Raw genomic sequence first — 57,671 nt, forward strand, 5'->3', positions numbered from 1 at the left:
ACATTAAATTTACTCTTACACAAATCTCTTGCGGTTTTAAATCCTATTTTACTACCGCCAAGAATCATTACATTTTTAATCTGGCTTTTTACCTTGCCCGACAAATCAAATAATTCTGCATCTCCTCCTTTTGAGGTCATAAACACCACTTTATCACCTTCCTTAAACTGGGTATCTCCTCTAGGAATAATGGTGTATTGCGTAGCATAACGCTGAATCGCAATTGGTATAAAGTGTAATTCGGAATAGATTTCGGCAGCTTCACTTACCGTTTTGCCAACAAATGTTGCTGTTCTTGATAAACGTAAACCCAACATGGTTAAGGCTCCATCTTCAAACTCATAGGTATCGTTGAAACCATATTGATTGAGAAGCAACTCGATTTCAGAAGCAGCTAGAGACTCAGGTGAAATAAGTTCGTCGATGCCAAATTGAGAAAACCCAATAGTCTCCTTTTCATCAATAAATTCTGTATTCGAAATTCGTGCAATGGTACGTTGCGCACCTAATTGCTTTGCAAGTACACAAGCTGTAATGTTAGTCGTTTCAGATGATGTTACTGCTATAAATAATGCTGCAGATTCTATGCGAGCTTCCCTGAGAATAGAAATAGACGTAGCATCGCCCTTTATAGTTTTAATATCCAAATGCTCACCAGCATAAGAAAGGCTATCTTTTTTGGTATCGATAAGGGTAATCTCTTGCGACTCGTAGGATAATAATTTGGCTAAATGAAATCCTACCTCTCCTGCTCCTGCGATAATTATTTTCATCGTGAATTGTTCCTAATAAACATGCAAATATACTAAGAAGTTCGAAGTTGGGAAGTGCTGAATACATTTAAAGTTAGGGTATACTTCAAAGTTTTAGGGTTCCTTTCAGTGTTTCAAAAAACTTTAATACACTTTAAACACTTACAACTTCAAGGACTTATATGTTATCCTTATATTTGCCAAAATTTTTTTAATGGCTGAAAAAGTAAAACCTTATAAACACAGCGAGGCGTCCAAAAAGGAACAGGTGACCCAAATGTTTGACACCATTTCTAATGAATATGATGGACTTAACCGCGTAATTTCTCTAGGTATTGATGTAAAGTGGAGACAGAAGGTTGTTAAAATAGTTTCTCAAAAAAAACCTGAAAGTATTTTGGATATCGCCACAGGTACTGGTGATTTGGCCATCAACCTCACAGCTACCAATGCAAAAGAGATTATAGGTTTAGATCTTAGTAACGGTATGCTCGAAGTAGGTAGGAGAAAAGTAGCTTCAAAACAATTAGATGACACTATCTCTATGGTAGTTGGTGATTCTGAAGATTTACCCTTTGAAAATGACACTTTTGATGCCATTACCGTCGCATTTGGAATACGAAATTTCGAAAACCTAGAAAAAGGGTTGACAGAAATTTTGAGGGTTCTAAAGCCAAATGGCATTTTTGTGATTTTAGAAACCTCAGTTCCTACTAATCCTATTTATAAATTTGGATATAACATCTATTCAAAGTATGTTTTACCAACCATAGGTAAATTGTTTTCTAAAGATAAGATTGCCTATAATTATCTAAGCGAATCTGCTTCTGTATTTCCTTACGGTGAGGCATTAAACAATATTTTGAGGAAAATTGGGTTTATTAAAGTCGAAGACAGACCACAAACCATGGGTGTGGCAACTATATATATAGCATCTAAAGCTTAATTATGAAGAAAATCATAGTTTTCATAGCATTTATATTGGCATTTCAAACTGTATCTGCTCAACTTTTTACCAAAGAAAGAGTGGCCAACAACATCGATAATTTAGACCAAAAGTTTTTGTCATGGGGTTATTTTTTGGGTTTCAATCAATACGATTTTAAGTTCAACTATAACGAAGATCTCGAGGATATTTTAGTTGATAATACCTTTGGATTTCACCTAGGCCTAATTGGTGATATGCGCATCAATGACTATATGAACCTCAGACTAGAACCCGGCGTGTTTTTCACCACAAGAAACTTAATGTACAACGAAAGTTATTTTGCTGGCACCGAGTTTAATGATTCTGATTTATTGAGAGAAATACAATCTACATACATTCATGTTCCGTTATTATTAAAAATTTCAACGAAACGTATTAATAATTTCAAACCATTTATTATTGGCGGATTTTCTACGGCTCTGAACCTATCGAGTAATGAGGACAACCCAGATGATAACAGTGTTGGCGAATTTAGAATGAAAAGAAATACCTATTTCTACGAAATTGGTTTTGGCATAGATCTTTATTTACTCTATTTTAAATTCACCCCTTCAATCCGTGCCATTTTTTCTATGAATGATGAAATTGTGCGCGATGCGGATCCAAACAGTCCTTGGACTGGAAATGTTGCTAAAATGCAGACTAGAGGCATTTTTATCAACTTTACCTTTCAATAGTACGCCTTTTGAATTCACTCAGAATAATTGCAGTTGCGGTCGCAACATTGAGACTTTCCGTTTTATTATGAATTTCAAATTGGGGAATGGTTAATCGTCTATTGACTGATTGACTGATAGATTCAGATATCCCATTAGCCTCATTACCAAGTATAATTATACCTGAATTTGGTAATTCGCTAGTGTAAATGTTTTCTCCTTCCATATAGGTCCCAAAGACGGACCTTTCATAATTTAAAATAAAAGGTTCCAAATCCAAATAACTGACATTAACACGCGTCAACGAACCCATAGTGGCTTGAACTACTTTCGGATTAAAGCAATCAACCGTGTTACTACTACAAACCAAATCTTTAATACCATACCAATCGCAAAGCCTAATGATGGTTCCTAAATTTCCTGGATCTCTAATAGCGTCTAGTGCTACAATTAAAGATTTCTCATCAATAGCTTTCGACTTAGGTATCTTAAAAATAGCCAAAGCTGTATTTGGGTTTTTTAGAGATGATATTTTTTTAAGTTCTGCCTCTGAAATGTTAAATACCGCATTATCATGAACTTTAAATAGCGCTTGCGTCGTATATAGAGCATGAAGCTCAACATCCGAATCCAAAAATTCGTTGATGCCCTTTATACCTTCAACAATAAATAAGCCCAACTGTTGTCGGTATTTTTTTTGAGCTAAACTTTTAATTAATTTTATTTGATTCTTTGATAACATAAAATGTCTTTACATTTGTTAGCATAATTACAAAGTAAACCTTTTTGGACTAATTTTTGTTTCAAGCAATCCGTATCACTAAAACATAGATCTATTAAGCTTGCAAGTTTCCTTCACAATAGTATTTAAAAATGGCAATGTAATATACAAGCTTTGTTTAATGGTTTTTGTGGTACTCTTAAATTCATGTAACGTTGTTAAAAGGGTTAAAGCCGACGAGCATCTCATAACAAAGAATACCATAATGGTTGATGATAAGGTCAACAAAGAAGAGCGTGTAAACAACCTCATTATACAAAAGACCAATCTTGGTATGAAAGGTCTGTTAGGTTTTCCTTTAAGACTACATGTATATAATTTGGCCAGACCAAATATCGATTCTATTCTTGAAGCGAAAGTCTTAAGCGATTCTTCCAAAGTGCGATGGAAGACGAAACTATTATCCAAAAAACAATTTGATCGGGAAATACAATCACGAAGAAACTTCAATAGTTGGCTAAAACGTACTGGTGAAGCACCAACTATACTTGATGAAGATAAAACCAATAAAACAGTAAATAGGCTCAGAAAATATTTCTATACTAAAGGGTGGTTTGACAACGAGGTGCTCTATGAAATACAAAAAGATAGCAATAAAAGGGCACAAGTAATTTACAAGGTTACAAAAAACAAACCCTATACATTAGACTCCCTAAAACCTATCATAAGCAGTCCAGCAATAGATGCCTTATATGACAACTTTAGTAAAGCAACACTTTTACAGAAAGGAGAGCAATACGATGAGCAAAATTTTGAAAATGAACGCGAACGGATCAATACCTATCTCCGTAATCATGGTTTCTATTACTTTGGACAAGATTATATAAGATTTGTTACAGATACCATTGGCACCAATCATAAAGTCAATACAGAGTTAATTATAGCTGACCGCGTCATTAGAACGGATGATTCAACCTCTGTAGAACCTTTTAAAGTTTATAAGATTGGGGATGTAAATATCTTTACTGACGATAACTTTGAGAATCAATCCAAAACTATATCAGATACTACTAAGTATAAAGATTACACCTTGTACAGTAAGGATAAATTGAGATTTAAACCCAAAGCACTTACAGACGCAGTCTTCATAAACAAAGGTGATATTTATTCGGATTTAGCACGTAGCAGAACCTCACGTTATCTAAATGATTTACAAATGTTTAGATATCCTCGTATTTCTTATATAGAAAACCCAAATGATACTACCTTAACGGCAAACATCTATTTAGAGCCAAAGAAAAAATATGCTTTGGGTCTAGACTTCGATGTATCTCAGAGTAATATCCAGACAATAGGATTTTCGGTGACTCCAGGGTTAAAAATCAGGAATATCTTCAGAGGTGCTGAAACTTTAGAATTAAGTGGAATCGCCTCTATCGGAGCATCGGAAGACGGCAATGATAATGATGAAACTTTTTTTGATATTAATGAGTTTGGTGGAAATATAAGATTAACGATTCCTCGTTTGTTTACCCCTTTTAATACGGATAGTATTATCCCAAAATATATGTCGCCAGGTACGGCAATAAACCTTTCAATTACCGGCCAACAAAATATTGGTCTAGACAAGCAAACACTTTCTGGACTTTTGAGTTATAACTGGTCACCATCTAGAACTGTTACCAATGTTTTAGAGCTATTTAATGTACAATTTGTAAAAAACCTAAACACCAACAACTATTTTGGGGTCTATTCCAATTCATTTAACCGCTTAGATGATATTGCGAGAAATATCGATTATATTGATGAAGATGAAACGCTTAGAGATGACACCCTGAATAATAGATTTGCTCCAGCCGACCAGTTTATTGATGACGTTTTGACTGGCAATACAAGTTTAAGCCCTGGCGATGATGATTTTATTGCCGTCAATAATATTGAGGAACGTAAAGAACGATTAACGGAAAACAACCTCATCTTTTCATCTAGCTTTGATTACATTAAAGATAGACGTACCAATATTTTCGATAATAGTTTTTCGATATTTAAATGGCGTGTTGAGCTTGCAGGAAATTTATTGTCTAACTTATCTGAAATATTTGGAGCGCCAAAAAATGAAGATGGCAATTTTGAAGTATTCGATGTTGTTTTCTCTCAATACTTCAAAACTGAAATTGACTATATAAAGTATTTTGATTTAGGGCAAAAAAATGTTTTTGCTTTTAGAACTTATGCTGGTATTGCTATTCCTTATGGCAATTCTAACAGTATACCTTTTGCTGAGAGTTTCTTTGCTGGTGGACCTAATGATAACAGGGCTTGGACGGCTTACAATCTTGGCCCAGGAAGCTCAGAAACCACCAACGAATTTAACGAAGCTAACTTTAAAATTCACTTAAGTGCCGAACAGCGTTTTGGTCTTTTTGGTGATTTACGAGGTGCGCTTTTTATAGATGCTGGTAATATCTGGAATGTATTGGACAATGTAGAAGATGATAGGGCTACATTTACTAGCTTCAATTCTCTGAAGGATATTGCAGTTGGTTCTGGCTTTGGACTGAGATACGACTTCAATTTCTTTGTGCTTCGTTTTGACACAGGTTTTAAGACTTATGAACCTTCTCAGGCTGAAGGTAGTCGATGGCTTAGAAACTATAACTTTAGAAACGCGGTTTACAACATAGGTATTAACTATCCGTTTTAAAAATTTTGCTCGAGACAATTCGATATCGTTTTCGGAAATTTTATGTGTCATTATAGGCAAAAACTATCCAATAGATGCCCAAAATTATGTATTTTTGAAGTCTAATTTTCAACCACAAAAATCATGGGTCATAATATTAAACCTGGCGTAGCAACAGGTAGAGAAGTTCAGGAAATTTTCAAATTAGCTAAAGAAAAAGGCTTTGCCTTACCAGCCGTAAATGTTATAGGTTCTAATACTATAAATGGCGTACTGGAAACAGCTAAATCATTAAACGCACCAGTTATCATTCAATTTTCTAATGGAGGGGCACAATTTAATGCAGGTAAAGGCTTAGGAAATGAAGACCAAAAAGGAGCTATAGCTGGTGGTATAGCAGGCGCGAGACATGTGCATCATATGGCTGAGTCTTATGGTGTTCCTGTGATTTTACATACCGATCACTGTGCGAAGAAATTATTGCCTTGGATTGATGGTCTCTTAGATGCCAGTGAAAAACATTTTGAAGAAACAGGTAAACCACTCTACAGCTCACACATGATAGACTTATCTGAGGAGCCTATTGAGGAAAACATCGAAATCTGTAAACAATATTTAGCTCGTATGAGCAAAATGGGCATGACCCTAGAAATAGAGCTTGGTATAACAGGTGGAGAGGAAGATGGTGTTGATAATTCTGATGTTGATGCCTCTAAATTATATACGCAACCAGAAGAAGTAGCATACGCCTACGAAGAGCTAAGTAAAGTGAGTGATCAATTTACAATTGCTGCTGCATTTGGTAACGTTCACGGCGTTTACAGACCAGGAAATGTTAAATTGACACCCAAGATTTTAAAGAATTCTCAAGAATACATCACAGAAAAATACGATGTTGGTCACAACCATATTGATTTTGTGTTCCACGGTGGTTCGGGTTCTACTGTTGAAGAAATAAGAGAAGCTATAGGTTATGGCGTCATCAAAATGAATATAGATACCGATATGCAATGGGCATTTTTGAGCGGTGTTAGAGATTACATACAAGACAATAGTGATTACCTACAAACTCAAATTGGTAATCCCGAAGGTGATGATGCCCCAAATAAAAAATATTATGATCCAAGAGTTTGGTTAAGAAAAGGAGAACAGGCATTTGTTGAGCGACTTAAAAAAGCTTTTGAAGACCTCAATAATGTAGATACATTATAGCCCTTAAAAAACATTAATTAAACCTATCAAAACTTAAAACTTTAGTTTTGATAGGTTTACTATTTTAATAATTACAAATCCCTACTACTTTTGAGTTTAATTAAATAGTAGTAATTTTGCCTCAGCTAACTAACTAAAAACATCAGTTGCAGTATTCTACGATAGATTGCAATTGCATAATCCAAAATCGTATACTAACATGGCTTGGTTCAAAAGAAAAGACAAAGGAATTCAGACCTCAACAGAAGAAAAAAAAGATACTCCCAAAGGACTTTGGTATAAATCGCCCACAGGAAAAATAATCGACACTAAAGAACTTGAACAAAATTACTATGTAAGCCCTGAAGATGGTTATCATGTAAGAATAGGAAGTAAAGAGTATTTTGAGATTCTTTTTGACGATAATAAGTTTAAAGAATTAGACGTTAATCTCTCATCTAAAGACCCATTAAAATTTGTTGATACCAAAAAATATCCCGACCGTTTAAAAGCGGCTCAGGCTAAAACCAATCTCAAGGATGCTGTACGCACAGCTGTTGGGAAATCTAACGGACAAGACTTGGTAATTGCTTGTATGGATTTTAGTTTTATTGGTGGGTCAATGGGTAGTGTTGTTGGTGAAAAAATTGCTCGTGCTGCTGACTATGCTTTAAAGCATGATACTCCTTTTATGATTATTAGTAAGTCTGGTGGGGCTCGTATGATGGAAGCTGCATTATCACTAATGCAATTGGCAAAAACATCTGCGAAATTAGCGCAATTGGCCGAAGCCAAGATTCCTTATATTTCATTATGTACTGATCCGACCACAGGAGGTACGACGGCCTCATTTGCCATGCTTGGCGATATTAATATAGCTGAGCCAGGTGCATTAATTGGATTTGCTGGACCAAGAGTAGTTAGGGATACTACAGGACAAGAACTTCCTGAGGGTTTCCAAACTGCAGAGTTTCTTTTAGAACATGGCTTCTTGGACTTTATATCGCATAGAAAAGAATTAAAGAAAAAGATTAATCTTTATATAGATTTGATAAGAAATCAACCGTTGAGAGCATAAAAAAAGCGAGCCAAAGAGCTCGCTTTTTTTACCAATCAAACTAAAACCAAATAACAATCCTAATTTAAAGTTATAGGAATTTCTGTACCGTTATTGAATGTAAATGTTGCCTGATTATCGCAATCACCTATACCATAATCAAAAAGACCACCAAAGTTTGTGCGTTGCACGTCGAAAGAACCACTCACAAAAAACGCACAAATCACTTCTCTTCTTAAAGGCTCAATAACCTCATAAGTATGCGTATTCCCATTTATAAAAGTAGCCGTCCAGTTACCCGTGACTTCAAAAACATTATCGCTGAATATACTGCTACCAAAACCTTCTACCCATTCTCTAATTCTAGTACCTTCTCTTGAGGCTTGTACACCATTTGGCCAAATAACCGTTATGCTTAAATCGTGGGTAAATTGTGGGTTGCCGTTTTCGTTAGACAATTCTTTTAAAATAGAACGACTTGCAATAATGTTTTTCGCATCAAAATAAAAATCTACTAGATTATAGTTAATCATTATTTGTTGCGCTTCGGTATCCCTAATATAATCGAAAACGATTTGCCCTTGGATTAAATGCCCGTGGATGATACAACCTTCAGTACCAAAATCTAAAGTGACTTCCCTATAACCTTGCTCGGCAACTACAGTAATTGTAACGCATTCTGGAATGCCATCTGTATAACTCGTTCTTCCCAATTCACTTTGTTCTTGACCTTCATAGGCATCAACTACCAGATCCGCTAAAATAGTATCAACTTGATCAATCTCAGCAGATTTTTGAACTTCATCTGTGTCTTGAACCAAATCACCAGTTTCCGCAACTTCATTGTTATCGCTGCAAGACGTAAAGACTAAACCTAAAACCACAAGGCTTAAAACACCTCTTTTTAAAATTTTCAAATTCTTCATGATTACTTTTTTTTATTGTTAATATAGTGTTAAGACTACCACAACAAAAAAAGGTTTAATCGCTCAAAGAATTTTTATGCTTTTTTGAGATATATCGAAAATTCCGTACCAACTCCCACTTTGCTTTTAACTTCCACTTTACCTCCCAATGATTCTATATGATTTTTGGTAATAAAAAGACCAATCCCAATAGCATCTTTATTGTCATGGAAAGTTTTATACATCTGAAATAGTTTATCACCATACTTTTTTATATCAATGCCTATACCATTATCTTTAATTCTAAAGACTACGAATTCATCTTGAATCTCGGATGATAATTCTATTATTGGCGTCCTTTTATTAGACCTGTATTTAATCGCATTGGTAAGAAAGTTGAGTATTATACTATCTAAATAAGCTGGCACACCTCTAACCTTATGTACTTCATTAATTTCATTATATATTATGGCATTAGCATTTTGGGCCATAGCAATAATATTATACATCGCTTTTTCGACAAAATCGTATAGGTTGAGTGACACCAATTTGGATTGTTCAATCTCTTTAATTCTCGCTACTTCAGTTAGGTGCGAGACTGTTTCCTGTAAATTTTCAACGGCTTTTTTTAATAATATAAAGTTTTCACTATGACTGATATCAGGTAAATCTTCTTCTAAAAATTCAGTTATAGTGGTTAGATTTCCCGAATGGGACCTTAAGTTATGTGTAACGATATTTGCAAATGAAGATAATCTTTCATTTTGTTCTTTAGCAACTTCTAACATCGCTCTTAATTTCGCTTTACTTCTTTCTTGCTTGGTGATATCATTAAACTGCCAAATCATATGTGGTCTTCCTTCTTTAAAATAAACTAGAGACACATATACTAAAACCCAGATAAGAGAACCATCCTTATGAAAGTAACGCTGTTTAACGCGATATTTATCTATTTTTCCATGAATTAACTTTTCGTATTTCTTTTCATGGGCACCAAGATCTTCTACAAATACAATATTATTGATATCCATATTAAAAAGTTCCCACCTACTATAACCAAGCAAATCGCAAACACTATCGTTGACCTTTAACCAGTTGCCTTCTAAATTAACGACTGCAATACCATTATAGGTATTGTTAAAGACACGATCCAATACGTCGTGAGCATTAGAGAAATTACGATTAGAGTCAATGGCTTTCATCCTGTTGCGATTTGTAAGATTAATTGGCGAAAGCTCTTAGTAAGTCGAGGGGTATATTACTAAAACATTGTGTTACAGATTAAAAGTTACGAAAAAAACAACAAATCGCAAAAAAGTATTATATTTGCCGCTTGAAAGAAAATCTTTCAAAGTACATAACAATCATTTACAATAATATTAGAATGTATTTATCAAAAGAAAAGAAAGAAGAAATCTTCGAAAAGTACGGTAACGGTAAGAATAATACTGGTTCCGCCGAAGGACAAATCGCGTTATTCACGTTTAGAATTAATCATTTAACCGAGCACTTAAAAAACAATCGCAAGGATTACAATACTGAGCGTTCGTTAGTAAAATTAGTAGGTAAGCGTCGCGCGTTACTAGATTATTTAACTAAGAAAGATATCTTAAGATATCGTGCTATTGTTAAAGAATTAGGATTAAGAAAATAAAAGAAACCACGCTTTGAGCGTGGTTTTTTGCTCAAATATAACGCAATCGAAAGCGTCTAAAATTCGAATTGAAAATAGCAGAAAAAGTTCCAAATACGCTTTGGAGCTATGGTTTTTCATTGGTCATAACAACTACACACAACAACACAACGACCATTGTTTAACATAGCTTTGGTATAAAATTATCAAAGTGAGAAAAAAATATTTATGATTCCAAAAACTTACAAAGAGGTCATTGACCTCGGTGATGGTAGAGAGATTTCTATCGAAACCGGAAAATTAGCCAAACAAGCGCATGGTAGCGTCGTCGTACAATCGGGTAAATGTATGTTACTGTGTACAGTCGTTTCCAATTACCATGCAGCAGATGTGGACTTTTTGCCTTTAACAGTAGACTACCGAGAAAAGTTTGCTGCTGCTGGTCGTTATCCTGGTGGATTCTTCAAAAGAGAAGCTAGACCAAGTGATGGTGAAGTATTAACAATGCGTTTAGTAGACCGTTGTCTGCGTCCGTTATTCCCAAAAGATTACCATGCTGAAACTCAGGTAATGATTCAGTTGATGTCTCATGACCCTGAAGTAATGCCAGATGCTATGGCAGGTTTAGCAGCTTCTGCAGCAATTCAATTATCAGATATTCCATTTGAAACAGCTATTTCTGAAGTTAGAGTTGGCCGTGTTAATGGCGAATTTATTATCAATCCTTCGTTTGCTCAATTAGAGGAATCTGACATCGATATGATGATTGGTGCTTCAGCAGATTCAGTTATGATGGTTGAGGGTGAAATGGATGAGATTTCTGAAGAGGAAATGGTGGAAGCTATCAAAGCAGCTCACGAAGCTATTAAAATCCAAATTGATGCACAATTAAGATTGGCAGAAGCTTTCGGTAAAAAAGAAACTCGTGAGTATGAGCCAGAAGTTGAAGATGAAGACTTGTCTCAAAAGATCCATGAGATGGTTTATGACAAGACCTATGCTATTGCAAAAGCTGGTTCTGCTAAGCATGAAAGAGGCGCAGCTTTTAGTGAAATAAAAGAAGCTGTTTTCGAATCTTTTTCTGAAGAAGAGCAAGATGAATTAGGAAAACTGATTCACAAGTATGTTGCTAAAGCGCAAAAAGAAGCGATTAGAAATCTAACCTTAGAAGAAGGTTTACGTTTAGATGGCCGTAAAACTGATGAAATTAGACCGATATGGTGCGAGGTGGATTATTTACCATCCACACATGGTTCAGCCATTTTCACACGTGGTGAAACTCAAGCTTTAGCAACAGTTACTTTAGGTACAAGTAGAGAAGCAAATGTTATTGACATGCCATCTTACGAAGGTGAAGAGCGCTTCTATCTGCATTATAACTTTCCTCCATTCTCAACTGGCGAAGCTAGGCCTATTAGAGGTACATCGCGTCGCGAAGTTGGTCATGGTAACTTGGCACAACGTGCTTTAAAAGGTATGGTTCCTGAGGATTGTCCTTATACGGTAAGAGTCGTTTCAGAAGTATTAGAGTCTAATGGTTCATCTTCTATGGCAACGGTTTGTTCTGGCACAATGGCTTTAATGGATGCAGGTGTTCAACTTAAAAAACCTGTTTCCGGAATCGCTATGGGTTTAATCTCTGATGGTGATAAATATGCTGTACTTTCAGACATTTTAGGTGACGAGGATCATTTAGGTGATATGGATTTTAAAGTGACTGGAACTGCTAATGGAATCACGGCTACTCAGATGGATATTAAGATTAAAGGACTCTCTTACGAAATCTTGGTCAAAGCCTTAATGCAAGCCAAAGAAGGTCGTTTACACATTCTTGAAAAACTAACGGACACCATTACTGAGCCTAATGCTGAAGTGAAAGCCCATGCACCAAAAATTATCACTAAGATTATTCCAGGTGAATATATAGGTGCCGTGATTGGTTCTGGTGGAAAAGTGATTCAGGAATTACAAAAAGAAACCAATACCACTATTGTCATCAATGAAGATCCAGTAACCGAAGAAGGTATTGTTGAAATTTTGGGTACCGATCAAGCAGGTATTGACAAGGTAATCGCTACTATTGAAGCAGTAATGTTTAAGCCCGAAGTTGGCAGCATCTATGAGGTAAAAGTGATTAAGATGTTAGATTTTGGCGCTGTAGTAGAATATACCGAAGCACCAGGTAACGAAGTCTTATTACATGTTAGCGAACTGGCTTGGGAACGTACCGAAAATGTTACAGATGTTATAAATATGGGTGATGTCTTTGATGTAAAATATTTTGGTATTGACCCAAAAACCCGTAAGGAGAAAGTATCTCGTAAAGCGATTTTACCAAAACCCGAAGGTTGGCAGCCTCGCCCTAAACGCGATAATAATCGTGGCAACAACAATCGTAGAGATAATCGTGGACGAGATAATCGCAACAGGGATAATCGTAGAGACGATAGAAAGCCAAGAGAAGACAGAAAAGACGATTAATACTTTTTAAGCAACAATAAAGTAAAGCCCATCAAATTTTGATGGGCTTTTTGTCATTAAAAACTATATAAAATCCTTGGAGTAATTGCTATGCTTCCTATATCTTCTTGGAGTGCGCCTTCTATCGTATAGGGTGAATAATTAAGCGCTATACTAAAAGTAAACTCATTATTGTTTTTAAATGTTTTTGCATAATCCAAGCTGGGCGAAATCAGGAATGCAGAAATGACTTCATATTTACTTCTATCTTCGGAGGTATCCAAAAAATCCGTATTCCTCGCATCCGTAGTAATTACCGATGCACCAAGCCCTAAACCGAGCAACAGTTTTTTAGAATCTGATCTAGCAAAATTCTTTTTAAATCGTAGTATAGGATTAAATAAAAAAGTCGCTTTGGTTTGAACGGTATCTGTTAATCTGGCATATTCAAACGCTTGTTTCTGATCAGGCATAACAAATTGCAAGGCCAACTCTAATGACTTCGTATCTGTAACTGGAAAATCTAGACTTAATTCCACCAAAGGCGATGGACCAAAATGTTTGCTTAATTCACCTTGAGGCAACAACATCCCACCTCCTATTTTAAATGTTACTGTTTTCCAGTAGTCATTAAACAGATGATTGTAATTATAGTTTTTACTTTGTACAATTGAGTCGTTTTGAGCCATAAGATTTATACATAACAAAAAAAATAGACTGGCTGTAATTGTATTTTTCATAATATTTAAGTTTTAAATTCAATTCAAAGCTATTGCTATAATCACATTTAAAATCTCTATAATCACGAATTTTGAAAATATTTTTTGCGATATTCACAAAAAATAATTAACTTGAAAAATGTTTCAAAAACAACTGTTAGAAAAGTTACAATCAGAATTACCTACGGGAACTTCATTAAATGAAGCCATAGCTACAGCATTAGACATCAGCTATGATGCCGCACATCGACGCTCTTCTTTTAAGAGTAAATTTTCGTTAGATGAAGGTGTTGTTTTAGCTAAATATTATAATCTGTCCTTAGATCAACTTTTTGAAAATACCGACAGACACATCATAGCGGTTGAAAAAACCATACCTATCCAAAGCGAAATGGAACTTAAAATATATTTTGATGACTCATTCTTATCGCTTCAACCACTTTTAAATCAAAAAAATTGCCATATTTTATATTCAGCAAAAGACATTCCCCTATTCTATACCTTAGATAATGATCTTCTAAGCCGCTTTAAAATGTATGTTTGGTTAAAACTTTTGGACCCTTCTATGGACACCAAAGATTTTGAATCATTTTCACTTAGAGTAAGCACTTTGGAATCTGCAAAGGCTCTTGGTAACATTTACAAAAACTTAAATACTACAGAAATTTGGGATATCACTACAGTTAACAGTACTTTAAAGCAAATTCATTTTTACAATCAGGCTGGACATGTATCCAATACAACTGCATTACAATTATGTAACGATCTTAAACAATTAATTAGTGCTATTGCAGAACAAGTAAAACCCAATAACAGAGGTTACCATTTTTACTACAACGAACTACTACTAATGAATAATAACGTCTTGGTAAGTACACCAAATCAGCAATCACTTTTTGTACCCTTTACCATACTTTCATACTATCAAAGTTCGGATAAAACAACCTGCAGACAGGCTGAAGAATTTTTGAACAAACAACTACAAAGCTCAAAACTTTTAAACACGGCAGGTGAAAAAGAAAAATTGACATTTTTCAATAAAATCTATTCGAAAATTGATGCATTGCACAAACTCATCGAGGCTACCCAAGTACTAGATTTTGAATAGCTTATACATTTTTTAGAATCTTTTGTAACATTTTTTAGGGTTTGTACGTATAATAATAGTAACTTATTGTTACAAAAATTGCACAAATCTTAAAATTACATGAGACAACTTAAAATTACAAAGCAGGTAACTAATCGCGAAACCGCATCATTAGATAAATATTTACAAGAAATTGGAAAAGTAGATTTAATTACAGCGGACGAGGAAGTTGAGTTAGCGCAGCGTATTAAAGCTGGTGATCAAGTTGCTTTAGAAAAATTGACTAAAGCCAATTTACGTTTCGTAGTTTCTGTTGCCAAGCAATATCAAAATCAAGGGTTAACCTTACCCGATTTAATCAATGAAGGTAACTTAGGCCTAATTAAAGCGGCACAACGTTTTGATGAGACCCGTGGTTTTAAATTTATATCTTATGCGGTATGGTGGATTCGACAATCTATCTTACAAGCATTGGCAGAACAATCGCGTATTGTACGTTTACCGTTAAATAAAATTGGCTCAATAAACAAAATCAATAAAACTTTTGCATTTTTAGAGCAAAGTCATGAGCGTCCTCCTTCAGCTGAAGAAATTGCTAAGGAATTGGATATGACGATTAACGATGTTAAGGAATCCATGAAGAATTCTGGTCGTCATGTATCGATGGATGCGCCTTTGGTTGAGGGTGAAGATTCTAACTTGTATGATGTATTGCGAAGTGGCGAATCACCAAATCCTGACAAGGATTTATTACACGAATCTTTACGAACTGAAATTGAGCGCGCCCTCGAAACATTAACCCCTCGAGAAGCCGATGTCATCCGTTTGTATTTTGGATTAGGAAATCAACATCCTATGACTTTGGAGGAAATAGGAGAAACCTTCGATTTAACGCGTGAGCGTGTTCGCCAGATAAAAGAAAAGGCAATTCGTAGATTAAAGCATACATCACGTAGTAAAATATTAAAGACCTATTTAGGATAAGGTTAGTTTTTTGTATATTTAACGACCAACCTAATAAAGGTAACAACAGTTACAAAACATAACTGTTCGTTTTTTGATTGATGAAAGAACCCACGGCTGATTACCGTGGGTTCACTTTTTAGGTCATCTTATAGACCTTGGGGTTAATTCAAACTTCTTTTTTAACTACCTTTGCTCCATATAAAAACGTAACTTTAAATGGCATCAAAATTAATAGCTCCCTCAATGTTAGCCGCTGATTTCGGCAACCTTCAACGCGATACGGAAATGGTCAATCAAAGTGAAGCAGACTGGTTTCATATTGATGTTATGGATGGTCATTTTGTGCCAAATATTTCTTATGGGATGCCAGTTATTGCAGCTATTAAAAAACATGCCACCAAACCACTTGATGTTCACCTTATGATAGAAAAACCTGAGCGTTATATAGAAGACTTCGCTAAGGTTGGTGCAGATATCATTACGGTGCATTATGAATCTACGGTTCATTTGCACAGAACGTTGAGACAAATTAAAGATACAGGGTGTAAGGCTGGGATTGTTTTAAATATCACGACTCCAATAAATGTGTTAGAAGATATTCTTCCGGAATGTTATATGGTTTTATTAATGTCAATCAACCCAGGCTTTGGAGGTCAAAAATTTGAGGATGTGACTTATCAGCGTATAAAAAAATTACGCCAAATGATAGACGAAAAAAATCTCAATACACGAATTGAAATTGATGGTGGTGTCACGGATAAGAATATTAGGAAATTAGTAGAAGCTGGTGCAGATACTTTTGTAGCAGGAAGTCATGTCTTTAAAAGTGATAATCCCACCTCAACCATTCAAAATTTAAAAACTCTTGCTAATTCATAAAAAAAGCGCCTAATGGCGCTTTATGCTTATAATTGTTTCAAGAGATAATTTATTAAGTCTGTAGTAGTAACTATACCTACTAGGCGTCCGTCATCCACAACTGGTAATGCATGAAATTCATTTTCTGATAATATCTTGGCTACCTCTTTTATCGTTGTTGTAGATGAAACTGTAACGACATTTTTAACCATCACTTGTTCAATAGTAAACATATTGTATACGAGTGTATCGACATCTTCATCGGTATCATAAACTGCATCAGCAAAACTAATACGTAACAAATCAGAATAACTAAGCATTCCGAGGATGACGTCTCCATTAACTACTGGGATATGTCTTATCTTATTACGCTTAAAAAGCACTTCTGCAGTTTCCAAATCATCATCTCTATTTAGAGCGATGATATTTCTGGTCATTATTTCGGAAATTGGTGGAATATATCTCATGACTATTAGTTTTATAATTCACTTATTAAAAGTAGTGCATTAAACTGACAGAAATTATGATAAATATCATATGAGCTATGCAAAACGAGCTCAAGAACCTTTAGAGTTACTAATTAGTCTTTTTTACTTCCATAACCATAGTTATAGCCATAGTTATAACTATAACCATAAGATTTGCTAGCTCCGACACTATTGATAACATAGGCCATGTTTTTAAGCCTCCCTGTTTCATGGAGTTCCTTGGAAAACTTTAATAGATTTTTTTCGGTATAATTTGCCCTAGCCAAATAAACAGTAGCATCGGCCAATTGGGAAATCAACATGGTGTCTGTTACTAGAATAGTCGGAGCAGTATCTACAATAACATAATCATATACCTCTTTGGCTTCCTCTATGAGTTTTTTAAAACGTCCATTAGTTAATAAATGCGCTGGATTGGGAGGTATACTACCAGATAAAATAATATGATGATTAGGATGCCTATCAAAACCACTAATTAGAGCATCTTTCCAGTCATAATTTACATCATGAAGATAATTAGATAATCCAGGCTTATGCTTATCTTGTTTGATATGCGTATGAATCTGAGGATTTCTCAAATCTGCCCCAATTAAAAGCACCTTCTTGTTAATACTAGATAATGCTAGAGATAGATTTAAACTCACATAAGTTTTACCCTCCCCTTTAATAGTGGACGTACAATAAATAATTTTCCCTTTATTGCTATCCTTGATGGGTAAGATGTAATTTACGTTAGAGCTCAAAATTCTAAAAGACTCAGCAAGAGGAGAGCGGTCATTTGGATCCGTAAAAATGATATTCGCTTTCTTTTTTAGATTTGGTATTTCACCTATAACCGGAATTTCGGAAGATACCTTTGTGATATCTTCTTTACTATGGAGTTTAGTATCGAACATAAACACTAAATACAAAATACCAAAAGGGATTAATAACCCACAGAGTAATGCACCTGCGTAAACAATATTGGTCTTTGGTGAAATCGGTTTAGAACCCGACAAGGCATACTCAACTACTTTTATTGAAGGCTCTGTAATGGCTAAGTTAATAGCAGCTTCTTCACGCTTTTGTAATAATAGTAAATACAGACTTTGCTTAATTTTTTGTTGACGGTCAATAGATTTGAGTAACCTTTCTTTTTCAGGGATTTGGGAAACCTTACCAGAGAACTCGTTATTTCTCGCTCCAAACTGCCTTAGGGAAGACTCTAATTGATTTATATATGTCTTTAGTGATTTATTGATATTTGATTTTAAATCTTGTACTTGTTTAATTGCCAACTTGACTGTTGGGTTATTGGCACCTCCACTGTTAGTCAATTTATCCCTATTAATTACTGCAATATTATACTCAGATATTAAACCGTTAATTCCTGAGTTTTCAATGCCAATATTCGCAGGCAGTAAATCAGAATCAGTAGCATCTTTTAAGGAATTGTTCAATAAACCTGCTAAGGCAAGTTGATTTTCAATTCTAAAAACTTCTTCTTCGGATTGTGTGCGCTGTTTTAGTCCCAACTCTGCATCTGTAACTAAATCAACCAGATTATTATCTTGCTTAAAATCTTGATAACTTATTTCAATAGAATCTAATTCTTGAGCCAAAAATACAAATCGTTCATCAATAAAATCCAATGTCCGTTTAGAAACCAGTTGCCTATCGTTAATACCGTCTTGATCAAAAACATCCATCAAGGTGTTCAATATATTTTCGGAAAGCTCCTTGCTCTCTCCTTTGATGGTCATTTTTAAAAGATCGCTCTGTTCACCAATCGCTTCAACTTCTATTTTAGACTTTAAATCCAACGAAGCATCTTTTATTGGGATAAAATTGATGATAAACGTTTTATTTATTAAACCACTTTTAGAATCTTCATAATTAAGATTTACATTAAAGGGCAAACGATGGCTTTTACTATAAGTTGAAAAATCAGAAAATGAAAACTCTTTTTCTGACTCTAGGTTAATGACCTTGATTCCATTATCTGAAATATTTATTTTATAAGGTAATTGTTTAAAAATACTATCTGGCTTAATAACTTGTTCAAAATCAAAAGGAAGTACATCTATCTGCGATGTTTGTATTGTTCCTTCCTCATAAAAAATCGTGTTTAAGTTTAATTCACGAACAACACGATTCATTATGAGATACGAGGTTAAAATCTCAATCTCGTTCTCGAGATTAATATTTGTTCTCTTAAAGATAAAAGCGGATGTCGGCAATTCCAGTCCCTCAGACTCATCCAAAATCTTTACCTTAGCAAAGGTTTCGAAAATACGTGGCGCATACCTTAAATAGATATAAGCACTTATGAGCATAATTGCCAAGGTTATCGCAAACCATGGCCAGTAGCGTAAATAGCGACCAACTTCTTGCTTTAAGTCTATACTATCTTCATTACCAAAAAAACTACGGTCAAATTGATTTTCCATAAACACTATCTCGTCAATAAAATGGTTACACTCAGTGCTAAAGAAGCTATGGTCAAAACCGTACCAATATTGCCTACAAATCCAGCATTTTTCACCCTTGGTTCATTAGGGTTGACAACGATGACATCATTAGGTTTTATAAAGTAAAATTCACTATTCATAAATGAGACAGAGGTTAAGTCTATATGAGTTACCTTACGTATACCATCAGCTTCTCTAGTCATCAAAATATCTTCACGTTTGCCATTAATGGTTAAATCCCCAGCATAACCTAATGCCTGAAGCAAAGTGATATTTTGTTCTGTAAAATTATAGGTCCCAGGCCGATTAACCTCTCCCAATATAGTCACCTTAGCATTAACCAAACGCACATTTACCGTTGGATCAGTTAGATGACCTCCGGAAACCAGTTTATCTTTTATTGATTGTTCCAATTGCTCGGTAGTTTGGTTTACCGTAGATATTTCGCCCAATACAGGAAAATTGATTGTATTATTTAATGACACCAAATAACCATCGAGCTGTACTAATTGGATATTTTGTGGTTGCATTCTTTGCAACGCGGTTCTATTATAAGGTATAGCAGCTTCGGGCACTGAACTTTCAACATTAATTTTTAAAATGTCATTGGGTTGGATATTGGCAGATTCATAATTAACAGTCCCATTGGCTTCAGTAATGGCATCTTGCATATAAAGCACTTCTTTTTTAGAGGCACAAGAACAAAGCAAAAATAACACCAACAAAAATGACAGATTAAATTTCATTGAAATGAGAATTGAATACTCCACAAATATAACCGCATTTAAAGGACTGGCAAAGGCAAGTTATTTATTATTTAATATCCTTAAAACAAGACCTTTTTCACAACAAAAGGAAACAAGTATAATGATGAACCATAAAACAACATACAGATTATCTGATTATTTAGCTTAAAATGTAATAAATTAAATGCCACACAAACAATTATAAAGTTAGTACTTACAATTATTGTTGTTGTTAATAAATGACTTAACCCTAATTGAATAAATTTATGATGAATATGATTTTTATCTGCTTTAAATGGACTCTTCTTGTGAACAACTATTCTGATAAAGAAAATACGCAAAGTATCAATTAACGGATAAAATAATAAAGCAAAAGCAAGCGCTGGTGCAGCCCTATAATAATCTGAGGTTTCATCTATCTGTGCCATGTTTATAAAACTAATCGTAAAGAAAGCCAATAAGTATCCTACTATCATCGATCCCGTATCACCCATAAAAATTTTATTTTTATTCGAAAAATTCAACCTAAGGAAGGCCACTAATGCACCACAAAGTGCTATTGCAATTGTCGCTAAACTCAAATCTTCTGCACTTACAAACAGATAGACAAAAATAGCACTAACACAGAGCGCAAATGTCCCTGCTAAACCATCGACACCATCAATAAGATTGTATGCATTTATGATTAAAATATATACAAATAATGTAAAGCCTATTGAAATCCAATAAGGTAAAACATCTATGTCCATTATTGTAGAAAAACCTATTATTCTTGTATCTGTAAAGACAATTAATAGTGAGGCCGCAAACAATTGTCCTATGAATTTATTTCTGGCCGAAAGCACCGTTAAATCGTCCTTGAGGCCTAGAAAAAACAATATAGTAAGACCACCCATTACCAATAACAAGACCTTGGTATTCAGAAAAGCTCCGACTATGGTCATTACTACAATTAAACTTAAAAATATACCTATGCCACCTAATGTAGGAGTTTTACTAGAGTGCACACTTCGGCTATCGGGTTCATCCATCAAATGCTTAGCTTTTGCTACATATAGAATTGTCGGAAATGTTCGATAGGCAATAACAAAGGCTAAAACAAAAGCACTAATTAGCCATAAGGTGATGTTATTTTCTGGGGTAAAATTTTCTAGTAATGTTTTAATCATATAATGTGACATTCAAAACATCTCAAGGGATGGATAATATACAAATTTCTAAACAAAGTCTAAGGAGTCCTAATCAAAGGAAATACTTAGATATTATTTTATTGTTAAGTCCAAAATATGGGATATTATTCGTTGTGCGGTTTTTCCATCCCAAAGCGGTATCGTTTGGTATGCTTTCCATTTCCCTTCAAATAACTTATCCAAATAAGGTTTAATTGCCTTTGGGTTGGTACTGACTAATTCATTGGTCCCCAAAGTAATGGTTTCTGGGCGTTCTGTATTGTCCCTCAAAGTCATACAAGGCACATTCATCACTGATGCCTCTTCCGTAATACCACCAGAATCTGTGATAACAGCTTTGGCATTTTCTACTAAATGGTTAAATTCTAAATAGCTTAATGGTGCAATGAAATGTAACCTTGGATGAGAGATATTCAATCGTTCTAATATTTTTGCGGTTCTCGGGTGTACAGGAAAAACTAATGGTAATTCCCTAGTATGGTTAACAATCTCATTAATCATGGCCTTCAGCTGACTTTCTTCGTCAACATTGGCCGGACGATGAAGCGTCATAACAATATATTCTTTTGGCTTAAGTTCTAATCGTCTCGAAATTTCAGGCTCTATAAAATTGGGCTTTTGCTTTAATAAGGTATCAATCATCGTATTGCCCACATAAAATATTTGGTCTTCTTTTATACCTTCTTTTAGTAAATTAGAGTTCGCTAATCCCGAAGTCGTAAAGAAATAATTGGTGATACTATCGGTAACTAAGCGATTTATTTCTTCTGGCATACTCCAATCATGAGATCTTATGCCTGCTTCTACATGAGCTACCTTTGTATGCAACTTTTGAGCCACTAAAGCACAAGCCATAGTGGAGGTCACATCTCCAACCACCAAAACCAAATCCGTTGGGTTAGCCATTAGTTCCTTTTCAAAATTTATTAAAATTGCCGCTGTTTGTTCCGCATGTGAGCCTCCACTACACTCTAAATTAATATGTGGTTTTGGAATATCTAGTTGTTCAAAAAAACTATCAGACATATTCTTATCGTAATGCTGACCTGTATGAACCAATCTATAATCTAGATTTTGACCATTCTCTTTTACTTCTTCTATAGCATGAATAATTGGGGCAATTTTCATAAAGTTAGGTCTCGCACCAGCAACTATGGTTATCGTATAATTCATAGCAATACTTAATATTTGTTCAAATGTAGGTTAATAAAAAATCGTACTAAATGTATTTGCCGTTTGATACGTGAGGGCTGGTTAATAAGACGATAAGCCCATTCTAAATTATTCTTTACCCACCAATTTGGCGCACGCTTCACAAGTCCTGTATACACATCAAAACTTCCGCCTAAGCCTTGATAAACGGCATCATGTTCTTTTTGAATGCGCTCCATCAGCAATTCCTGCATGGGTGAGCCCATGGCTACAAATACGACGTTGGGTTGAAGCTTTTTGATATCCTCAATTAATGCTTTTTCTTCAGTTTCTGTTTTAAGATAACCATTTCTGAAATTACAGATATTGATACCTTCAAACTCAGATTTTAATTGATTAACAGTAGCTTTAATTACTTCTTCTTTTCCACCAACTAAATAAAATGACTTGTCTTTATAGTGTCTATTGATGATATCCAACCATAGTTCACAACCAGGAATTTTAACAGTTGATCTAAACCCTTTTTTTCGAAGTGCCCATACTGCACCAATACCATCGGGATAGCCTAGATTTCTATTGATAATAGCCCTGGTTTCATTAGTAGCATGTAAAATCTTTTCAGCATTAACCGCCACTAAAATTTTCTTATTGTCAACTGCGAAGTTGATGAGTTCATCCCTTGAGTTTGGGGCGTATGTAATCATATTATTTAAAGCTTCAGATCTCATAAGCATTGGTTAGATTCTAGATAATAATGGGCCATAGCATTAAACATAAAGGCATTACTCCATCTCATATAAGAAATCTTTGAACTCATCCCTTTTTTAATTTGATAGTAAAAGTATCCTTTTTTAGATTGCATGTTGTCAATGGTCCATCTCAAAGTTTTTGCCAAAAAATCTTCATAAGATTTAAATTGATTCATTTTGGATGCCGTAACAATAACCTGGGCTGGGCAGTGAATATCGATGGGATAGGTTTTATTGTGATAATATTTTGGTTTACCATCTGCCTCAAAAAAGTTTTCGATATAATAGGTCCAACCCTTATCAATATTTTTTTGAAAAGATGTATCACTAGTATTTTGTTGATACGTTTCAATGGCATCTAAGTTAAATCCTGTATGAAAACTATCTTTCCAAGATTGAACAGGAAGTAATCCATAAATCCATGAACCGTCATCTTCTTGTAAATCACATGCTGCCAAAACTGCTTTCCTTGCCATAACTGCATGCTCTTCAAGCTTTCTATACTTATACGAATAACTCAAAATTTTGGCTCCTAACAATGAAGCGTTAATAACCGTATTATTACCATCTTTTATACTGTAAGAAAAGATATGACCCTTACCATGAGTTGTCCTAGATAAATCTTCTAGTACAAATTCTGCTGATGACATAGCCACTTCAAGTGTTTTCTGGTTTTTTGTAATCTTATGACTTTCTATTAAAGCCTCAACACAAAAAGCCGTAGCCACCACCGTTGGTGTATCTTTTTTGAACAAAAACAAACGCCTTGCTTGCCAATCAAAATTATAGCCCCAACATGCTCCCGAATAACCATCGACTTTCATTTGGAGCAGCAATTCGGTTAAATATTTAATTCGGTCTAATAAACCCTCTTCTGTCCCAAACTCTATACATCCGTTCTCGGCCGCTTTATAGAGTCTGCAATATCCTAGTAAAAACAAAGCAACTCCCATAGAGTTATACTCTTTCGGAACTAATAATAATTTCCTGAGGTTTATAGGACTTCTTTTAAAGCCTTGTATCCATGCCAACCTAGCCAAATCCCAATGTTTAATGGGCAAGGCTTGAAACACCTTAGAATTCATGCCATCATAAGGATCCCAACCTTTAAAATCTTCTGCTTCGCAATATGACTTTAGTTGGGCAAGACTTTTTTTAAATTTAGATACCAACTTGCTCTCCACCACGCTTTATAGATTCTAAAACTTTAAAAGATGCTTCTGTAACAGCTATAATTTCTTCAAAAGATATTGGTGCTTGTCCATCATTAAGCAAACCATTTATAAAAGCGGTGACCATCTCCTTTTGCCCCTTATTCTGATTGAGGATTTTTGTCTTTTTGGGTCTCCCTTTTCCATAAGTCTTCAGTTCTTTAAAATCGTTTAAAGTGGCCGAAATTCCTGCCGAAAACACCTCGATGTACTCTTTCGACATGGCCTTTGAACCATTAGCATAATAACCAATAATACCGTTTGAGCCGTTTTCAAATTGAATCAAAATATTTAAAGTATCATTTAACTTATTAGCGTCAGGAAGTGCAGAGGCTGAAACTTTATTTGGTAAACTTCCATTCAAATACGTTAAATAATCTATAAAGTGGCAAACTTCACCAAGTATTCGTCCTCCTCCAATTTCACTATCTTGAATCCAAGTATCTTTCCGAATGGCTCCAGCATTAATCCTATAAATCATGGTCATTGGATGGTTACCAAATGCTTTTTTAAGCTTGGCTGTTAATGGTGAAAACCGTCTATTAAAGCCAACCATAACTACCTTTTTTGCCTCGGATTGTGCTTCAATTATTTCTTCTAATTCAGATTCTAACAAACACAACGGTTTCTCAACAAATACATTTTTGTTTGCCCTTAGACTTTTTAATACGTATGTGCCATGCGAATCATGTCTGGTAGTAACAAAAACCGTATTGGTCTTTTCACTAAATATGTCTTCTTCTTTACTTGCGCAATATTGAAACTTAAATTTTTCTGCGACGCGTTTAGAAGTCGTCCCAGTATTGGTTAAAATACCTACTCGACCTATATCTGCCAATTCAGGAATATTTGGAAGTAAATTCCCCTGCGCATAACTTCCGGCACCAATAAAGGATATATTGACCTTGCCTAATTTTTCATTTTCTGAAGTGGTTATTTTTTCTTTTGAAACCGTTCTTTCAGTATCATATTTTAAAGCTATACCTGTAAACGGTTCTGACTTGGAGACCACTAAATCAAAAGCTGCTTTTGCATTATCAAACTCAAATTCATGCGTAGTAAGGTAGCCAATATCTATGCGATTAGAAGCAATTAAATCCTGAAAAGCCTCCATGTTCCGTTTTTCAGTCCAACGCACATAAGGCAAGGGGTAATCAATCCCTTTTTCTTCATAATTTAAATCGTAACGTCCTGGACCATAAGAGCAGGCCATCTTAAGTTCTAGTTCTTTTCGGTACCAATGCGGATCGCGATCAAACCCTGTAGGTACAGCACCCAACACAACGACCTTACCTTTTTTACGTGCAATAGCACCAGCAAAATTTATGGGATCTAAACCAGAAGTGGCTGCTGCAATAATCACAGCATCTGCACCATAACCCTTAGTTACATTTAAGATTTGTTCTTCTATTCCTGCTGAGTTGCGTGTTAACCCTAGGTCAACTACATCATTTTCCACTGCCTGATTTATGGCAGCTTCAGAAACATCGATACCAATAACTCTTACTCCAGAAGCCTTTAAAATAAGGGCGGCTAATTGACCCAAAAGTCCAAGGCCTATAATGACACAAGATTCCCCCAATCTTAAATCGGCTTGACGCACTCCTTGCATAGAAATCGCCCCTAAAGTATTATATGCTGCGTCTTTAAGATCTGTGTCATTATTCAATTTTACACAAAGATTAACTGGTACTGACACAATTTCTGCATGATTGGCATAACCTGCTCCAGCACAAGCGACTTTATCGCCAATTTCAAATTCAGCAACCCCTTTACCTACTTCTATGACTTCACCTGCACAACTGTAACCTAGTGGCGAATAGGCATCCAACTTTTTCATTACGGCCCTGTAGGTTTGTACTGGACCTTGCTTCTTTAAGGTATCTACAACCTGCTTTACCTGTTGTGGACGTTCTTTCGCTTTGCCAATTAAACTCTTTCGCGCAGCCGCAACTGTTGAACCTTCAGTACCCGAACTTATAATAGAATAGTGGTTTTTTACAATGACCATACCTTTACCGAGCTGTGGATAAGGCACTTCTTGAATTACCATATCTCCCGAACCTAGTTTTTGTGTTAATTGTTGCATTTAGTTGAGTAAATCGGAATACACTTTCGTTATTTGATTAAATATATTTTGTGCCGAAAAATCTTTTATATCATTAAGATTATTTTCGCTTATTGTTATTAATTGATCTTTATTTTCATAGCAATGCATAATTGCATCTACAATTTCATTTACCTTGCCAGGACTAACCAGAAATCCATTTCTTGGCACTGATATAACATCTGGGACTCCTGAAATATTAGTAGATATAATCGGCAAGCCAAATGTCATTGCCTCTAAAATGGATATTGGCATACCTTCCTTATATGAGGGTAAAATAAAAACATCGGACTTCTTGTAAAGATTGTCCTTACTTTCTCCAGCTACCCAACCAACGTAATCAATAGTGTTAGATAATTTTTCTTTATCAATAAAGTCCAAAATAAACGATTCTAACTCACCTTTTCCTGCAATTAGTAATTTAATTTTTGAATATCCTTTATTTCTCAGTTGCTTCATTGTCTCTAATAAATCTCTTATACCCTTTGATTCAATTAAGAAACCAACAAAAGCCAGTACAAATGTACCATTATCTTCACGAAAAGCATTATCATTCTGAAATTCACTTTTCAAATCAATTGGGTTTGCTATCCTAACAATATGATTAAAGCTGTACTCTTGTTTTAGTTTAATTTCCCAATCTGTGCATAAGACAACTATTTTATCGACCCTAGAGAATATAAAATTGATGTACTTCTTGAGTTTATTATTGTTGGTTAGAAAAAAAACATAAAAATCACTTGAATGTAAATGGAGTATAATTTTCCTTCTCATTAGCTTACCCAACATGACAAATATAGACTTGCGAAAAAAACTAATCTTAGCAGACGAATGGATATGGAGTATTTTAACATTTTTAAATAATAAGAAATACAAAAACCGAAATATGGCCGAGATTAAGATTAGAAATTCAAAAAGCCTAGATTTATCTTTATAGTAGTTTGTTTTTAATAAAAACAACTTAAATGGATAAGTATTGGATTGATACGCCTTATAATGCGACTTAATAACACTAGCTATACCACCGTTGCTGGTTAAGTCTGCGCCAATTATTAGTATATTTTCACTAGCTTTCTGCACCACTTCATTATTTTTTTAAAGTTTTATGAATAACTTTCTGCAAAACATTATCCGTCAAGAATCTGCTAGAGCGAATTATATGATACCTAAATCTATTAAAACGATAATTCTCGTTCTTTAATTTAAAAGATTTTGTACTTAGTTCTATATCGCCTCTATAATTACTTTTATACTTTGGATAAAGTTCATCACAAACATATTTATAAAGCTCAATATCTAAGCTATTGTTTTTTAAAATCGATTTTTTAATATTTTCATTAAGTTCATTATACTTTATTTTCTTTTCTTTTTTGGAATCATTTTTATGCTCATAGTTTAAAGCGATGTTGTCTCCAAAGACAAATTGCTCTAACATTACTAAAGATTCATCGAACTCTTCAAACAGACCAACAAAAGAAAAATTTTCTCTTAACCTAAATTTAGCTAACTCTAAGTCAGCACCATTAGCCAAACGTTGAGTCATGTAATTATCAAATCTTCTATCATTAGTGAAATCTTCAATAGACCAATTTCTTCTTTTTTTGTTGACATGATGATTATATTGCGACAGATATCTAGTTATTGGATTTCTTAAGAAAGTGAAATATTTTATGTCTTTATTCACAACCTCTTCGTATCTAGCGTAAGTTCTGGTTGTATGCCCTCCTATTCCACATAAAATAGGGTAAAATATCTTCAACCATTTTAATTCAGATTTATTTAAAAAATTACCTTCTTCATTTGACCAGTAATACCATGGCTTTAATATTAAATATCCAGGTAAATTATACTTGATTGAGTGATGCAATGTTGTTCCTGCGCATTTCTCAATATGCACAAAGCAGAAAAAGTCTTTCATAAATTAAATCTTATTTCTAAAATTCCAAAATTTCACCAAATCTCTTCCGACTACATCTGATAATGCTTCGACTCGCGGAAGGAACTTTTCCTTTAATGACTTAATTGTATCTTTCTCGATTGTAGTATTTATCTTTTTTTCTCCAATATTTTTTTGCTCTAAGGTTTTCCCAAGTTTTTTTCTATATCTCAATGGCAATAGCGGTTTTAAAACCTTGGTTAGTCCAGATTTCCTAATAATGAAATTGATAGTTTTTGACCGAGGTTGAGCACTCGCGTTGAGGTGCACAAAACTAAATTGAAAGTCATCGTCTATACCTAAAAACTGGCACACCTGCTGCATTACTTCTTGCTGCATGCGGGTATCAATTAATTCTTCAAACAATACAAAATGACAATTCTTCTTACCAAATTTTTTTAAAAAAGATTGTACCTGTCGAGCATAATAACCATGCTGCACATAGGTATTGTTAGACTGTTGCACAAAAGTTGTTAGCTCTCCATTTAATTCTGCATTTATGGCTTGTTCAAATGTTTTTTCTTCTCGCAATGTTCTCTTAAAGTAATTATAAGCAGACACTGCTCTGTTTACAGGATTCCTAAGGCACACAATAATGCGAATATCGTTGTTATATTTATAAATTCTTTGGCTTGCTGTTTGGTGAAAATACATATAGTTAACAGCGCCATGCAGTTTTATAGGTGTTTCCTTTTTGTAAAATGACTCCAAGTGCTTTATACCCTTCTTAAAGAAATTTTCGTTTGTAAAGAAATGATAATCTTTAATTTCTTCTGGAGCAAGAACTTCTGGATGTTGTCCCAACCAATCGTATAGGCTTGTTGTACCTGCCTTTTGTGCTCCAACTAAAAATGTGTTAATCGTTTGTACCATCTAGATCACCCATCTGTTTTTCTAAATATTTTTGATGCTGAATATGTTGATTTTGTTTAAAATTGATCAACTTTAAACATGTTATACCTAGTATATATCCTATTGAAATACTCAAAACAATATTATCTGTTCTATTTGTACCTGAAAAAAAACCTCTACCTACAAAAACAAAAAAACAAAAAAACAATAACGTATATAGGTATTTGTCATATTGCTTAATTCTTTTAATATTTTTATAAAACTTAAACAGCATCATAGACCATAAAAAGAAACCTAGTAAACCAAAATCTATCAAATACTCAATAAAATCATTATGTGCGATATGGCCTTCAATTTTAGGGGATGCATAAAACCCAAAGCCAAAGATTTGGTTTAGTAAAGAACCATCTATCCAGAAATATATCAATGTTGACCATATTAAATCTCTCCCTGAACCTATTGTACCTCTTTTTTCATCTTCTATGTTAAGAAACCTGTGAGACAAACTATCATAAGCATTCTCTGAAAAATAGAAACCGGCGACCAACAAAATAGCTATAAACAACCAAGCTCTCCAATCGAATTTAAAGTTCTTAAATACACTTTTATAGTTAAGAAATGAGTAAATAATGATTAATAGATATATTATCACAGCACCTCTTTTTCCAGACATAAGAGTTAGTATAAGGGCTATACCAAAAACCCAAAAATTATACTTCTGAAAACGATGCATTAATAATGGCAATAGCATTAAAAATATATATCCTGCTGATGTATTAATCACTTCTACTCCTCTCGAATCTAAAGGGTTAATTATAGCTAAAACAACTTCCAAGCACCCATTCAATATTAATGCAAACAAAAGCAGATTTAACGCCTTTCCTTTGAGATGAAAGTTAATCGTCGCATTATAAAAAAAGAACATTGAAGCAATTATATAGACTAAAATAATTACGGACCTTAAATTTACATTTGCATATTCTGAAGGGAACTCAATTAAACTCAACAAAAAATATAACACTCCTAATACAACAAAAACCAGCCAAAGTCGAGAAAAACTAAATACTTTAATAAGAGTTAATCTTCTCCCAAAATAATAGTTATTATAAACTAGCATCCCTACTAAAGAAGCTCCTGCTATCATTTGAACAATAGGTCTTGATCCTTCAGACTCACCCCTTACGAGGATGTCTGCTCCGAGATAGAGCAGCATAAGAATTAGAATGATATAAAATAACTGTTTCATTAACTATATGTAGGGCAAATCATTAATATTGATTACTTCTACCCCATTTAATTTATAAAAATCATACACCTCTTCTATTCTATTCCAATTTGCCTTACCTCTCCAATTCTGATTAATTTTTATAGATACAAACTTAGTTTTAAATTTCATTCTATGTAACACATAAAGGGAGGTTGAATAATAACTCATAACATATTTGGGTCTCTCCTTAGCTCTTAAGTAAAAAATCTCAAAAGGTATAGTATTTTTTATAATTTCAAAACCATAATTATTCTCTAATTTCTCAATTCTATGCACAAAATACTTAACTTTAAAACCTCTAGTTTCTCCAAATACTTTAAAGGCATCAAAAATAATATCATCAGCTTCTTTTATTATAAATTGTTTTTCTAATAAAGGGGTACCAAGCACCCATATTTCGTCTATAAGGTTTGAATGATTATCTTGATACTTTCGTTTGATATATTCAAAATCATTAATCAATAATTCGTCTGTAAGACTCGGCGAAATATTAAAACAAGAAAAAAAACGAATGCTTACAGGTAAAGGTTTTCTAGATTTTAGAAATAGATACTCTAACAATCCTTTTTGACTTAAGATTTTAGAGTGACTTGTTCTATACTCATTTTTGTTTCTAAGTTTTAGAATATCTATAGCCGCCGCACCATCATCTACTACCACTGGCATTATGTCTTTTAATGAGCTTTTTATAACAAACTTAGCCCAATGATTATCTAAATTTCCTACTATAGGAATACATCGATTAAATTGCTGTAGTAATTTTTTCGTTTTTAAAAAACGTATTAAGTAATTACGCTTGCCTATCATTGGTATATAAACATTTTCAAAATGCTTTATCTCTTCAAATTCATTTAAGATTTGATTTACTGCTATCTTTCTTTCAGAAAGCAAAACTACATTGCAATTGTTATATCTTATTTGTTTTTTATGCAAATACTCTAAAGCATTGATAAATTGAAAAGGACTTAATATTAGAAGAACATACTTTTGGCTCATAGTTTATTCTCTTTTCGCTTTTTTGAGAAACACACAATAATTAAACATATTAATTAATTCGGTCAGCGCTGCTCCTAAAGATACACCTAGCAATAAATCGTCGAAAAATATCACAAAAATATAAGAGCAAATTACTATACTCAACAATCGAAACGAGATAAGGAACTTAAAGTATTTAAACGCTTTCAAACTATTTAAGGCAACATGAAAGACCATATTAACACTATAAAATACGCCCGAAAACACCATAATTTGTGCCGCTAAAACACCATCTTGATATTTCGGAAAAACATAAGGAATAGCGTAAGGAATGATAAAAACAAGTACTAACCCAATACCCAACATTACTACAAAAAGATATTTAACAGTCTTTAAGGCCATTTTAAACACGGTATTTTTATCGCCATGCTGACCGAACTTAAAGGCCATTTTAGGAAATAAATATCTATTTAAAAATTTTGGTATGGCCAAAACTGCATTATTGACATTTCCCGCAGGGGCAAATAGTCCAACGAGTAACGGACTCCCAAAGACAACCAGAATCAATCTTGGCAATGAACGCGAAATAACTCCGATATAATTCCAAAAAAAGATAGGGAATCCAACATTTAATAAATCAATAAAATTGCTTTTATTAAACTCGTATTTTACTTTATAAGGCCTATAGATTCTGAAAAGGAGAACAAAGGCGGTATTAATTAAAAACTGATAAACGATATAACCCCAGATGCCATAAAAGTAAATTAAGGGTATAAATAAAATATATAACCCACTAATTACCAATTGTATATATGTTAGTTTCTTAAACTCATTTGATGTTCTGTAAGTTGCCCCAAGAAAAGTTCTTAGAATATTAAAAAAGGCTATAGATCCAGCAAACATTAACATAAAAGCGCCTTCTTTTCTCAAAACCTCTAACTTAAATAGTAATAAAGTCAATAATGTTAAGACTATATACAACCAGAGAACAAGCTTACTTATAAATGCTCCTGCAGTTTTTAATTTTGCTATAGCGATATCTACGTGTTCTTTACCCAACCAGTATGGCAACTCTCTATTAATACCTTGTGAAATACCTAATGTGAGTAACTGAACATAACCTATAAAGACCGTAAAGCTTTGCCAACGGCCTATATCCTCTGGACTAATCCAACTTAGTACTATGAAACCGGTAATAAGCGAGGCAAAAGTCATTACAAGTCCAGAGGCCACATATTTGCTAGCAGTAGAATAACCTTTTATGTTAGATAATTTTTTTTTCAATTTAAAAGGTAGAATTTTATCAAATTCTAATTGTGAAAGACTTGCTCATTATATAGCTGCAAGATATTAAAAGCCTTTTTCAACGGAATATGAAACTATTAAGTGCTGATTTACTTACCATATTTATAATGAGCGTCTGTTTTTACAATTTCTTCGGCTACATTCCAGTCGAGAAATGTATCAATATCATGAGAAGAAATCTCATCCATTTCATATTTCATAACATTATTAAATTCATTAATACTTTTAACCCTTATGGATTCTGGGTTAATAATGTAAATTGCTCCATTAATCTCCCACACTTTTGGTACATCTTGTCGTCTTATGGCATCACTTTCCTTGGATTTATTCAATAATCCATTTTCATCCTCTTCATAAAGAACATAATATGGATTCGTCTTAGTTTCTTTAACCGACACCACCATATCAAGATTATCATTATAAATCCCTAAAGCCTCTCTTATATGAAGACCATTCCTAAAAGGCGATGTTGGTTGTAATAAGATAATTACGTCTGGCTGTTTTTCATTTTTTGAGATAAAGTAATCTAAGGCATGTAAAAGAACATCTCTTGAACTTGCTGTATCAGTAGCTAGACGTTTTGGTCTAATGAAAGGCACTAGAAGACCTATCTGCTCTGCCACTTCCTTTATTTCATTAGAGTCAGTACTCACATAAATATATTCATCTTTAAAAACGGATCTCGCAGCTTCTATTGTATAATTAATCAGAGGCTTCCCATTTAACATTTTAATGTTTTTACCTGGTACACCTTTAGATCCTCCTCTCGCTGGTATAACAACTAACGATAACAAACTAGAATTTTATAATATTAATATCTGATTGCGCTTTTTCAAAATCTTCATGTTTACCAACATCTAACCAATAGCCAATTAATGGAAAGGAAATTACTTTTTTATTTTCCTCTATTAATTTTTCCATTAAATCAGTAGCATTAAAATGTGCCTCTTTAGGAATGTAATCCAATACAGACCTTTTCATCAAATAGATTCCGCCATTAGAATAGTAGGTATATGTTGGTTTTTCCTTAAAATCAATAACATGCTTATTGGTAGTCTCTAAAACTGCGTAAGGTATGCTAACATTATATGGAATCGTTACCACTGATAAATCGGCGTCTTGATTTATGAAATCCAGATAAAACTCCTCATAGTCTAGATTTGTTAGTATATCCGAATTGGAAACCAAAATATGATGATGCTTGAAATCTTTAATTTTTGCAACCGAACCGATGGTCCCCAAAGGTTTTTTTTCCCAAATGTAATTGATGGAACAATTTCTTTCTTTACCATTGCCAAAATAATCCTCTATTTGTTCCCCCAAATACCTAATAGAAAACCAAAAATCATCTATACCATAAAGAGATAACCTGTCCAAATTATGTTCCATGATAGATTTGTCACCAACTTTAAGAAGGGGTTTAGGAGTCGTATCGGTAAGAGGTCGCAATCTTTGTCCTCTGCCACCAGCCATAATTACAGCATCGATTGGTAGATAAGAGCGCATGTACCTAAAATTGACCACATTTATAATTTTGTTGTCTTCATCTAATACAGGTATTATTTTAAAATTGCGATTTCTATAATCTATTATTTGATGAACATCTCGCTCCCCTTTTCTAATAAATTTGGGGTTTTCTTGAATAATATTTTCAACGGATTCATCTATGCTAACACCTCTAAGGAGCCCTCTGCGTACATCACCATCTGTTAAAGAACCTATAAGTCTATCTTCATCATCTACAACAAAAACTATAGCATCTCTTGCTAATACGTCTAATTTAGCAAGTGTTTCAAGTATTGAAGTTTTATAAGGTATTAGATGTGCTCTATAGTTTATCATACATTTTTATCGTTTCGATAATAGTATCTACTGTTTTTTCTTTAAAGTAAATATTCTCTCCTGTAAAAATAGGCAACTTTATAACGGTGTCAACCATATTTGTAATGTTTGTTGCTTTAAAATCTACATTAAAGGTATTTTTACTCTGCGCTCTTCCTTTTTGTCTAGAACCCACGTTTACCACATGTTTTCCAAATGAGGCAGCTTCAATAATTCCGCTAGATGTATTACCAATTAATAACTTAGAATAGTGCATTGCAGAAAAATAGTTGCCTTTCCCAAAATTTTCGACTAAAACGACATTATCTGAACACTTATCCTTAAGTAAATGTATTTGAGTTCTATACAGACTTCCTAATGTATCAGCATTAGGCATAGTAATTACCAAATTTATTCTAGCTGATAATATTTCTAAAGCCATGCGCATTTGTTGTGCGTAATCTTTATTAAGATCAATGGCCACGGTTTCAGGGTGAAAAGTAATAAGAGCATAAGGCTCATTTTTAATCTGAAATGCTTTTAAAAACTCTTCTCTGTTAATAGGTTTGTAATCTTTTATACCTTCAAGGCTCAAAGCGCCAACCGAATATACATACTTCATATTTTCCGTTAATCTTTGGACTTTACGCTTATAATCATCAGTGGCAGTAAAATGTAATTTTGAAGCCAAAGTAATCTGATGTCTATAGACATTATCGATAGCCCCAAGTGTGGTTTCTCCCCCGTGAATATGAGCTAAAGGAACCCCATAAGGAATACTTGACTGAACCGCAGCACTCATTTCAAAACGATCGCCAAGACAAAAAACCAAATTGAAGTTATGATTTTTCCAAAATTCTGAAAACTTGACTGCAGTATTCCCATAAGATTTTGAAATACCATACTGACTATCATCTTTTTCTAGCGATGATATCCTATGTATAGTTTTAAAACCCTCTTTCTTAATATCGGTTAAAGTGTAACCATGTATTGAAGACAAATGTGTACCAAAAGCAATAATCTCTAATTGAAAAAATGGGTCTGATTTTAACTTTTTAAGCAAGGGAAGGTATATACCATAATCCGATCTAGAGCTTGTTAAAATGCCTATTTTCATGAGAGATCTGACCATTTTAGCTTATCAAACTTATTAACGTCCTTGGTTAAAGTCTTACCAACAACCTCATTCCAGTGCATAGGAGAAATACCGTCACCAGGTCGTAACGGAATAATATCTAATTCGGTAATCGTATTTCCAGACTTAATATCTTTACATGCATGAATACTTTTTCGAGCTATCTTTATGTTCTTCTGTTCGCTATTAGAAGGTTCTTTTGCACCGTTGCCAGCAATCGCATCTTCTATATTTCGAATAGCCAGAACCATAGCTTTTAAATCCTCTGGTTCTAATGATGCTTGGTGGTCTGGTCCTGGCAACAAATTATCTAAAGTAAAATGCTTCTCAATAACTTTAGCACCAAGCGCAACAGCTGCAATTGAGACTTCGATCCCTAATGTATGGTCCGAATATCCAACTTTAACACCAAATCTAGTTTTTAACGAGTTCATAGCGTATAAATTAACATCCGTCATTGGTGTTGGATACTCTGTATTACAATGAAGTACTGTAATATTTTCTTTCTCAGAACCATACTTTTCTAGTATTTCTAGTGCATTTTCGACATCAACCATATTAGCCATACCTGTGGAAAGAATAATGGGCTTATTGGTTTTGGCAACAGCTCTTAAATAAGGGTAATTTGTAATTTCCCCGCTTGGTATTTTAAATACATCTAACCCTAACTTATCCAAATATTCTACCCCATCAGCATCAAAAGCACTTGACAAGAATTTGATTTTTTTTTCTTTACAATATGCCATTAAATCTAAATGATCTTGATGACCTATTTCAAGATATTTAAGCATATTATACTGTGAAGTATCGTTATCTCGGATATTTCTTTCTTGGTATTGGGCTTTTTTTGCGTTTGGACTAGCTAATTTGTCAGCTTTAAAGCTTTGAAATTTTACATAATCTACTCTAGCATCAACAGCTACATCTATAAGTTTTTTTGCCAACCTTATATCTCCATTATGATTTACTCCAGCCTCAGCAATTATAATTACTCTATCCATCTCCCTAGCTTATCTCCAACTCTAATTTTACCTTCAAAATCATATATTTCAATAAAAGAGTCTTTTGTTTTAACTAAATATCCTAGTTCTGTTTTATTAAGCACTTGGCCTGCAGTACCTATATAGGTAGGTACTTTGGATATCAATCTTGATTTATTAATTTTAATCTCTTGAGATTTGTTAAAAGTTCTTGCTATTGGACCTGGTTTGGAAATAGCACGTATAAAGTTGAAAACATTTCTTGAATTGTCATCCCAATTTATAATTTCATCACCAACCCCTCTTCTTCCGCAATAAAAACCAACAGGATGTATTTCCTTTTGACTTAGTCTCTGACATGTATTTTTAACTATCTGAACTAGTGCTTTGAATAATAGCTCGGAGCACTCTAAATAAGCAATTTCTAATAAAGTAGAATAATCGTCATCATCAGTTATAGGAAATATTTCTTGTAAAATGATGTCCCCAGTATCTATACCTTCGTCAACAAAGTGTACTGTAATTCCAAATTCTTTCTCGTCATTAATCAACACCCAATTTAGAACATTTCTTCCTCGATAAAAAGGTAATTTCCCAGCATGGCAATTAACTACACCTATTGGAGTTAGTTCAATTATATCTTTCTTAAAGATTTGATTAAAACTCATAGAAACAAGAATATCACAATTATATGATTTTATTTTGTCTAAGCTTGATTGAGAATTTACATTGTCCAACTTAAAATAATCGATATTATAATCTTTTGAAAACCTCATTAAAGTTTGGTCATCAGTGTCTAACCTTGGAACAATAAATTTTATATCAAATCTGGAATCATTATTTATTTTTTTAAATGCTTCATGAGACCACGGCCCATCAGCAAAATAACCTATTTTTAATTTGCTATAATTCATCTAACACTACTCGGTATATTTACAATTCGCTCTTCCAAAAATATAGCATTTTTTTGACTATCTCTTTGGCAATTTTGAAACATTGGCAATCTAAACATTAATTGCCAAATTGGTCGTGTCATTACACCTTGGGCATTGGTAGTCTCTAAAAAAGAATCACGTTCTTTTTTATCGGCAAGCTCAATGCACATTAACCAATGATTTGCTTTTGTATTTGGCAATTCGGTTCTAAATTTTATGCCTTTAGAACTAAAAAAAGCTGCGTACTCATGGGCCAATTCCCGTTTTCTAATTAAGAATTCCTGAAGTTGCTCTAACTGTGAACAAGCCAATGCGGCATTAATATTGGGCATCCTATAATTATAGCCCAACTCATCATGATAATATTCAAATTTATGAGGCTTTTTAGCTGTTGTTGTTAAATATTTTGCTTTTTCTGCAAGTTGGACATCGTTGGTAACTATAGTTCCTCCACCACCTGATGTTACCACTTTATTACCATTAAAAGAAAATACCCCAAACTTACCTAAGCTACCTATTGGCTGTCCCTTGTACATACTGCCTAGAGATTCCGCAGCATCTTCTACAACGGTTATGTTCCATTTATTGCAAATAGCAATAAGTTCATCTAAATGTACAGGAAAGCCAAAAGTATGCATTGGTAAACAAGCACTTATTCTATTTCCAGTAACCTTATTATAGCAACCGTCTTCTCTCAATTCAGCATTAGCATTTAGAAAATCTGATACTGCCTTAGGCGATAGTCCCATAGTATCCAAATCAACATCTAAAAAAATTGGGTTTGCATTATTGTAAATAATAGCATTAGCCGTAGCAACAAAAGTTAGTGCTTGTGTCAGAACTTCATTCCTTGAAGAAACACCTGCCAAGCGCAAGGCAACCTGAATCCCTGCAGTTCCATTAACCACAGCAACAGCGCGCTCAGTATTGGCTATCTTAGCCATCATTTCCTCAAAACGATCGACATACCGACCAACGCTAGAGACAAAGGTAGAATCTATACAATCTAACAAGTATGCCTTTTCGTTCCCTCTAAAGCGTGGTACGTGCAATGGAATGAAGTTTTTTGTATTATATGTTTTTTGAATATGATCAACTACTGTATCAAAACTCTTCATCACATCTTTGAATCTAGATACTTCCCTACTTCCTTATGTTCAAAATCAGGAATCATTTCATAAAATAAATTCACTATGTCTTCTTTTGACCAGGACTTTTCGATAATCATATTTTTAATAGCGTTAGAGAAGTAATTCAATTTATCTTCATTATAAATAGGTTCGTTTTTTATAATACCAATATTTTTAAAGCTATTCATATCTAAAGTTTCCAATTGAGTGTAGAATTCCTCATAACCTTTTTCTCCAGTAGTGTCACTTTTTGTAAAAAGACAAGGCCACTTTTTTTGTGAAATCAATCCTTCAATATTAAATCTTGCTTCCTCCTCGGTTTTACATAAATAAGGATCAAATCCTAATCTTTTTAAGTATTTAATAGCAATGTCAGCAAATGAAATTAAATGTAAGGATTCACTCAACTTTGGAAAGAAAATATCTCTATTTTCACCTAATAGGCAGGATGCCAAACAAAGTTCACCAGCTTCTTGGGGTATAACAAAATAGCGTTTTACATCATTAGGTGCGACAATGGGTTGCCTTTTTTGAATACGTTGATTAAACCCATAAAGTAACGAGCCATCTGAAAATGCTACATTTGCAAACCTTGCAGTAGAAAGCGAAATCCTTTTACTACGTCTCATCAAAAACATTTCCATAATGCGTTTGGACGCTCCCATCATATTAACAGGGTTAGCAGCCTTGTCAGTGGAAACACAGAAATATCTTTTTACGTTATTATCTATGGATTGTTGTATAGTTTTATCCGTATTGAAGATGTTTACTTTAATCATCCGCATTAATGTAAAGGGATCTTTTTCACTTCTGACGTGTTTAAGAGCAGATAAATTCAATACATAATCATATTCCCCATCAGAATTTATAAATGCATCATATTCATCTGACCCTATATCTAGTGCAAAAGTTTTAAAATCACCTTTTATGTAGCCAAATGAACTTCTAATATCCCTTACCAACTCTACAAGATTATTCTCGCTGATATCTACCACATGAAGTTTTTGAGGATTTCGTTTGAATATTTCTTTTGTTACCGCTTGCCCAATTGAACCAGCTCCTCCTAAAACCAAAAAGCTAGATCTATTGACTTTGTTTAGTAATTTCTTTTTATTTTCCTCTAAATCTTGCGTAAATAACTTTTCTTTCCTACCAATAAGTTCTAATGACATATTTTTTTGAAATGTTAACAATTTATTCTCCAACAGATAACTCCAAAAGCTTCTTAACTAAACCTTACGCTAAAGTCCAAATACTCCTAATTAAAACTATACGACACTTTTTGTTAATCTAAAGAATGGGGTTGATTTTTCAACTTCCACAAATCTAAAACAATTAGTCATTCTGCAATTAGTAAATCAATTTTATTGTTTTCTTTTTTTTAACAAAAAAACAATAGGAAATTAACTGCTATTTTTATTCTGTTTTTAGAATTAAAACCACTCATTATAAAAATATTAAGTAATTGTATCTACTGATTATGAAAAACAGACGAGAGTCTTTAAATTTCGATACATTCTTCAGCAATAGTTCAGAAACTTATTGCAAATTTTTTACTCTTTTATTTTCAGATTTTTATACCAACATCCCGGTTATTACTAACCGAGGACAAGAGACATCTTGCTATACATTAACAAAAACAATTAAATAATCCCTCATGAAACCAAAAACATGAGCTTACAACACATCTCCACTTATTAATTTATGACTTATTCTCTCTCTCAATGCTTCTGTTTTGCCTATCATATGAAGTAACTGTTTCGCTATTCCAAAATTAAAAGCACCCATGCACGCCCAAAAATCATAACTAATCCTACCAATCCATATCTAGACACGCCAATCTCACTAATTATTAACGGAAGTAAAAGTAACATGAAAAGGGAAGCAACAAGTGTCTTAAGAGAACCTGTTAAAAATGATTTTCCTAGGTATTTTTGAATCCTCTTTCAACTACTCATAATAATTCATAGTCCTATAACCTCCCTCTTCAAGATACTGGCCCTTAAGCATTAACTTAAGATCGCTTTGCATCATATCCTTTACCAAGTCACTTAGCTCATATTGGCATTCCCATCCTAATTTCTCTTTAGCCTTAGTGGCGTCACCTATTAATAAATCCACCTCAGTTGGTCTGTAGTAACGTTCATCAATTGAAAGCACTTCTTGCCCCAAAGGAATTTGATATTTCTCATTAGAGCAGCTCTCTACAAATGCTTTTTCATTAATACCATCACCTTCAAAAACTATGGAGACACCAACTTCTGCGAACGCCATTCTTACAAAATCACGAACTGTAGTACTTTTCCCTGTTGCAATAACCCAATCTTCGGGCTCATCGGCCTGTAGTATCATCCACATCATTCGGACGTAATCCTTGGCATGTCCCCAATCACGTTTGGCATCAAGGTTTCCTAAATAAAACTTATCCTGTAATCCTAAAGCTATTCGGGAGATTGCCCTTGTGGTTTTACGTGTAACAAAAGTTTCTCCCCTAATCGGTGATTCATGGTTAAATAAAATGCCATTACATGCAAACATATTATAAGCTTCTCTATAATTGACAGTAATCCAGTAAGCATATATCTTAGCGACACCATAAGGGCTTCTTGGATAAAATGGTGTACTTTCCTTTTGTGGCACTTCTTGTATCTTACCATAAAGTTCTGAAGTTGAGGCTTGATAAATCCTAGTTTTCTTTTCTAAACCTAGCAATCTTACAGCTTCGAGTATGCGTAGGGTACCAATACCATCAACATCAGCTACATACTCTGGCATTTCAAATGACACGCGTACGTGACTCATGGCTGCAAGATTATAAATTTCGTCTGGTTGAATTTTTTGGATTAGTCTTGTAAGATTTGTACTATCTGTCATATCACCATAATGCAAAATAAAATTTTGATTATCTACATGCGGATCTTGATATAGATGATCTATTCTATCTGTATTAAATAGTGACGAACGGCGTTTTAAACCGTGAACTTTATAGCCTTTTTTTAACAAGAATTCACTTAAATAAGCACCATCCTGGCCGGTAACTCCTGTTATAAAAGCAACTTTTTGATCTGCCATATTACATTTTTACTTCTTTAAAAGTGTCTTGATTTTTAAGAAACCAGTGGTATGTTTTTTCTATACCGTCTTTTAAACTCGTTGTATATTGCCAGCCTTCGCTTTTTAATTTAGATACATCTAACCATTTACGTGGTGTACCGTCTGGCATGTTGGTGTTCCATGTAATCTTACCGTTGTGCCCAACAATGTCTTGAATGGTTTCAGCCAAATCCTTAATCGATAGGTCTATACCTGTTCCTACATTATATAAACTTTCAGACAGTTGATTTTCTAAAGAAAACTTCACGGCATCTGCCAAATCATCAACGTATAAAAATTCACGTTTGGGTGTACCCGTCCCCCAAAGTTCTACCGTAGCATGATTATTCAGTTTTGCTTCATGAAACTTTCTAATCATTGCAGGTAGTACATGAGAGGTTTTTAAATTAAAATTATCATTTATACCATACAAATTAGTTGGCATCAAACTTATGTAATTGTACCCAAACTGCTTCTTTACAGCTTCGCAGGCTTTAACACCTACAATTTTTGCAAGGGCATACCACTGGTTAGTAGGTTCTAAAGTATCGGTAAGCAGACTGTCTTCTTTAATAGGCTGAGGTGCGAATCTAGGATAAATGCAAGAACTACCTAAAAAAATAAAGCGCTCTACGCTATGCTTTAGAGCTGCGTCAATAAGATTATTTTGTATTAACATATTATCCATTAAAAACTGGTAGGGATAGGTCTCGTTCGCTAAAATACCACCCACTCTTGCCGCCGCATCAATAACTACATCTATATTTTCACTTTCAAAAAAATCATTTACCGCGTATTGGCTTCGCTAATCCATGACTTTACTTGATTTTCTAATAAGATTGCTATAGCCGCTGTTTTGTAAAGCCCTCCATACCGCAGACCCTACCATTCCGCTGTCACCTGCTATGTATACTTTGGCATTTTTATTTATCACAACTATTTGAAATTGTAAATTATAAATCTATAGCACAAATCTAAAACAATTAGTCATTCTGTAATTAGCAAATCAATTTTATTCTTTTCTTTTTTTTAACAAAAAAAGAGTAGGAAATTAACTACTAAATTTGTTATATTTGTAGAAATCAAGTTTTTATAATTAAAATCGTTCATTAAAAAGATATTAAAGTAATTGTATCTACTGATTATGAAAAACAGACGAAAGTCTTTAAATTACAATACATTCTTCAGCAATAGTTCAAAAACATATTGCAAACTTTTTACCCCCTTATTTTCAGATTTTTATATCCCTTGCATCCCAGTTATTACAAATCTAGGATGGAAGACATCTTGCTATATATTAACTCAACAATTAAAAAAACCCTCATGAAACCAGAGACTTAGAATAACGCCATTTATAGACTAACATTAATTCTTGTGACTATTTTTTAATGCAATTGTCTTACACATTACGTTTACCCCTTAAATAACTTTGAAAGTTACTATTATGTATGGTATAAAAACCCTTAGTCATACATATAAATTCTTTTTATAGAATTCCATTGTCATTGTTATAAAAGAAGTTGTCCTGCTACTTTAATATAGTAAAAGTAGGCATATAATAATATTATAATGTTTAATCCCAACAATAACTTAAATTATGAATCTTGTGACTTAAATCAATAACACAGACAGAAACCTGATAGAGTTAAACACTCTATTAGTTCTGTCTTGTTGTATTACAGTTAACCCTTAAATAATAACTGTAATAATCCCAATTGTGTATGGTTTAAAGACCCTAATCATACACAATTACCTTTAAAGAAAGTATACTTATTTCATATTCTAAGTCATTAAAAACAATTTACAACAATAAACTAAACCATAATCCAGATTATGAAACCAGAAACATAGACATACGACATGTGACCATTAATTAATTCTTGTGACTATTTCTTAACTAATGCGTCTTATTTAATGATTAACCCTTAAATAATAACATTGGAAATCCCTAAATCCCGTATGGTTTTTTCTTAACAGCCATACCACGAATCTTCGCATTCATTATCCATTTTCATTGTTATACACCGGCAAAGCAATTGATTCTTTTGTTGGCCTAGATTTTTGTTGCATTCACCTAACAAAACTCTATCGCCCATCGAATAAATCAAAATGTCGTTTTGTCCAAAAATAACTTTGTGATTGAATCAATATTCAAAAAAAGATTAAGAACAATGAAAAAGAACCTTTTAAACGTGCTTCTTGTAATAAGCTGCTTCATGGCATACGGTCAAACCACTATTTATTTAGAAGACTTTACTGGTCAAAATGGAAAAGGCGCAACAGGTAATACACCAACTGTAGATTTAAGTGATGTCAGTTGGGACATTGATTTCTCTAGCGCAAATTTGAGCAATGCCTACAGATTTTGGGTAAGAAATTTAAATGGTAATGCCATTTTTGAATCTAGAAATGTTGGATCTTCTACGTGGCTATCCCCAATGATTGATATATCTGCTTATTCAAATGTAACATTTACCATAGACGCCTCTCAAGGTGGAAACAATTTAGACAATGCAGATACTTTAATCACAGAATATCGGATTAATAGTGGCCCATGGACTAATGCAGCAACTAATGGCAATCTAAATAATGACTATGGCAATGTGGTAATTAGCCAAAACAGCCTTAGCGGAAATACTATTGAAATTAGAGTTATTTCTACCAACAATGCCAACAACGAACGTCATCGTATTGACAATATTGAAGTCACCGGATTTGCAAATTGCGCTTCGGCTTTTTCCTTGCCATTCAATGAAGGGTTCGAAGGTGCTACTTTTCCACCAAACTGTTGGGAAACCTACAGAGGAACAAACAATTTGGGAGCTAATAATGATTGGACCTCCTCAACAATCGTGTCCAATTCCGGTACTACTTCTGCATTTGTAGAGTTTGAAGTAGTTACTGGTGGAAATGCCCAAGATTGGCTGGTAACACCTGCTATAGATTTAGGAACGGCACATGCGCAACTGCGTTTCTTCGCCAGAGAGCAATTTACCATTGATTGGAATACTGAATATTCTATTAGAGTATCACAAACCTCTGCTACGGATATCTCAAGTTTTACAACTATTCAAACCTATACTGAACCAGAACTAGGTAATACCTTTAATGAAAAAACGGTAGACCTCTCGGCATATACTGGCATTATTTACATTGCATTTGTCATGGAGCAAAATGATGGTGACAATTGGTTTTTAGATGATGTTTCCGTTATTGAAATCCCACCTTGTTCAATCCCTGAAGATGTTACCAATGTTACAGCAAATTACGATGGAAACGCCATTAATTTAAATTGGGCCTTAAGCACATGTTATGATGATATCTTAGTTGTTGCTAGAGAAGGTAGTGCTATTACGGCTACACCCACGGGTGACGGAAGTGCATATATTGAAGATACTGTATTTGGCAATGGCACCGAAATTACTACTGACGAATTTGTTGTCTTTAATAATATAGGTAGTAGTGTTGATGTAAGTAATGTTAGCATTGGAAACACTTATCACTTTGAAATTTTCACCAGAAAAGGCACAACATGGAGTACAGGCGTGCCCATAAGTATTAGTGTAGATTACTGTACCGTAACAGGAGATACTTCTTTTGAAACATCTATTACGCTTGTTGATTTTGGAGATATAAATAATATTACAGGGCAAGGGTCTGGTTATGATGATTTTACTGCACAATCAACCAGTATTGCCAGAGGTGAATCTGAAGACTTAACAATAAACTTAAATACAGACGGTGATTTTAGAGTATACAGTTATGTTTGGATAGACTGGAATAGAGATGGTGATTTTGATGATGTAGGCGAAACTTATGACCTTGGCGAGGCAGATGACACTCCCGATGGACCAACATCTAATAGTCCTTTAACCATTACCGCTCCTGTTGATGCAGTTTTAGGGGATACAAGGATGCGTGTATTATGTCAATACTTTTCTTTTTTCATTCCTACCAATGGTCCTTGTGATGGCTCTACCGATGGTGAAATAGAAGATTACACAGTCACAATTCTCCCAGGCATAACTTACACCTATAATGATGGATGGTCACCATCTGATCCCAATGGTGTGGCCACTCTTGCAAATCCAATTATTATTGAAGCTGGCAATGCGACCTTTAACGTTAATACAGATAGCGAATCTATAGTGGTTAATCCTGGTGCCAGTGTTACAGTAAATAGTGGTATTGATTTGAATGTATCTGATGGCTTCACTCTAGAATCTACATCAACAACTTACTCGAGTTTAATACTGGATGGAACAATAACCGGAACTGTACAATATAGACGCCATGTTAATAGTGCAGCAGGATCAGGTACGACAACTGGTGCCAATGATCTCATAAGCGCGCCTTTAGTTGGACAAACTTTTGGGGATTTTAGAGCTGCAAACCCTAATATTCTTTCAGGAACCATAGGTGGAAATCCTGCTTTTCTCTTTGGGCCTTTTAACCCTGCAACCGTAAGTTATGTTAATTATGCTCCATCAGACGATGCCAGTGTGTTAACTGCAGGTGTAGGCTACCGTACTGGATCTACAGATAACTCAACATACACCTTTACAGGAACTGTTGAAAACAGCAATGTAAATGTGCCTATCGTTTTTGGTGGTGCTACTAACTGGAACCTCATAGGCAACCCTTATCCAAGTTATATTAATGTACAAGCAATCCTAAATGACCCAACCAACAGAAATCATTTTGATGAAAATGCTGTTGGTATTTATGGGTATGACGGAACCGCAACAGATGGTTGGACCATCTATAACTTGGCAACTACTAATAGCAGTACTGTAATAGCACCTGGTCAAGGCTTTTTTGTAGACGTAGAGAATTCAAGTATTTTCCGCTTTACACCAGCTATGCGTACTACAGGAAATACAGATGATTTTATTGCAGGTAGAAATTCTAACCCATTAGTCTATCTTAAACTCAGGTTAAGTGATAGTAACGAGAGTTTCCATACGGATGTCTACTTTAATGACAATGCAAGCACTGGTTTAGACCAAGGTTATGATGCTTCCGTATGGAACAGTACACCTACAGACTTTTCAGTACACTCCTACTTAGTGGAAAATGATAACGGCAGAGCCATGGCTTTGCAGGCATTGCATAGTAATGATATCTCAAATATTACCATTCCTTTGGGTATAAATGTTAATCCTAATGAAGTTACAGTGTTTTCAATTTTAGAATCCACATTGCCAAGTGCTATTAATGTCTACCTCGAAGATACCTTAACGGAAACTGTAACCTTATTGAATGACGAAAACTACGAAGTTATATTAGACAACTCTATAATCGAAAAAGGGCGTTTTTATTTGCGTTTTGTCAATCAGGCATTGAGCACAAACGAAAATGCGCTAGACCAATTGCAAATTTTTACAAATCAAGAGCAAAGAAGACTCATTATAAAAGGGCAATTGGTTAATACTTCACAAGTGAGATTGTATGACTTACAAGGAAGACTTTTAAGAAATCTGCAATTAAAAGAAAATGTAAGTTCACAACATATAGATTTAGTAGAGCTTCCCTCTGGTGTTTTTATTGTAAACATTCAAAGTGATAATGCAAAAAAAACGCAAAAGATTATACTTAATTAAGTAAAGAGGTAAATTAATATTGAAGCGCACAGAAGTGCGCTTTTTTTGTTTCAATATTCAGCTATTTCAAAATCAAACTAAAAATTAATCTTAACGCTTTGTTAATATCTAATTACATGGAAAGTTTTTGGTTTTATTATATTTGTCTCCCCTTTACTATCAACCACTTAGCCTATTTTGAATTTTTTATCGACAAACAACATATTTTATAGACATATGAAACATTTTTACCCCTTTTTGTTTACACTTTTAATAAGTAACCTTGGTTTTGGACAGACAACAATACTTCAGGAAAGTTTTGAAACAGATGGTCAAGGCACTAGGTACAATGCTAGTTCTCCATTTAATGATGGTGGAAGCGACCATTGGAACAGAACAAATGGAAGTGATATCGCTAATGTATCAGGAGCATACTCGGCTCAGGAGGGCAGTTTCTTTTGGGCTGCTGAGGATACAGATGATAATGGCGGTAATGGTAATGATGAACAGACTTTAGACATTACTGGTATTAATATAAATGGCTTCACTTCATTAGAATTCTTAGGCCTTTTTGGTGCTGGGAATGGAAATGGAGCTGGTTCAAGTGCATATGATGCCGCGGATTACATTAGAATTACTTATCAAATTGATGGAGGTGGATTTCAAAATCTTTTGTGGTTTAGTTATCAAGATAATGGGGATGACTTTAATGAACCCATAGGATTAGATACTGACTTTGATGGTGCACAAGACGGTACTATCCTAGGTACAGCACTACAAGAATTCTCTATCAGCATTGCTGGAACTGGTTCTCTTCTAGATATTAGAATTGCTGTTTTCATGGATGGGGCTTCTGAAGAAGTAGCTTTTGATAATATTCGTATTCAAGGAATAGCAGTATCGGCAAACCCAACTATAGGTTTTGATAATCCAACAAGTACAGAAAATGAAACCAATGCAACATTTACAAGTTCAAATATTCCAATAACAGTTACAAACTACGATGGTAATCAAATAGATATCGATGTTAATGTAACAGGTGGTACAGCAGAAGCTGGTGATTTTTCCTTTACATCACCAACGTCATTATCCTTCACTTCAAACAGTACTCAAAATATAACTGTTGATATTAATGATGATTTAGATACAGATGATGAAACCATCATGTTTACTATAACAGAAACAAGTTCAGTAACAGGTTTGACAATATCACAGGCTACGCACACCTTAACCATTTTAGATGATGAACTACCACCCCTACCTGAAGTTATTATCTCAGAGGTTATGCAAAATCCTGCAGCAGTAGATGACACAGCGGGCGAATACTTTGAAGTGTATAACGCAGGTAATATGCCTGTGGATTTAATCGGATGGACTATTAGCGATAATGGCACCAATAGTCATGTTATTGGGAGTTCTGTAATTATTGCGCCATACGATTTTGCCGTATTGGGGAATAATTCTGATTTTGCCACTAATGGTAATGTCAATGTTGATTATGAATATTCTAGTTTTACTTTAGGAAATAGCGATGATGAAATCATTCTAACAGATGCCTTGTCTAATGAAATAGACCGCGTAGAATATGACGGTGGACCAGACTGGCCTGACCCAGATGGTGCTGCCATGGTTTATACAGGAAGTGATATTCAAGACAATAATGATAGTAGTCTTTGGGCAGCGGCTACATTTTCACAAGATATTTCTCCAGATTTTGGATCACCTGGTCTTAATGGTATAGATCAAATCATTGTTTTTCTTGTTTATACTGGTGGTAGTTGGAACACAGCACCTTCAGCCTTAACTGGTTCTAGAAGCGCCTTGATTTTAGATGGTAAATACGACCTAACAACCTCGGTAATTTTAAATGGTATAACAGTACAACCAGGCGCAGCTATGGAAGTTACCTCTACTGGAGTTCTAGATGCTAATTTCTTGGATTTAGAATCAACTTCCTCAGCTTTTGCATCTCTTATCCTGGATGGTACTTTAACTGGTGGTATCTCAGGTAATGTAACTTATAGAAGGTTTACTAATGGTGCAGGTAGTGGCACGACTGGTGGAAATGATCTTATCACTTCTCCAGTTACTGGAATGTTTTTCGTAGATCTTGTTCAAGACCCTGAGAACGAGTTTAATTTATTTGGGCATCCAGACAATGGTTCTACAAGTATATTGGAATATTTGTTTGGGCCATTTGATAATAGTATTGGTAGTTATATGACCTACTTTATCAATGATGAGGTTAATGGTCCTGACTTGATTGGTGATGGTGACGATGCATTTGAAAACATTGAACCCGTTAAAGGTTACAGAGCAGGTACTTTTGGTGGGTCAACACTCGCCTTTAGAGGTGGTGTCAACTCTGGCAGTGTAAGTTCTTTTGATTTTGATGACTACGGCTTTGATGCGCCAGATGTAGAAATTTGGAACTTGGCTGGTAATCCTTATCCTAGTTATTTAAATTCACAAACCTTTTTATCAGTAAATGGCGGTGTCATTGACGAAACCGTTTTAGACCCTAACTTTAATGCGATTTATGCGTATAATGACGGTACAGATGGCTCTGGAATATGGACCATAATCAACAGTGTACAAAACTCGGATAGAAATATTGCACCTGGTCAAGGCTTTTTTGTGGCATCTAATGGGACTGGTGAATTAAGTTTTACACCTGCCATGCGAACCACGGTAGGTACAGACGATGCTATATTAGGTAGAAATTCAAATCCGGCTTTACATCTTGGATTAACCTTATCCAATGACCAAGCATCCTATGAAACAGATTTTTATTTTACAGCGAATGCATCAACGAGTTTAGACCCAGGCTATGATGCTGGTGTTTACAGTAGTAATGTGTCAGGATTCTCTTTGTACTCGCATTTGGTACAAGACAACCAAGGCATTCCTATGGCCATACAATCCCTTGGCGAGACAGATTACAATGACGCTATAATACCTCTTGGTGTAAATGCCAATCAAGGTGAGCAAATTACCTTTAGCCTTACCGATAACGACTTGCCAGGTTCAGTGAATGTGTATTTAGAAGATAATATCGCTAACACCTTTACACTATTAAATACTGCGGATTATATTTTAACACCAAATACTAATTTAGCAGGTACAGGAAGATTCTTTCTTCATTTCGCTAACAGTGCACTCTCGACACCTGAGGACACATTTGATAGTTTAACGATATTTACTGACCAATCTAATCGTTCCATTAACATTGCTGGTGAAGTTGACGACAACACCATAGCTAAGGTTTATGATATTCAGGGTCGTTTAATCACCTCCAAGGCTTTAACTTCTAGTCTGAGATTGCAAAGTATTGATGTGAATGCTATAAACTCTGGCGTTTACGTCGTTGAGCTAAGCAACGGCAATCAAAATAAAACACAGAAAGTCATTTTGAAATAAGCTAACACTGTATAATCTTTGTAAAAAACGCCTTTTAAATTAAAAGGCGTTTTTTTATTTTTTCTGCGAATCTCCCACTTTAAACAGCAACACAAAATTATCAACACGAAAACGATTGCGTTTTAAAATATATCAAAAAATCCTATATTTGGATATATCTAATAAAGACATAATGTCAAATCTATTATAAGCTTATGAGACAGGTTTACATTTTTTTTGCAACAATTTTAATGACAGTAGTAAGCCATGGCCAAAGTTTTTCGGGCAATGGAAATACTGGTTTTGGTGGGCTACTTGGCGAAAGTAGCCTTGATGTTAACTTCAACCCGTCTTTTGATACTTTCACCACATTCTTATTTTCTGGTGGCGGTGTGGACGGTACTTTTAATGCCAACGATAAAGTAGTCATTTATATAGATTCTGACACTAGTGGGGACTTCACCGAAACTGATAATTTTACGGATACTGGTGACGACTTAAGACGCGCCATATCGGGTTTTGATGGATTTAATCGCTCTGCCGCTCAATTTCCACCAGGGTTTGAGGCTGACTATGCCATTGCCCTTGACGGTAATTTTTGTGGATTATGGCAGTTGGTTGAAAATGGCTCTCATATTTTTATAGATGGTGCAAATATGGACGGTATTCAGAATCCAAATTTCTACATCGATGGTGCAGATCATTTCTTTGAGTTTTTTAATGCAGATTTCGGTGACCCCAGTACCTTTAAGTTTTTAGCAACTTTTATAAGTAATACTGCTTTTAGATCGGATGAAGCAATTGGTGGGATTGATGATTTCTTTGGTAATCCTGGCCAAGGCCCAGCTAATTTTATACAATATTTTACTGATGATGAAAGAGTTGGTGGACTTGGAAGTACGACTTCATTAGCAACCGTTTGGTCTTTTGATGGTTCATGGACTAATGGTAACGTACCTTTTGATACAGACGAAATTAGAATTAATCACGACATGATTGTAGATATTGATGCTTCTGTAGGTGAATTCATTATAAGGCCCTCAAATACGGTTACTATTAATCCAGGCCAAAGCTTAACAGTATCTGGAAGTGCCACAAATGATGGGGATTTTACCAATGATAACGGTACATTGATTTTAAATTCTACAAATACGCAATATTCTAGCTTCATTGTTTTAGGCAGTAGCTCTGGTAGTGGAACAAACACCTACAATCGCCACGTCAATGACAACGATATTGTAAATGGTAACGACTTAATCAGCGCCCCGGTGACTGGTCAAACTTTTGATATATTTATTGGAAATAACACCAATATCTTAGCCAACCCAAATGGTAATGATGTATTATTTGGAGGTTTTGATAGCGATAATGCAGCCAATCCATTTGAGCTTTGGGATGAAGCGGATACTACTCCTTTAAATCCAGGTACAGGCTATAGAACGGGCGTGGATCCTGTTGCTGCTTCAAATCTAGTATCATTTGAAGGGACAGTGAATACAAGTTTGGTTCAAGTCCCAATAGCCCAGGGGACTGCGAGTATATTAAACTTAATAGGTAATCCTTTTCCGTCTTACATTGATGCTCAAGCTTTTTTGACGAGGAACGCTACTGTATTAGACCCAAGTGCACAAGTTATATATGGCTACAACGATAGTACGGATGGAACTTCAGCTGATGACTATACCATCATTGGTCTTTTACCTCCTAATAATACATTAAACATTGCTCCCGGTCAAGGTTTCTTTGTAGCATCCAACACTACAGGGGGTAATATTGAATTTACGACAAGCTCTCCAGATATGAGAATTGTCTCAACACAAGATGATTTTATTTCAGGAAGAAATGCTGCCTCATCATCAATTACTAATTTAAAACTAGACCTTAGGAATGCTACTGATAATTTTAGAACTGATATCTTCTTTACGGAATTTTCTGGTTTAGGTTTAGACCCTGGCTATGATGCCACCTTATTGGGTAGTGTAGCTCCTGCTTTTTCTTTATTCTCACATTTGGTACAGGAAAATATGGGACTTCCATTTGCCATACAAGCGCTCGGTCAAATAGACTATAACGATGTTACCATACCAATAGGTGTTAATGCTGCACAAGGAGAGCAACTGACCTTTAGTATTATTGATAATACATTGCCAGCATCTGTAGATGTTTACTTGGATGATACGGAAACTAGTAGCTCTACATTATTAAATTTAGGTGATTACATAATTACTCCTACAAGTGATCTAAATGGTATTGGGCGGTTCTTTTTACGATTTACCAATAGTGCTTTATCTACACCAGAAAATGATTTAAGCGAATTAACAATTTATACTAATCAAGAAAATAAAACTATTAACGTCTCTGGTAGAATAACGGAGAATACTATGGTTAACATCTATGATCTACAAGGAAGATTAGTGAAATCGGCAGTGTTAAATACCACGTCAACTTTGCAAGTTATTGATGCTAATAATTTGTATACAGGCATCTACCTTGTTCAACTTTCGAACACTAGTAATACTATGTCCGAAAAAGTTATTTTAAAGTAATTTTGGTATTTAAGTTCATATATTTTGAGCGTGTGTTTTTGATTCTATAATTTGACAGTAATAATCAAAACACACGCTTAAAAATTTATAAACAACTTATTTTTAATAATCCTTATCATATTTATACTGTTAAATAAATTATTTTATTATTTTTGAACCAAACCTAGGCTTGGCCATGAAAAAAGACAATCACACAGATAAAATCTCACGTAAAGACGCCATTAAAAAAATGGGGAAATACGCAGCATTGACTGCCGTTGGAACTTTTGTGATTTTAAACCCTCTTAAAGCCCAATCAAGTTCACCAGCAGATCCAGGTGGAAATCCATTTGATTAGTTTTTAACAAATTTTGTACAGTAACCTAGCGCCAACATACCAACAATCATTTGGTGAATATTGTGTACTGTGGTATTCTAAATCCAACAATTATAGTGTTGTAGACAATGAGTTTAAAGTACTCTTAGACGATTACCTTTCGTCTGATAGCTTAGAGATTTTTACTTCTAAAGTAACTGTAAAGGATTCTGTATCCAATCCTATTGAAATTGCCGAAAACCTTCAACTATATTTGGAACGTTGCAATGTTGAAAAAGCACATTTTAAAGAGCAACATCTCGAATTTGAAAACTCTAAAACGCACATAAAAAAGTATTATCGAATTAAAGACAAGATTTTTCAAGTTAATTTTGATTCAGACTTAGTTAAAAAAATAATTCATCCTTCCATTGCCTATTTAGAAATTCCCGAGGATAAACCGCAAACTATATTCGATATTTATTTAGATCTTGGAAACTTGTGTTTATTTGAAAATGAGAAACTAATTACTGCTGTCCCAAAAAGAGAATATCATCGGTTACAAGGGAAATTTGTAATACGTTTACTTATCTTAATTCATGAAAAAAATGAATCTGATTGGCTAGCCACTCTTCATGGTTCTACAGTTGCGGATGGTAATGATTCTATTTTATTTGTTGGGCAATCTGGCAAGGGAAAAAGTACTCTTTGCGCATTACTGTCTGCTCATGGCTTTGAATTGGTCGCAGACGATGTTTCACCTATGCTATTCGAAAATCGTCACATTTACTATAATCCATCTGCAATATCCATAAAAGAAGGAGCTTTTAATACACTTAGGCCGCTGATTAATTTTTTTGATAATAGTCCTACAGTAATCTTTAATAAAACAAAAGGCAAACTCAAATATATACCTTGCGAAGTACCCTCAAGCTATAGCTACCCTTGTAAATACATAATTATGGTCAATTACTGCGAAGGTGCTGATACGGAATTAGAACATCTCTCAGTAAAAAATCTTTTAGAAACTCTGATTCCAGATTCTTGGATATCCCCAAACCCTCAGGATGCAAAACAATTTTTAGATTGGTTAAAAAATATCTATTTTTATAGGCTAACCTACAGCGACACAAAGAGTGCAATTGAGGAAATAACTACACTTTTTAAAACAGTAAAAAACAACTAATTTTAAATTTAGTTTGAAGGTATTAATTAAGACTCGATGGCTAATCTAGCTACTACATACCAATATATTGCGGATATCCTCAGTTTTGAAATATCAAATTATGAATTAGAAAAAATATTAAGCAACCCATTATTTAATTGGGACAATATCGTCGTTGAAGGTAGCAAGCATTTAGTATTACCAGCTATTTATTGCCGCTTAAGATCAAAAAAACTGACACACATTTTGCCGAATGATTTAAACACCTATTTAGCAGAAATTACAGCCCTAAATAGAGACAGGAATCTTGCCATTATTGAACAGGTTAAAGGTTTGGCAAAGCTATTTAAAGTACATAGTATTAACCACGTTTTTTTAAAGGGGGCTGCACTACTAGTAGGTGATTTTTATGAAGATATTGCAGAACGTATGGTTGGTGATATTGATGTCCTTATTGATGAAATTCATTTACAAAAGGCTTTCGACTTATTAATAAATGAAGGTTACGAACCTATTGCCCAGACTTTAGGTCATGATTTTTTTGAGCATAAACATTTACCCAGATTGAAGACGGACAAAGATATCTGTGCCGTTGAGCTGCACAAAAAACTATTTGTCTCATATCAGGATAATGAATTACGGAATGCAAATATCCTTGCACAAAAACAAGTCAGGAAAGCTATTTGTCTACCCTCTTTAGCACATTTAATGAGACATAATGTCCTAAACTATCAGATAAATGATAAAGGTAAACTATACAATAGTATTAGTTTTCGCTCTGCCTATGATAGTATTATCTTATCAAGGAAATTAAGCTTTCATATAGATACCAATGATGATAAAACATTGGAAAATTATTTCAATATTCTTGGTTTGTTTTTTAAAGACTTAAAACCATTGGGGTCGCGGAAAACTTTTATGGCCAGATTTTATTTATACAAACTAAATCATATTAAGTTTTATAAATCTTGGAATAGGCTTTTAAATTTAACTTACTATTTACGAATCTTTTTAGGCCGTGTCCCTTTTTTCTTCTCTAACAAAGCATATAGACTGGCAGTACTAAATGACAGGAGGCGCATATTCAAATATTTTAAGTCCGTTTTGAAGAATTCTTAATTATTTTTTTGATATTGCAGTACATTACCTTATCTCTTTATTTGTTTTATAAACCATAAAGTTTAACTTTGATTTTCAAATAAACATGTCTCATGAGAAAACTACTTTTATTAACAGCTTTATTGACTTTTAGTTTAAACTCATTTGGTCAGGCCAGTTCGAGTAATACTGAATGGTTTGCAAGTGTTGGATTAAATGCAATCAATAGCCAAGGCACACAATCTCCTGTAGGAGGATTATCTGATTGGGCTATAAATATTCCCGTTTCTTTAGCTGTTGAAGTAGGCTGGACATCTGGACTATCAATAGAACAAGCTTTTACATTAAACTCATTTGCAGAAGGTGATGAGATTGATGGGGTTACTTTACAAGAAGATTTTACTTATTTCTCTTTTGATACCCATGCCAAATATTATTTTGGTAAGCATATTTTTCCATCTGTAGATTGGATTGATTTTTATGGAAATGCTGGTGTAGGTTTCTTTAATGTAGACGAAACTAACATCTCTTTAAATCTTGGAGGTGGAGTTCTATTTTGGTTAAACAGAAGACAAACCTTCGGAATACGTGCACAAATTATAGGTAAGTTTGCGCTTGACCATGCTGACAGTGGCTTTGACAACAACCACTATCAAGCACATATTCAAGCAATATTTGCATTGTAAAAAAAGTAAAATGATAGATAACAAAAAAAGCTCTTGTTTAACAAGAATCTTTATAATATTACTTATATCTTATATTTAACTGACTATTCTTATTTCTTATAGAAAAAAACTATACCTCCTTTAGTAATTCATCAAAATAGTTAATAGTACTTTTTAAACCTTCTCTTAGATTTACCTTGGGCTCCCAATCATTTAACTCGCGCTTGGCCAAACTAATATCTGGTTGGCGTTGCATAGGATCATCTTTAGGAAGTGGCAAATAAGTGATTTTAGATTTTGAACCTGTTAATTCAATGACCTCATCAGCCAATTGAAGCATTGTAAACTCGGTAGGGTTACCAATATTAACAGGTCCAATGAATCCGTCTCTAGAATTCATCATGCGAATAGTCCCTTCTATTAAATCATCAATATATTGAAAACTCCTTGTCTGGGTCCCATCACCAAAAATTGTGATATCATCCCCTTTCAAGGCCTGAACAATAAAATTAGATACAACCCTGCCGTCTTGTGGGTGCATTCTAGGACCATATGTATTAAAAATTCGAATAATTTTTATCTTTACTTTATTCTGGTTATGGTAGTCCATAAATAAAGTCTCTGCACATCGTTTTCCTTCATCATAACAGGAGCGCAGCCCTATGGGATTAACATTCCCCCAATAATTTTCTGGTTGAGGGTGTACTGTAGGGTCACCATATA

General features: G+C 34.3%; 45 protein-coding genes and 1 pseudogene (1 of these 46 running past the window's edge). 17 read left to right on the forward strand and 29 right to left on the reverse strand.

Annotated features, from left to right (window positions below):
• Positions 1–773, reverse strand: a 773-nt coding sequence (locus Q0992_RS02170; RefSeq protein ID WP_299519918.1) for an NAD-binding protein, incomplete at its 3' end; no start/stop codon positions are given.
• Positions 774–966: 193 nt separating this feature from the next.
• On the opposite strand from Q0992_RS02170, the gene ubiE reads away from it, so the two are divergent.
• Together ubiE and Q0992_RS02180 are read left to right on the forward strand one after the other, a co-directional pair.
• Positions 967–1,698 carry a bifunctional demethylmenaquinone methyltransferase/2-methoxy-6-polyprenyl-1,4-benzoquinol methylase UbiE gene (gene ubiE, locus Q0992_RS02175; RefSeq protein ID WP_299519920.1) on the forward strand — a complete coding sequence of 244 codons (732 nt, stop codon included), beginning with the start codon at positions 967–969 and terminating at the stop codon, positions 1,696–1,698.
• Between the two features lie 2 nt (positions 1,699–1,700).
• Positions 1,701–2,417 (forward strand): porin family protein, encoded by a 717-nt coding sequence (locus Q0992_RS02180; protein ID WP_299519922.1) that lies wholly within the window; start codon positions 1,701–1,703, stop codon positions 2,415–2,417.
• Here Q0992_RS02180 and Q0992_RS02185 read toward each other — a convergent pair.
• Positions 2,404–3,138 carry an RNA methyltransferase gene (locus tag Q0992_RS02185; protein ID WP_299519924.1) on the reverse strand — a complete coding sequence of 245 codons (735 nt, stop codon included), beginning with the start codon at positions 3,136–3,138 and terminating at the stop codon, positions 2,404–2,406. The two genes, Q0992_RS02180 and Q0992_RS02185, sit on opposite strands and share 14 nt — an antisense overlap.
• Positions 3,139–3,298: 160 nt before the next feature.
• Between Q0992_RS02185 and Q0992_RS02190 the strand changes: the two genes are divergently transcribed.
• From Q0992_RS02190 to accD, 3 genes are all read left to right on the forward strand, one after another.
• The gene (locus tag Q0992_RS02190) at positions 3,299–5,821 is read left to right on the forward strand and encodes a BamA/TamA family outer membrane protein (RefSeq protein WP_299519926.1); all 2,523 of its coding nucleotides are present in this window, start codon (positions 3,299–3,301) and stop codon (positions 5,819–5,821) included.
• Positions 5,822–5,944: 123 nt separating this feature from the next.
• Positions 5,945–7,012 carry a class II fructose-bisphosphate aldolase gene (gene fbaA / locus Q0992_RS02195; protein ID WP_299519928.1) on the forward strand — a complete coding sequence of 356 codons (1,068 nt, stop codon included), beginning with the start codon at positions 5,945–5,947 and terminating at the stop codon, positions 7,010–7,012.
• A gap of 199 nt (positions 7,013–7,211) precedes the next feature.
• The gene (gene accD / locus Q0992_RS02200; RefSeq protein WP_299519930.1) at positions 7,212–8,069 is read left to right on the forward strand and encodes an acetyl-CoA carboxylase, carboxyltransferase subunit beta; all 858 of its coding nucleotides are present in this window, start codon (positions 7,212–7,214) and stop codon (positions 8,067–8,069) included.
• Positions 8,070–8,128: 59 nt separating this feature from the next.
• Here the strand turns inward: accD and Q0992_RS02205 are convergent, their stop codons facing one another.
• Both Q0992_RS02205 and Q0992_RS02210 read right to left on the reverse strand, forming a co-directional pair.
• Positions 8,129–8,974, reverse strand: coding sequence for a hypothetical protein (locus tag Q0992_RS02205; RefSeq protein ID WP_299519932.1), 846 nt, complete (start codon positions 8,972–8,974; stop codon positions 8,129–8,131).
• Between the two features lie 74 nt (positions 8,975–9,048).
• Positions 9,049–10,155, reverse strand: coding sequence for a PAS domain S-box protein (locus Q0992_RS02210; protein WP_299519934.1), 1,107 nt, complete (start codon positions 10,153–10,155; stop codon positions 9,049–9,051).
• Between the two features lie 182 nt (positions 10,156–10,337).
• Between Q0992_RS02210 and rpsO the strand changes: the two genes are divergently transcribed.
• Positions 10,338–10,607: a 30S ribosomal protein S15 gene (gene rpsO / locus Q0992_RS02215; protein ID WP_299519936.1), complete on the forward strand. Its 270-nt coding sequence runs from the start codon at positions 10,338–10,340 to the stop codon at positions 10,605–10,607.
• Positions 10,608–10,814: 207 nt separating this feature from the next.
• Positions 10,815–13,067 (forward strand): polyribonucleotide nucleotidyltransferase, encoded by a 2,253-nt coding sequence (locus Q0992_RS02220; protein ID WP_299519938.1) that lies wholly within the window; start codon positions 10,815–10,817, stop codon positions 13,065–13,067.
• A 56-nt stretch (positions 13,068–13,123) separates the two neighbouring features.
• On the opposite strand, the gene Q0992_RS02225 is transcribed toward Q0992_RS02220, so the two are convergent.
• Positions 13,124–13,786, reverse strand: a complete 663-nt coding sequence (locus Q0992_RS02225) for a hypothetical protein (RefSeq protein WP_299519940.1) — start codon at positions 13,784–13,786, stop codon at positions 13,124–13,126.
• A 118-nt stretch (positions 13,787–13,904) separates the two neighbouring features.
• Between Q0992_RS02225 and Q0992_RS02230 the strand changes: the two genes are divergently transcribed.
• From Q0992_RS02230 to rpe, 3 genes are all read left to right on the forward strand, one after another.
• Positions 13,905–14,873: a hypothetical protein gene (locus tag Q0992_RS02230; protein WP_299519942.1), complete on the forward strand. Its 969-nt coding sequence runs from the start codon at positions 13,905–13,907 to the stop codon at positions 14,871–14,873.
• 99 nt (positions 14,874–14,972) lie between these two features.
• Positions 14,973–15,836 (forward strand): sigma-70 family RNA polymerase sigma factor, encoded by an 864-nt coding sequence (locus tag Q0992_RS02235; RefSeq protein WP_040247666.1) that lies wholly within the window; start codon positions 14,973–14,975, stop codon positions 15,834–15,836.
• A 198-nt stretch (positions 15,837–16,034) separates the two neighbouring features.
• Entirely contained in the window at positions 16,035–16,697 is a 663-nt protein-coding gene (gene rpe, locus Q0992_RS02240; protein WP_299519944.1) for a ribulose-phosphate 3-epimerase, read from the forward strand.
• Between the two features lie 26 nt (positions 16,698–16,723).
• Here rpe and Q0992_RS02245 read toward each other — a convergent pair whose 3' ends face one another.
• The 23 genes and pseudogenes from Q0992_RS02245 to Q0992_RS02355 form a co-directional block, all read right to left on the reverse strand.
• Positions 16,724–17,143 carry a CBS domain-containing protein gene (locus Q0992_RS02245; protein WP_299519946.1) on the reverse strand — a complete coding sequence of 140 codons (420 nt, stop codon included), beginning with the start codon at positions 17,141–17,143 and terminating at the stop codon, positions 16,724–16,726.
• A 113-nt stretch (positions 17,144–17,256) separates the two neighbouring features.
• Positions 17,257–19,593, reverse strand: a complete 2,337-nt coding sequence (locus tag Q0992_RS02250) for a tyrosine-protein kinase domain-containing protein (protein WP_299519948.1) — start codon at positions 19,591–19,593, stop codon at positions 17,257–17,259.
• Positions 19,594–19,598: 5 nt separating this feature from the next.
• On the reverse strand, positions 19,599–20,360 hold the full coding sequence (locus Q0992_RS02255; protein ID WP_299519950.1) for a polysaccharide biosynthesis/export family protein: 762 nt from the start codon (positions 20,358–20,360) through the stop codon (positions 19,599–19,601).
• A gap of 80 nt (positions 20,361–20,440) precedes the next feature.
• Entirely contained in the window at positions 20,441–21,529 is a 1,089-nt protein-coding gene (locus Q0992_RS02260) for an MraY family glycosyltransferase (RefSeq protein WP_299519952.1), read from the reverse strand.
• A 93-nt stretch (positions 21,530–21,622) separates the two neighbouring features.
• The gene (wecB, locus tag Q0992_RS02265; RefSeq protein WP_299519954.1) at positions 21,623–22,723 is read right to left on the reverse strand and encodes a non-hydrolyzing UDP-N-acetylglucosamine 2-epimerase; all 1,101 of its coding nucleotides are present in this window, start codon (positions 22,721–22,723) and stop codon (positions 21,623–21,625) included.
• 8 nt (positions 22,724–22,731) lie between these two features.
• Complete coding sequence (locus Q0992_RS02270) at positions 22,732–23,430, reverse strand: WecB/TagA/CpsF family glycosyltransferase (protein WP_299519956.1); 699 nt, start codon at positions 23,428–23,430, stop codon at positions 22,732–22,734.
• Positions 23,427–24,638, reverse strand: a complete 1,212-nt coding sequence (locus tag Q0992_RS02275; RefSeq protein WP_299519958.1) for a delta-aminolevulinic acid dehydratase — start codon at positions 24,636–24,638, stop codon at positions 23,427–23,429. The genes Q0992_RS02270 and Q0992_RS02275 overlap by 4 nt, the downstream gene beginning before the upstream one ends.
• Positions 24,613–26,751, reverse strand: coding sequence for a Gfo/Idh/MocA family oxidoreductase (locus Q0992_RS02280; RefSeq protein ID WP_299519960.1), 2,139 nt, complete (start codon positions 26,749–26,751; stop codon positions 24,613–24,615). The genes Q0992_RS02275 and Q0992_RS02280 overlap by 26 nt, the downstream gene beginning before the upstream one ends.
• Entirely contained in the window at positions 26,752–27,543 is a 792-nt protein-coding gene (locus Q0992_RS02285; RefSeq protein ID WP_299519962.1) for a glycosyltransferase family 4 protein, read from the reverse strand.
• A 313-nt stretch (positions 27,544–27,856) separates the two neighbouring features.
• A complete protein-coding gene (locus Q0992_RS02290) occupies positions 27,857–28,687 on the reverse strand; it encodes a sulfotransferase family 2 domain-containing protein (protein ID WP_299519964.1) in 831 nt (276 codons plus the stop codon).
• A 3-nt stretch (positions 28,688–28,690) separates the two neighbouring features.
• Positions 28,691–29,578: a sulfotransferase domain-containing protein gene (locus Q0992_RS02295; protein ID WP_299519966.1), complete on the reverse strand. Its 888-nt coding sequence runs from the start codon at positions 29,576–29,578 to the stop codon at positions 28,691–28,693.
• Positions 29,562–30,803 carry an O-antigen ligase family protein gene (locus tag Q0992_RS02300; RefSeq protein ID WP_299519968.1) on the reverse strand — a complete coding sequence of 414 codons (1,242 nt, stop codon included), beginning with the start codon at positions 30,801–30,803 and terminating at the stop codon, positions 29,562–29,564. Before Q0992_RS02300 ends, Q0992_RS02295 begins: the two co-directional genes overlap by 17 nt.
• A gap of 3 nt (positions 30,804–30,806) precedes the next feature.
• Positions 30,807–31,820, reverse strand: coding sequence for a hypothetical protein (locus Q0992_RS02305; protein ID WP_299519970.1), 1,014 nt, complete (start codon positions 31,818–31,820; stop codon positions 30,807–30,809).
• Positions 31,821–31,823: 3 nt separating this feature from the next.
• Entirely contained in the window at positions 31,824–33,083 is a 1,260-nt protein-coding gene (locus Q0992_RS02310) for a hypothetical protein (protein ID WP_299519972.1), read from the reverse strand.
• Between the two features lie 110 nt (positions 33,084–33,193).
• On the reverse strand, positions 33,194–33,898 hold the full coding sequence (locus Q0992_RS02315; RefSeq protein WP_299519974.1) for an acylneuraminate cytidylyltransferase family protein: 705 nt from the start codon (positions 33,896–33,898) through the stop codon (positions 33,194–33,196).
• Between the two features lies 1 nt (position 33,899).
• A complete protein-coding gene (locus Q0992_RS02320) occupies positions 33,900–34,946 on the reverse strand; it encodes a nucleotidyltransferase family protein (protein ID WP_299519975.1) in 1,047 nt (348 codons plus the stop codon).
• Positions 34,933–36,042 carry a UDP-N-acetylglucosamine 2-epimerase gene (gene neuC, locus Q0992_RS02325; protein ID WP_299519977.1) on the reverse strand — a complete coding sequence of 370 codons (1,110 nt, stop codon included), beginning with the start codon at positions 36,040–36,042 and terminating at the stop codon, positions 34,933–34,935. The genes Q0992_RS02320 and neuC overlap by 14 nt, the downstream gene beginning before the upstream one ends.
• Positions 36,039–37,061, reverse strand: coding sequence for an N-acetylneuraminate synthase (gene neuB / locus Q0992_RS02330; RefSeq protein ID WP_299519979.1), 1,023 nt, complete (start codon positions 37,059–37,061; stop codon positions 36,039–36,041). Before neuB ends, neuC begins: the two co-directional genes overlap by 4 nt.
• The gene (locus Q0992_RS02335; RefSeq protein WP_299519981.1) at positions 37,049–37,954 is read right to left on the reverse strand and encodes a formyltransferase family protein; all 906 of its coding nucleotides are present in this window, start codon (positions 37,952–37,954) and stop codon (positions 37,049–37,051) included. The genes neuB and Q0992_RS02335 overlap by 13 nt, the downstream gene beginning before the upstream one ends.
• Positions 37,951–39,093 (reverse strand): LegC family aminotransferase, encoded by a 1,143-nt coding sequence (locus Q0992_RS02340; protein ID WP_299519983.1) that lies wholly within the window; start codon positions 39,091–39,093, stop codon positions 37,951–37,953. Before Q0992_RS02340 ends, Q0992_RS02335 begins: the two co-directional genes overlap by 4 nt.
• Positions 39,093–40,277 (reverse strand): UDP-N-acetylglucosamine 4,6-dehydratase, encoded by a 1,185-nt coding sequence (locus Q0992_RS02345; protein ID WP_299519984.1) that lies wholly within the window; start codon positions 40,275–40,277, stop codon positions 39,093–39,095. The genes Q0992_RS02340 and Q0992_RS02345 overlap by 1 nt, the downstream gene beginning before the upstream one ends.
• A 778-nt stretch (positions 40,278–41,055) precedes the next feature.
• The gene (gmd, locus tag Q0992_RS02350) at positions 41,056–42,177 is read right to left on the reverse strand and encodes a GDP-mannose 4,6-dehydratase (protein WP_299519985.1); all 1,122 of its coding nucleotides are present in this window, start codon (positions 42,175–42,177) and stop codon (positions 41,056–41,058) included.
• Position 42,178: 1 nt separating this feature from the next.
• Positions 42,179–43,129: pseudogene (locus Q0992_RS02355) on the reverse strand (GDP-L-fucose synthase family protein).
• Between the two features lie 1,285 nt (positions 43,130–44,414).
• On the opposite strand from Q0992_RS02355, the gene Q0992_RS02360 reads away from it, so the two are divergent.
• The 7 genes from Q0992_RS02360 to Q0992_RS02390 all read left to right on the forward strand — a co-directional run bounded on the left by Q0992_RS02360 (position 44,415) and on the right by Q0992_RS02390 (position 56,969).
• On the forward strand, positions 44,415–47,801 hold the full coding sequence (locus Q0992_RS02360; protein WP_299519987.1) for a choice-of-anchor J domain-containing protein: 3,387 nt from the start codon (positions 44,415–44,417) through the stop codon (positions 47,799–47,801).
• Positions 47,802–48,017: 216 nt separating this feature from the next.
• Complete coding sequence (locus Q0992_RS02365) at positions 48,018–51,200, forward strand: lamin tail domain-containing protein (RefSeq protein ID WP_299519989.1); 3,183 nt, start codon at positions 48,018–48,020, stop codon at positions 51,198–51,200.
• Between the two features lie 230 nt (positions 51,201–51,430).
• Positions 51,431–53,725 (forward strand): T9SS type A sorting domain-containing protein, encoded by a 2,295-nt coding sequence (locus Q0992_RS02370; protein WP_299519991.1) that lies wholly within the window; start codon positions 51,431–51,433, stop codon positions 53,723–53,725.
• A 175-nt stretch (positions 53,726–53,900) separates the two neighbouring features.
• Positions 53,901–54,062, forward strand: a complete 162-nt coding sequence (locus Q0992_RS02375) for a hypothetical protein (RefSeq protein WP_299519993.1) — start codon at positions 53,901–53,903, stop codon at positions 54,060–54,062.
• Between the two features lie 13 nt (positions 54,063–54,075).
• Positions 54,076–55,206: a hypothetical protein gene (locus tag Q0992_RS02380; protein WP_299519994.1), complete on the forward strand. Its 1,131-nt coding sequence runs from the start codon at positions 54,076–54,078 to the stop codon at positions 55,204–55,206.
• Positions 55,207–55,242: 36 nt separating this feature from the next.
• Positions 55,243–56,304 carry a nucleotidyltransferase family protein gene (locus tag Q0992_RS02385; protein WP_299519996.1) on the forward strand — a complete coding sequence of 354 codons (1,062 nt, stop codon included), beginning with the start codon at positions 55,243–55,245 and terminating at the stop codon, positions 56,302–56,304.
• Between the two features lie 92 nt (positions 56,305–56,396).
• Complete coding sequence (locus Q0992_RS02390) at positions 56,397–56,969, forward strand: hypothetical protein (protein ID WP_299519998.1); 573 nt, start codon at positions 56,397–56,399, stop codon at positions 56,967–56,969.
• Positions 56,970–57,078: 109 nt separating this feature from the next.
• Here Q0992_RS02390 and Q0992_RS02395 read toward each other — a convergent pair whose 3' ends face one another.
• Positions 57,079–57,671, reverse strand: partial view of a UDP-glucuronic acid decarboxylase family protein gene (locus tag Q0992_RS02395; protein WP_299520000.1) — the 3' portion only. 352 nt of this gene lie beyond the right edge of the window; only the last 593 of its 945 coding nucleotides appear in the window; its start codon lies off the right edge, out of view; it ends in the stop codon at positions 57,079–57,081.

It is taken from the genome of Winogradskyella sp. (assembly GCF_028289625.1).
GTDB lineage: Bacteria > Bacteroidota > Bacteroidia > Flavobacteriales > Flavobacteriaceae > Winogradskyella.

Excerpts from the sequence above, each read along its gene's own strand:
- Q0992_RS02270 (WP_299519956.1), bottom strand. The coding sequence starts at position 23,430 with ATGAGATCTGAAGCTTTAAATAATATGATTACATACGCCCCAAACTCA.
- wecB (WP_299519954.1), bottom strand. The coding sequence starts at position 22,723 with ATGAATTATACGATAACCATAGTTGCTGGTGCGAGACCTAACTTTATG.
- Q0992_RS02185 (WP_299519924.1), bottom strand. The coding sequence starts at position 3,138 with ATGTTATCAAAGAATCAAATAAAATTAATTAAAAGTTTAGCTCAAAAA.
- Q0992_RS02285 (WP_299519962.1), bottom strand. The coding sequence starts at position 27,543 with ATGAGAAGGAAAATTATACTCCATTTACATTCAAGTGATTTTTATGTT.
- Q0992_RS02280 (WP_299519960.1), bottom strand. The coding sequence starts at position 26,751 with ATGCAACAATTAACACAAAAACTAGGTTCGGGAGATATGGTAATTCAA.
- Q0992_RS02245 (WP_299519946.1), bottom strand. The coding sequence starts at position 17,143 with ATGAGATATATTCCACCAATTTCCGAAATAATGACCAGAAATATCATC.
- neuC (WP_299519977.1), bottom strand. The coding sequence starts at position 36,042 with ATGAAAATAGGCATTTTAACAAGCTCTAGATCGGATTATGGTATATAC.
- Q0992_RS02230 (WP_299519942.1), top strand. The coding sequence starts at position 13,905 with ATGTTTCAAAAACAACTGTTAGAAAAGTTACAATCAGAATTACCTACG.
- Q0992_RS02250 (WP_299519948.1), bottom strand. The coding sequence starts at position 19,593 with ATGGAAAATCAATTTGACCGTAGTTTTTTTGGTAATGAAGATAGTATA.
- Q0992_RS02220 (WP_299519938.1), top strand. The coding sequence starts at position 10,815 with ATGATTCCAAAAACTTACAAAGAGGTCATTGACCTCGGTGATGGTAGA.
- Q0992_RS02385 (WP_299519996.1), top strand. The coding sequence starts at position 55,243 with ATGGCTAATCTAGCTACTACATACCAATATATTGCGGATATCCTCAGT.
- Q0992_RS02320 (WP_299519975.1), bottom strand. The coding sequence starts at position 34,946 with ATGATAAACTATAGAGCACATCTAATACCTTATAAAACTTCAATACTT.
- Q0992_RS02235 (WP_040247666.1), top strand. The coding sequence starts at position 14,973 with ATGAGACAACTTAAAATTACAAAGCAGGTAACTAATCGCGAAACCGCA.
- Q0992_RS02255 (WP_299519950.1), bottom strand. The coding sequence starts at position 20,360 with ATGAAATTTAATCTGTCATTTTTGTTGGTGTTATTTTTGCTTTGTTCT.
- Q0992_RS02190 (WP_299519926.1), top strand. The coding sequence starts at position 3,299 with ATGGTTTTTGTGGTACTCTTAAATTCATGTAACGTTGTTAAAAGGGTT.
- fbaA (WP_299519928.1), top strand. The coding sequence starts at position 5,945 with ATGGGTCATAATATTAAACCTGGCGTAGCAACAGGTAGAGAAGTTCAG.
- Q0992_RS02205 (WP_299519932.1), bottom strand. The coding sequence starts at position 8,974 with ATGAAGAATTTGAAAATTTTAAAAAGAGGTGTTTTAAGCCTTGTGGTT.
- Q0992_RS02305 (WP_299519970.1), bottom strand. The coding sequence starts at position 31,820 with ATGAGCCAAAAGTATGTTCTTCTAATATTAAGTCCTTTTCAATTTATC.
- neuB (WP_299519979.1), bottom strand. The coding sequence starts at position 37,061 with ATGGATAGAGTAATTATAATTGCTGAGGCTGGAGTAAATCATAATGGA.
- Q0992_RS02375 (WP_299519993.1), top strand. The coding sequence starts at position 53,901 with ATGAAAAAAGACAATCACACAGATAAAATCTCACGTAAAGACGCCATT.
- Q0992_RS02300 (WP_299519968.1), bottom strand. The coding sequence starts at position 30,803 with ATGAAACAGTTATTTTATATCATTCTAATTCTTATGCTGCTCTATCTC.
- Q0992_RS02180 (WP_299519922.1), top strand. The coding sequence starts at position 1,701 with ATGAAGAAAATCATAGTTTTCATAGCATTTATATTGGCATTTCAAACT.
- Q0992_RS02335 (WP_299519981.1), bottom strand. The coding sequence starts at position 37,954 with ATGAATTATAGCAAATTAAAAATAGGTTATTTTGCTGATGGGCCGTGG.
- Q0992_RS02390 (WP_299519998.1), top strand. The coding sequence starts at position 56,397 with ATGAGAAAACTACTTTTATTAACAGCTTTATTGACTTTTAGTTTAAAC.
- rpe (WP_299519944.1), top strand. The coding sequence starts at position 16,035 with ATGGCATCAAAATTAATAGCTCCCTCAATGTTAGCCGCTGATTTCGGC.
- Q0992_RS02345 (WP_299519984.1), bottom strand. The coding sequence starts at position 40,277 with ATGTCATTAGAACTTATTGGTAGGAAAGAAAAGTTATTTACGCAAGAT.
- Q0992_RS02290 (WP_299519964.1), bottom strand. The coding sequence starts at position 28,687 with ATGAAAGACTTTTTCTGCTTTGTGCATATTGAGAAATGCGCAGGAACA.
- Q0992_RS02370 (WP_299519991.1), top strand. The coding sequence starts at position 51,431 with ATGACAGTAGTAAGCCATGGCCAAAGTTTTTCGGGCAATGGAAATACT.
- Q0992_RS02225 (WP_299519940.1), bottom strand. The coding sequence starts at position 13,786 with ATGAAAAATACAATTACAGCCAGTCTATTTTTTTTGTTATGTATAAAT.
- Q0992_RS02340 (WP_299519983.1), bottom strand. The coding sequence starts at position 39,093 with ATGAAGAGTTTTGATACAGTAGTTGATCATATTCAAAAAACATATAAT.
- Q0992_RS02210 (WP_299519934.1), bottom strand. The coding sequence starts at position 10,155 with ATGAAAGCCATTGACTCTAATCGTAATTTCTCTAATGCTCACGACGTA.
- Q0992_RS02295 (WP_299519966.1), bottom strand. The coding sequence starts at position 29,578 with ATGGTACAAACGATTAACACATTTTTAGTTGGAGCACAAAAGGCAGGT.
- Q0992_RS02260 (WP_299519952.1), bottom strand. The coding sequence starts at position 21,529 with ATGATTAAAACATTACTAGAAAATTTTACCCCAGAAAATAACATCACC.
- rpsO (WP_299519936.1), top strand. The coding sequence starts at position 10,338 with ATGTATTTATCAAAAGAAAAGAAAGAAGAAATCTTCGAAAAGTACGGT.
- accD (WP_299519930.1), top strand. The coding sequence starts at position 7,212 with ATGGCTTGGTTCAAAAGAAAAGACAAAGGAATTCAGACCTCAACAGAA.
- Q0992_RS02360 (WP_299519987.1), top strand. The coding sequence starts at position 44,415 with ATGGCATACGGTCAAACCACTATTTATTTAGAAGACTTTACTGGTCAA.
- gmd (WP_299519985.1), bottom strand. The coding sequence starts at position 42,177 with ATGGCAGATCAAAAAGTTGCTTTTATAACAGGAGTTACCGGCCAGGAT.
- ubiE (WP_299519920.1), top strand. The coding sequence starts at position 967 with ATGGCTGAAAAAGTAAAACCTTATAAACACAGCGAGGCGTCCAAAAAG.
- Q0992_RS02365 (WP_299519989.1), top strand. The coding sequence starts at position 48,018 with ATGAAACATTTTTACCCCTTTTTGTTTACACTTTTAATAAGTAACCTT.